At 39.4% G+C, this 57,671-nt stretch carries 47 protein-coding genes, 1 pseudogene and 1 riboswitch (1 of these 49 running past the window's edge); of the genes and pseudogenes, 23 read left to right on the top strand and 25 right to left on the bottom strand.

The annotated features are described in order from the left end of the window. The 5 genes from PL11201_RS00685 to PL11201_RS00665 form a co-directional block, all read left to right on the top strand. On the top strand, positions 1–122 hold the 3' portion of the coding sequence (locus PL11201_RS00685) for an NAD(P)H-quinone oxidoreductase subunit 4 (protein ID WP_079676732.1). The gene continues 1,567 nt to the left of window position 1, outside the view; the window shows 122 of its 1,689 coding nt (coding positions 1,568–1,689); its start codon lies beyond the left edge, outside the window; it ends in the stop codon at positions 120–122. A 174-nt stretch (positions 123–296) separates the two neighbouring features. Then, complete coding sequence (locus PL11201_RS00680; RefSeq protein ID WP_144017632.1) at positions 297–1,508, top strand: sugar ABC transporter substrate-binding protein; 1,212 nt, start codon at positions 297–299, stop codon at positions 1,506–1,508. Positions 1,509–1,519: 11 nt separating this feature from the next. Continuing rightward, positions 1,520–2,845 (top strand): mechanosensitive ion channel family protein, encoded by a 1,326-nt coding sequence (locus tag PL11201_RS00675; RefSeq protein ID WP_079676730.1) that lies wholly within the window; start codon positions 1,520–1,522, stop codon positions 2,843–2,845. A gap of 68 nt (positions 2,846–2,913) precedes the next feature. After that, positions 2,914–3,492 carry a UbiX family flavin prenyltransferase gene (locus PL11201_RS00670; protein ID WP_079676729.1) on the top strand — a complete coding sequence of 193 codons (579 nt, stop codon included), beginning with the start codon at positions 2,914–2,916 and terminating at the stop codon, positions 3,490–3,492. A gap of 149 nt (positions 3,493–3,641) precedes the next feature. Then, entirely contained in the window at positions 3,642–6,926 is a 3,285-nt protein-coding gene (locus PL11201_RS00665; protein ID WP_079676728.1) for a SpoIIE family protein phosphatase, read from the top strand. A gap of 90 nt (positions 6,927–7,016) precedes the next feature. Here PL11201_RS00665 and PL11201_RS00660 read toward each other — a convergent pair whose 3' ends face one another. Both PL11201_RS00660 and PL11201_RS00655 read right to left on the bottom strand, forming a co-directional pair. Further along, on the bottom strand, positions 7,017–8,066 hold the full coding sequence (locus PL11201_RS00660) for an aromatic ring-hydroxylating dioxygenase subunit alpha (RefSeq protein WP_079676727.1): 1,050 nt from the start codon (positions 8,064–8,066) through the stop codon (positions 7,017–7,019). A gap of 164 nt (positions 8,067–8,230) precedes the next feature. Beyond that, the gene (locus PL11201_RS00655; RefSeq protein ID WP_079676726.1) at positions 8,231–10,195 is read right to left on the bottom strand and encodes an FAD-dependent oxidoreductase; all 1,965 of its coding nucleotides are present in this window, start codon (positions 10,193–10,195) and stop codon (positions 8,231–8,233) included. A gap of 259 nt (positions 10,196–10,454) precedes the next feature. Between PL11201_RS00655 and PL11201_RS00650 the strand changes: the two genes are divergently transcribed. Beyond that, the gene (locus tag PL11201_RS00650) at positions 10,455–10,919 is read left to right on the top strand and encodes a CYTH domain-containing protein (protein ID WP_079676725.1); all 465 of its coding nucleotides are present in this window, start codon (positions 10,455–10,457) and stop codon (positions 10,917–10,919) included. Between the two features lie 257 nt (positions 10,920–11,176). On the opposite strand, the gene gltD is transcribed toward PL11201_RS00650, so the two are convergent. From gltD to PL11201_RS00610, 8 genes and pseudogenes are all read right to left on the bottom strand, one after another. Continuing rightward, positions 11,177–12,661, bottom strand: coding sequence for a glutamate synthase small subunit (gene gltD, locus PL11201_RS00645; RefSeq protein WP_079676724.1), 1,485 nt, complete (start codon positions 12,659–12,661; stop codon positions 11,177–11,179). 280 nt (positions 12,662–12,941) lie between these two features. Then, positions 12,942–13,208 (bottom strand): Uma2 family endonuclease, encoded by a 267-nt coding sequence (locus PL11201_RS00640; protein ID WP_339394334.1) that lies wholly within the window; start codon positions 13,206–13,208, stop codon positions 12,942–12,944. 59 nt (positions 13,209–13,267) lie between these two features. Then, a protein-coding gene (locus PL11201_RS00635; protein ID WP_144017631.1) for an IS630 family transposase occupies positions 13,268–14,325 on the bottom strand; the annotation gives its coding sequence in 2 pieces (ribosomal slippage) (positions 13,268–13,930 and positions 13,933–14,325; 1,056 coding nt in all). Between the two features lie 78 nt (positions 14,326–14,403). Then, positions 14,404–14,682 (bottom strand): annotated as a pseudogene (locus PL11201_RS00630) (Uma2 family endonuclease); the annotation flags it as partial. Positions 14,683–14,756: 74 nt separating this feature from the next. Next, positions 14,757–15,827 (bottom strand): YheT family hydrolase, encoded by a 1,071-nt coding sequence (locus PL11201_RS00625; RefSeq protein WP_079676722.1) that lies wholly within the window; start codon positions 15,825–15,827, stop codon positions 14,757–14,759. 50 nt (positions 15,828–15,877) lie between these two features. Next, positions 15,878–17,563, bottom strand: coding sequence for an alpha/beta hydrolase (locus PL11201_RS00620; protein ID WP_079676721.1), 1,686 nt, complete (start codon positions 17,561–17,563; stop codon positions 15,878–15,880). 77 nt (positions 17,564–17,640) lie between these two features. Then, entirely contained in the window at positions 17,641–19,284 is a 1,644-nt protein-coding gene (locus PL11201_RS00615) for an alpha/beta hydrolase (protein ID WP_079676720.1), read from the bottom strand. A 99-nt stretch (positions 19,285–19,383) separates the two neighbouring features. Next, positions 19,384–22,737, bottom strand: a complete 3,354-nt coding sequence (locus PL11201_RS00610) for an ATP-binding response regulator (protein WP_079676719.1) — start codon at positions 22,735–22,737, stop codon at positions 19,384–19,386. A 401-nt stretch (positions 22,738–23,138) separates the two neighbouring features. Between PL11201_RS00610 and tnpA the strand changes: the two genes are divergently transcribed. Then, a complete protein-coding gene (gene tnpA, locus PL11201_RS00605) occupies positions 23,139–23,558 on the top strand; it encodes an IS200/IS605 family transposase (protein ID WP_079676718.1) in 420 nt (139 codons plus the stop codon). A 248-nt stretch (positions 23,559–23,806) separates the two neighbouring features. Here the strand turns inward: tnpA and PL11201_RS00600 are convergent, their stop codons facing one another. Next, entirely contained in the window at positions 23,807–24,880 is a 1,074-nt protein-coding gene (locus tag PL11201_RS00600; RefSeq protein WP_234996584.1) for an EcsC family protein, read from the bottom strand. A gap of 386 nt (positions 24,881–25,266) precedes the next feature. Here PL11201_RS00600 and PL11201_RS00595 point away from each other — a divergent pair, with 386 nt between their 5' ends. After that, a complete protein-coding gene (locus PL11201_RS00595; RefSeq protein ID WP_079676716.1) occupies positions 25,267–27,384 on the top strand; it encodes a bifunctional arginine dihydrolase/ornithine cyclodeaminase in 2,118 nt (705 codons plus the stop codon). A 215-nt stretch (positions 27,385–27,599) separates the two neighbouring features. Beyond that, positions 27,600–28,805: a Coenzyme F420 hydrogenase/dehydrogenase, beta subunit C-terminal domain gene (locus PL11201_RS00590; RefSeq protein WP_079676715.1), complete on the top strand. Its 1,206-nt coding sequence runs from the start codon at positions 27,600–27,602 to the stop codon at positions 28,803–28,805. Positions 28,806–28,995: 190 nt separating this feature from the next. Here the strand turns inward: PL11201_RS00590 and PL11201_RS26350 are convergent, their stop codons facing one another. Together PL11201_RS26350 and typA are read right to left on the bottom strand one after the other, a co-directional pair. Further along, entirely contained in the window at positions 28,996–29,202 is a 207-nt protein-coding gene (locus tag PL11201_RS26350) for a hypothetical protein (protein WP_159451487.1), read from the bottom strand. Positions 29,203–29,236: 34 nt separating this feature from the next. Next, positions 29,237–29,328: riboswitch (Glutamine riboswitch) on the bottom strand. A gap of 140 nt (positions 29,329–29,468) precedes the next feature. Next, positions 29,469–31,259, bottom strand: coding sequence for a translational GTPase TypA (gene typA, locus PL11201_RS00580; protein ID WP_079676713.1), 1,791 nt, complete (start codon positions 31,257–31,259; stop codon positions 29,469–29,471). Positions 31,260–31,547: 288 nt separating this feature from the next. Between typA and PL11201_RS00575 the strand changes: the two genes are divergently transcribed. Beyond that, positions 31,548–32,558, top strand: coding sequence for an ABC transporter substrate-binding protein (locus tag PL11201_RS00575; RefSeq protein WP_159451486.1), 1,011 nt, complete (start codon positions 31,548–31,550; stop codon positions 32,556–32,558). 22 nt (positions 32,559–32,580) lie between these two features. Further along, the gene (locus PL11201_RS00570; RefSeq protein WP_079676711.1) at positions 32,581–34,185 is read left to right on the top strand and encodes a HAMP domain-containing methyl-accepting chemotaxis protein; all 1,605 of its coding nucleotides are present in this window, start codon (positions 32,581–32,583) and stop codon (positions 34,183–34,185) included. 20 nt (positions 34,186–34,205) lie between these two features. Here PL11201_RS00570 and PL11201_RS00565 read toward each other — a convergent pair whose 3' ends face one another. Further along, positions 34,206–35,462, bottom strand: coding sequence for a hypothetical protein (locus PL11201_RS00565; RefSeq protein WP_079676710.1), 1,257 nt, complete (start codon positions 35,460–35,462; stop codon positions 34,206–34,208). A gap of 117 nt (positions 35,463–35,579) precedes the next feature. On the opposite strand from PL11201_RS00565, the gene PL11201_RS00560 reads away from it, so the two are divergent. Further along, positions 35,580–36,155 carry a DciA family protein gene (locus tag PL11201_RS00560; RefSeq protein ID WP_079676709.1) on the top strand — a complete coding sequence of 192 codons (576 nt, stop codon included), beginning with the start codon at positions 35,580–35,582 and terminating at the stop codon, positions 36,153–36,155. Between the two features lie 42 nt (positions 36,156–36,197). On the opposite strand, the gene PL11201_RS00555 is transcribed toward PL11201_RS00560, so the two are convergent. Continuing rightward, positions 36,198–37,280, bottom strand: coding sequence for an ATP-dependent 6-phosphofructokinase (locus PL11201_RS00555; RefSeq protein WP_079676708.1), 1,083 nt, complete (start codon positions 37,278–37,280; stop codon positions 36,198–36,200). Between the two features lie 119 nt (positions 37,281–37,399). Continuing rightward, positions 37,400–37,954, bottom strand: coding sequence for a Uma2 family endonuclease (locus PL11201_RS00550; protein WP_079676707.1), 555 nt, complete (start codon positions 37,952–37,954; stop codon positions 37,400–37,402). A gap of 164 nt (positions 37,955–38,118) precedes the next feature. Between PL11201_RS00550 and PL11201_RS00545 the strand changes: the two genes are divergently transcribed. Beyond that, a complete protein-coding gene (locus PL11201_RS00545) occupies positions 38,119–39,474 on the top strand; it encodes an AAA family ATPase (protein WP_079676706.1) in 1,356 nt (451 codons plus the stop codon). Further along, positions 39,471–40,340, top strand: coding sequence for a DUF4435 domain-containing protein (locus PL11201_RS00540; RefSeq protein WP_079676705.1), 870 nt, complete (start codon positions 39,471–39,473; stop codon positions 40,338–40,340). The genes PL11201_RS00545 and PL11201_RS00540 overlap by 4 nt, the downstream gene beginning before the upstream one ends. On the opposite strand, the gene PL11201_RS00535 is transcribed toward PL11201_RS00540, so the two are convergent. From PL11201_RS00535 to PL11201_RS00525, 3 genes are all read right to left on the bottom strand, one after another. After that, positions 40,315–40,797: a type II toxin-antitoxin system YhaV family toxin gene (locus PL11201_RS00535; RefSeq protein WP_079676704.1), complete on the bottom strand. Its 483-nt coding sequence runs from the start codon at positions 40,795–40,797 to the stop codon at positions 40,315–40,317. The two genes, PL11201_RS00540 and PL11201_RS00535, sit on opposite strands and share 26 nt — an antisense overlap. 11 nt (positions 40,798–40,808) lie before the next feature. After that, a complete protein-coding gene (locus PL11201_RS00530; RefSeq protein ID WP_079676703.1) occupies positions 40,809–41,132 on the bottom strand; it encodes a type II toxin-antitoxin system PrlF family antitoxin in 324 nt (107 codons plus the stop codon). Between the two features lie 293 nt (positions 41,133–41,425). Beyond that, complete coding sequence (locus PL11201_RS00525; protein ID WP_079676644.1) at positions 41,426–42,346, bottom strand: transposase family protein; 921 nt, start codon at positions 42,344–42,346, stop codon at positions 41,426–41,428. Positions 42,347–42,367: 21 nt separating this feature from the next. On the opposite strand from PL11201_RS00525, the gene PL11201_RS27435 reads away from it, so the two are divergent. The 6 genes from PL11201_RS27435 (at position 42,368) to PL11201_RS00495 (ending at position 46,573) form a co-directional block, all read left to right on the top strand. Next, positions 42,368–42,610 (top strand): carbohydrate porin, encoded by a 243-nt coding sequence (locus PL11201_RS27435; protein ID WP_079676752.1) that lies wholly within the window; start codon positions 42,368–42,370, stop codon positions 42,608–42,610. Between the two features lie 56 nt (positions 42,611–42,666). Then, positions 42,667–43,761, top strand: coding sequence for an ATP-binding protein (locus PL11201_RS00515; protein ID WP_079676702.1), 1,095 nt, complete (start codon positions 42,667–42,669; stop codon positions 43,759–43,761). Between the two features lie 41 nt (positions 43,762–43,802). Then, positions 43,803–44,642 carry a hypothetical protein gene (locus PL11201_RS00510; RefSeq protein ID WP_144017630.1) on the top strand — a complete coding sequence of 280 codons (840 nt, stop codon included), beginning with the start codon at positions 43,803–43,805 and terminating at the stop codon, positions 44,640–44,642. A gap of 72 nt (positions 44,643–44,714) precedes the next feature. Further along, a complete protein-coding gene (locus tag PL11201_RS00505; RefSeq protein ID WP_079676700.1) occupies positions 44,715–45,008 on the top strand; it encodes a DUF433 domain-containing protein in 294 nt (97 codons plus the stop codon). After that, positions 45,005–45,349 (top strand): DUF5615 family PIN-like protein, encoded by a 345-nt coding sequence (locus PL11201_RS00500; protein ID WP_079676699.1) that lies wholly within the window; start codon positions 45,005–45,007, stop codon positions 45,347–45,349. The genes PL11201_RS00505 and PL11201_RS00500 overlap by 4 nt, the downstream gene beginning before the upstream one ends. 69 nt (positions 45,350–45,418) lie before the next feature. Then, complete coding sequence (locus tag PL11201_RS00495) at positions 45,419–46,573, top strand: DNA cytosine methyltransferase (RefSeq protein ID WP_079676698.1); 1,155 nt, start codon at positions 45,419–45,421, stop codon at positions 46,571–46,573. Here the strand turns inward: PL11201_RS00495 and PL11201_RS00490 are convergent. From PL11201_RS00490 to PL11201_RS00480, 3 genes are all read right to left on the bottom strand, one after another. After that, entirely contained in the window at positions 46,542–47,108 is a 567-nt protein-coding gene (locus PL11201_RS00490) for a Uma2 family endonuclease (RefSeq protein WP_079676697.1), read from the bottom strand. The genes PL11201_RS00495 and PL11201_RS00490 overlap by 32 nt on opposite strands. 55 nt (positions 47,109–47,163) lie before the next feature. Beyond that, positions 47,164–48,558, bottom strand: a complete 1,395-nt coding sequence (locus tag PL11201_RS00485) for a DUF1800 domain-containing protein (RefSeq protein ID WP_079676696.1) — start codon at positions 48,556–48,558, stop codon at positions 47,164–47,166. Positions 48,559–48,692: 134 nt separating this feature from the next. Continuing rightward, positions 48,693–50,366, bottom strand: coding sequence for a CHAT domain-containing protein (locus PL11201_RS00480; RefSeq protein ID WP_079676695.1), 1,674 nt, complete (start codon positions 50,364–50,366; stop codon positions 48,693–48,695). A gap of 308 nt (positions 50,367–50,674) precedes the next feature. On the opposite strand from PL11201_RS00480, the gene glgX reads away from it, so the two are divergent. Next, a complete protein-coding gene (gene glgX / locus PL11201_RS00475) occupies positions 50,675–52,756 on the top strand; it encodes a glycogen debranching protein GlgX (protein WP_144017634.1) in 2,082 nt (693 codons plus the stop codon). Between the two features lie 40 nt (positions 52,757–52,796). Here the strand turns inward: glgX and PL11201_RS00470 are convergent, their stop codons facing one another. The 3 genes from PL11201_RS00470 to PL11201_RS00460 all read right to left on the bottom strand — a co-directional run bounded on the left by PL11201_RS00470 (position 52,797) and on the right by PL11201_RS00460 (position 54,751). Next, positions 52,797–53,297, bottom strand: a complete 501-nt coding sequence (locus PL11201_RS00470; RefSeq protein ID WP_079676693.1) for a MogA/MoaB family molybdenum cofactor biosynthesis protein — start codon at positions 53,295–53,297, stop codon at positions 52,797–52,799. 170 nt (positions 53,298–53,467) lie between these two features. After that, positions 53,468–53,806 carry a photosystem II reaction center protein Psb28 gene (gene psb28, locus PL11201_RS00465; protein ID WP_079676692.1) on the bottom strand — a complete coding sequence of 113 codons (339 nt, stop codon included), beginning with the start codon at positions 53,804–53,806 and terminating at the stop codon, positions 53,468–53,470. 81 nt (positions 53,807–53,887) lie between these two features. Next, the gene (locus PL11201_RS00460) at positions 53,888–54,751 is read right to left on the bottom strand and encodes an SPOR domain-containing protein (protein ID WP_234996582.1); all 864 of its coding nucleotides are present in this window, start codon (positions 54,749–54,751) and stop codon (positions 53,888–53,890) included. Between the two features lie 244 nt (positions 54,752–54,995). On the opposite strand from PL11201_RS00460, the gene mnmA reads away from it, so the two are divergent. Together mnmA and PL11201_RS00450 are read left to right on the top strand one after the other, a co-directional pair. Further along, complete coding sequence (mnmA, locus tag PL11201_RS00455; protein ID WP_079676690.1) at positions 54,996–56,099, top strand: tRNA 2-thiouridine(34) synthase MnmA; 1,104 nt, start codon at positions 54,996–54,998, stop codon at positions 56,097–56,099. Between the two features lie 147 nt (positions 56,100–56,246). Continuing rightward, on the top strand, positions 56,247–57,539 hold the full coding sequence (locus PL11201_RS00450) for a M16 family metallopeptidase (protein ID WP_079676689.1): 1,293 nt from the start codon (positions 56,247–56,249) through the stop codon (positions 57,537–57,539). Positions 57,540–57,671: the final 132 nt, after the last annotated feature.

The raw sequence follows: 57,671 nt of genomic DNA, 5'->3' as shown, positions 1-57,671 counted from the left end.
GTCAGATGCGGGATTCTTATGCTCAGGTGGCTAAAGCTAATCCTGATTTGTATGCAAAGGGGTTTATGGCTCCTAGGATTGCTAAACCGGAGGTGGCTTCGGTTTCGGGAATGTTGAAATAACAGTAATTTCAATTTAGTTAAAATAGCGATCGCTTTTATTGAAAAGGGCGATCGCTTGTTTTATAGTAAGGGTTGGGCATAATTTAACTCCAAAGACAGAAAGAAGTTGTCAAGAGTAAACTGCCGATTGCTATAGACCGTTTCAATATTTGATTTAGGGAGTAGGAAAATCAATTGCGTTACCGTTTTTTGCAGTTAATTATCTTAGTATTAATATTTTTGACCAGTTGTAGTCCCAAGGATACGGACAAAATATCTGAGCCTCAACCACAATCCATTCAAGGGCAGATTTTAGTCTGGCATTCCTTTGAGGACAAAATCAAGGAAATGATGCAAGAGTCCTTGAAGGACTATATGCAAATATATCCTAATGTTAGGATTGTGAGTGAATATATTCCCAGTGATCAATTAGATCAGCAATTCCGCAAACAAGTTAAGAGAGGTTTGGGGCCTGATTTTCTATTTACCGCTTCTGGGGTGATTCCGAGTTTAGTTCAGGATAATTTGATTCCGGTGATTCAAGACTTTGACTTTTCGGGTTATCTTCCTGCGGCGATTAGTCATGTTCGCTATCAAGGAAAAATGTATGGTATACCCACCTCGGTGATGACTCAAACTCTTTGCTATAACAAGAAGAAAGTGAAGTTACCGCCTAAAACTTTAACGGAACTCTTGCAACAAGCCAAGACGGGTTACTCGGTGGGGATATGGTCTAATTTTGTAGGCACTTTTTGGGGAGTGCAAGTTTTTGGGGGGAAATCTTTTGATGTCCAAGGTAATTTTGTTTTTGATCAAAAAAGTTGGGGAAAATGGATGGAGTGGCTAAAAATTGCCCAAAACGAACCAAATATGGTTTTTAGTGATGGTATTGAAGGTTTAGAACAGGGATTTATTAATAACCGATTAGCCTATGTTTTTTGTGATTCTTCCGAGTTTCCAAAATATAGCCAAGCGTTAGGAAAAGATAATTTGGGTGTTGCCTTATTACCCGGGGAAGGGAACAACCCCGCCGGGCCTTTTATCTATTCCCGTGTGATTTTGTTTAATCGAATATCGAGTCCTCAGCAACAGCAGTTAGCTCTAAAATTGGCTGAGTTTTTTACAAATCCAGAACAAACTCGTAAGCGGTTAAGTCTCCTAGAAGGCTCTTTTATGCCGGCTGATAACAATGTTAATGTTAATAGTCGTTTGTTTCCCCGAGAAGCAATATTAGTCCAGCAATCTAAAACCGCAATCGCGATTCCTTTAGACCAAGTTGAATCAGCGCGGGTTTGGGCGAAGACGGGCAATAGTTTATATCCTCAAGTATTAGCGGGAAGTATCACTCCTGAAGATGCTGCTGCTCAGATTACTGAAACTGTTAATCAGAAATCAAGTCAACCTTAAAAAAATATTATATGTCTAATCAACCTAATTTAACATTTATTGTTGATCAAATTACTAAACTCTTAATTTTTTTGAATCGCTCTCCGGTACAAATTCAATTAGGGGTGATTTTGATCTCGATTTTAGTCGGTCATAGCCTATCCTATTGGGTCGGTAAAAAAATTAAAGAGAATTTCCCACAACTAGCAGTTAATCTAGTCCAAGAAACAACTTTAGCTCCTTATTGGTGTGGATTAGTCTTAATTCCTGATTTAGTGGGTCGGGGATTTAGCTTAATTGTCTTAAATTTATTTCAAAATTTATTCATTTATCAAGGATGGATTGCCGGAATTATAACAATCGCAATTAATATTTTATGGGTTTATCTATTTTATCGAATTTTTATCGTTAGTTTATGTCTATTTATTCCGATTAATCGGGTTAAAGAGTGTAATTTCTATTTTTTTAGACCGATATTTGTTTTATATATTTTGAGAGAAATTTTAAATTTATTTGTAGATTTTGAGAAACTTCTGCAAGTGGTGGTGATTAATTTATTTGGCAGTTCGGTCACCGTAGCAGCAGTTTTAATTAGTACCGTGGGGTTATATTTATGGATTGTTGCCGTCAATATTTTACAATATATCCTCTGGCAGACTACTATTAATAGCACGAAACTGGATTCGGGTAGTGCTCAAGCCTCATTAATTTTAATTCGTTATTTTTTAATTACTCTAGGAATCGTGATTGTTATTGGATATCTAGGATTTAATTCTACAACATTTGCGGCAATTACGGGGGGTTTATCCGTTGGAATTGGGTTTGGTTTAAAGGAAGTATTTAGTAATTTTATTAGTGGGATATTTCTATTATTTGAAGGCTCTTTAAGACCGGGAGATATTATTGAAATTGGGGGAGAATCGAGTGAAGTTAAAAAAATTAGTATGCGAGCCACAACGGTACAAGTGATGAGAGATAATTCAGAAAAAATTATTCCGAATCAAGTCTTTTTTACCCAGGAACTTAAAACCATGACGGGGAGCGATCGCCGGGTGCGAAAGTCTTTGATTGTGGGAGTGAGTTATGATTGTGATCCGCAAAAGGTGATTGAGATTTTATTAGAAATTATCTATAAACATCCTGAAGTTTTAAATGATCCGGCCCCTTTGGTCAATTTTATTGATTTTGCAGAATCCAGTTTAGATTTTGAGATCACAGTCTGGTTAGAAACTCCCATCGGAGGGAAACGAATTATGAGCGAAATTGCTTGTGAGATTTGGAAAGTTTTTGCAGAGAATAATATTGAAATTCCCTATCCTCAACGAGATTTACATATTCGCAGTGATATTAGAAAATAAGTTGATTGAAAAAATGGGTTTATTTAGGGCTAAAATACAATAATTCAGATTAGGAAGCCGCCATTAATATGACCAGTTCTAAACGTCTCATTGTGGGCATTAGTGGGGCGAGTGGTATTATCTATGCGGTGCGTCTGTTGGAACTCCTGCGGGAAACCGATGTAGAAACCCATCTGGTGGTTTCTCGGGCGGGAGAAATCACTAGAGCCCATGAGTTGGATATAGATAGTAAACAACTTCACAACTTAGCTGATGTGAGCTATGCTATCGGTGATGTGGGGGCGGCGATATCTAGTGGTTCGTTTCGGACAATGGGGATGGTGATTCTGCCCTGTTCGATGAAAACTTTGGCTGAGGTGGCGACGGGAGTGACGAGTAACCTGCTCACCCGGGCGGCGGATGTGGTACTCAAAGAGCGCCGTCGGTTGGTGTTGATGGTGCGGGAAACCCCTCTCCATGCTATCCATCTTAAAAATATGTTAACGGTGACTGAATGCGGGGGAATTATTATGCCTCCGGTTCCGGCATTTTATACGATGCCAAAATCAATTGATGAAATGGTTACAAATACGGTTTGTCGGGTGCTTGACCTCTTTGATATTGATGGGGGTCAGATGAAACGCTGGGAGGGAATCAGTAATCAGTAATCAGTTATCAGTTTAAGAGTTATCAGTCGTAGGGGCGGGTTCATCAAAATTTATGTCATTTACAAATATCTAAAAGAACCCGCCCGTACCAGTGTAAGAGTTAATTGATTATCTATTACCCACTTAACAACCATAATTTTTGATCTTCAATGTCAATTTCTTTGCCTAAATTTCAGTTGATTTGGATTAGAATGGTTCGGAAAAGTCAGCGTCCGATTCCGATCCGAACGGTTTTGATTATACCTTTTTTACTGCAAATTTTTGGGGCAGTTGGGATTGTGGGGTGGCTGTCTTTTCAGGCGGGACAGAAGGCGGTTAATGAGGTAGTGGGTCAATTGCAAAATGAAATTAGTGCGAGGGTTGAACAGAATTTAGAAGCCTATTTAGCTATTCCAGAAAAGATTAATCAAACGAACTTAAATTTACTTCAATCGAGAATTTTGACCTTTCAAAACTTAACCCAGTGGGAACAATATCTCTGGCGACAGGTACAAATTTATCCTGATATTAACTTTATTAAAATTACTAATGCTGCTGGACAAGAACGCACGGGGGAACAGTTGGGGGATGGGTCTTTAAGAATTAATGTAGTTGATACTTTTACTAATTCTGATTTTTATTCCTATAAAACTGATTATAAAGGCGATCGCACCGAAGTTGCAACTATTGTTAAAGATTTTGATACAAGGAAAGGGGTGTGGTATAAAGACGCAGTAAAAGCGGGAGATGCGACTTGGAGTTCGGTATATCTATCCTTATTAGAACCGACTTTATTAATGAGTGCTTTGCTTCCGGTTTACAATCCTCAAACCCAAGAAGTTCAAGGGGTTTTAAATACCGCATTACGGTTAGATGGAATTGGAAATTTTTTAAATCGATTAAAGGTAGGAAAATCAGGACAAACCTTTTTAATCGATAGCGATGGCACGTTATTAGCCACTTCAACTTTAGAAAAACCCTTTTTAGTTGTTAATAATGATAGACAGTTATTTGCGGCGCTAAAAAGCCAAAATCCCTTAACTCAAGCGACCGCCAACTATTTAAATCAAACCCATTCTAATCTCAGGGAAATTAAACAAGGGAAAGAACTAGAGTTTATTTGGAATAATAGTCGTTATTTTGTCAAGGTGTTACCGTTTCAGAAGGGAAAAACCGTTAATTGGTTAATTCTTGTGGTGGTTCCTGAAGCGGATTTTATGGAACAAATTAATGCTAATACTCGCACCACTATTGCTTTGTGTAGTTTGGCATTATTGGGAGCTACATTAATCGGATTATTCACAACACAATGGATTGTAAAACCGATTTTACAGTTAAATATTGCCGCCAAAAAAATTGCTCAAGGGGACTGGGAACAAAAAGTAAACCTGAAACGGGATGATGAATTAGGTCAGTTAGCTAAATCTTTTAATAGCATGGCTAAACAGTTAAAAGAATCCTTTACTATTTTAGAAGCTAAAAATGAAGAACTGCAACATTTAGACCAATTAAAAGATGAATTTCTAGCCAATACATCCCATGAATTAAGAACTCCTTTAAATGGAATTATTGGGATTGCTGAATCTTTAATTGATGGTGCAACGGGAGATTTATCCCCTCAAACTAATAGTAATTTAGCGATGATTGCCGCTAGTGGTCGCCGTTTATCAAGTTTAGTCGGTGATATTTTGGATTTCTCTAAACTGCGCCACCAAAATATAGAACTGGAACTGCGACCCCTTGATATTCGGGCGATTGCGGATGCGGTTTCTATTTTGAGTCAACATCTAATTACTCAGAAAAATTTACATATTATTAATCGGATTCCTGTTGATTTTCCCCTGGCGGAAGCAGACGAAAATCGGTTACAACAAATTCTCTATAATTTAATTGGAAATGCGATCAAATTTACCCCGGAAGGAATCGTAGAAATTTCAGCCATCATTTTACCTAAAGGCAATAAGTCTCAAATTGCAATTACAATTTCTGATACGGGAATTGGGATTCCTACTAATAAATTAGACCGAATTTTTGAATCCTTTGAACAGGGAGAAGGGTCAACTGCTAGGGAATATGGTGGTACCGGATTAGGATTAACTATTACCAAACAATTGATTGAATTACATAGGGGTGAAATTACAGTTGAATCGGAGGTGGGTATCGGTTCTCGATTTACGTTTACCCTACCCATTGCTGAAAATGCAGTTAAAACACCAACGGAAAAACGAGTTAAAAATCCGCTGCAACCTCAAGAAATTAATACCTTATTATCGATTAATTCTAGTTTTGTTCAACCCCAAATTAACCCTTCTTCAGAAGTTATTAAGATTCTAATTGTTGATGATGAAGCAGTTAATCGGCAAGTTTTATTTAATAATCTTTCCCTGCATCAATATGCTGTTTTTCAAGCCAGTAATGGCGAAGAAACCTTAGAATTAATTGCCAAAGGACTCAGACCTGATGTGATATTATTGGATGTAATGATGCCTAAAATGACTGGATATGAAGTTACTCAAAAACTTAGAGAACAGTTTAATCAAACGGAATTACCGATTATTTTATTAACGGCTAAAACTCAAGTTCAAGATATTGTAACGGGGTTAAATATGGGTGCGAATGATTATATGATGAAACCCTTTGCTAAGGATGAACTTTTAGCCAGAATTAAAACCCATGTTAATATTAGTCGCCTACAAACGGAAAATTTACGGTTAGCAACGGAATTAGAAGTTACTCGTCGCTTACAACAAATGATTTTACCCAAACCAGAGGAATTGGCGGCGATTTCTGGGTTAGAAATTGTGGGATTTATGGAACCTGCGGAGGAAGTTGGGGGCGATTATTATGATGTTTTAGAAACCGATGGTGTGGTGACTTTTGGAATTGGAGATGTTACCGGACATGGGTTAGAAAGTGGGATTTTAATGTTAATGGCTCAAATGGGAATTCGTACCCTGACGGAAATTAGAGAAACTAACCCTATCCAATTTTTGACGATTCTTAACAACACTCTTTATAAAAATGTTGCACGGATGAATGTGGATAGAAATTTAACTTTAGCTATTTTAAATTATTATCAAGGTTTATTAACAGTTAGTGGACAACATGAAGAAATTTTGATTGTTCGTTCTGATGGTAAGATTGAACGGATTGATACCATGGATTTAGGGATTCCGATTGCTTTAGATGAAAATATTACGGAGTTTATTAATTCCATAACTGTTGAGTTAAAAACTGGGGATGGTGTGGTTTTATATACCGATGGAATTACAGAAACCTTTAATCTTAATAAACAACAATATGGACTGGATAGACTCTGTGATGTTATTTCTCAAAATTGGCAACACCCAATAGAAGAAATTAAACAAACTGTGATTAATGATATTGTAACATTCCGAGGAGAAGAAAAACAATTTGATGATATTACCTTATTAATTTTGAAGCAAAAAGCATAAATTCACCGTTGCATCGTTGTTGCGCTTCAGCGCTCCATAAAAGTGTCCTTATCCCAACAACAAATTTTTGTATTGATGACCCCCTAATGATTATCTTTCAACTTGATTGTTAATTAACCGTTGAACACTGGCGATAGTCGGGTTAAATTCATATCCTTTTTGTTGGGTATTTTCTAAATAAGCTTGTTGTTCTTCTTCTATCATTAAAATATCCTGTTTTACCAACCCATCCAATAGGTTTTGGGCGGAACCAAAACATAAATCTTTGACAAATTTTCTGAACTTGACGGGCAATTTATGGAGTCGCCAAAAAGCATTTAATGAGGTAAAATGAATTAAATAAGCTCGGGTTTCTGTTAAACTAATCGGACAAAATAAACAATATATTTTAAAATATTCTCCCAAGGTAGAAACCCAATGGGGATAAATATAACTCACCGTTAAAGGTTCGGGATGAAGTTTTCTTAAACCCGGAAAAAATAGCTGAGAAATTGACCAAATTTTATCAATTTTATAATAACTCTGAGCTTGATAATAAGCATCAACTCGGTTTGGGGTTTCTTCTATTTTTTCTAACTGAGCATCTGTCCAAGCTTGTAAATCTTGATGTAAATGTCCATGGTACATATCCATTAAATTCTCAATTAAAAAGGAAAAATGACCTTGATAATGAATGGTTGAAACCGTAGCAATATAATTCAAGTGTTCCCATTCTGGAATGGCTAAAGGTTGAATTAAATTAGGATTATCCCCAAGAAATAACCAAATAAAACCCTCTAATTCTTTAACAGAATATTCTTTAATTTTACAATTTTTAGGTAATTTTTGCTTATCCTCTAAATAGGGAACTAGGACACATTCTCCTTGAGTATTAAATTGCCAACCATGATAAGCACATTCTATATAATCCGAGATAATTTTACCATGACTCAGTTTAACTTGTCGATGGGGACAGCGATTTTCTAAGGCTTGAATTTTGCCTAAACTATCCCGAAATAAAACAATATTTTGATGCCATAATTTGACTTCTACAGGTTTAGTTTTGACTTCATGACTCGCCGCTACAACATACCAGTGATTCGGGTTGATTCCTGACTGTCGAATATCGTTAGTTGTATGGGATAATTTTTCTGAATTCATATTAACCTGGGTGATTTTAATAGAAGATTTATATTAACCTGGCGATTGAAATCGCAGCTATACAAACAAATTCCGCCTACATAGAAAATTTATATTAACCTGGCGATTGAAATCGCAGCTATACAAACAAATTCCGCCTGCGCGGAATTAAAGTGAAATCAATTTTATATCTTTAAAAATCCTTCTGGATTTACAGAAAAAAGTGATCGTTTTTGCAAACCCTCCTGATATAAAATCTCATTTGCTGCTAATAATCCACTACTAACAGCCCTTTCCATTAAACCACAGGGAAAGGGCATTTTTACCCAATCTCCGGCAAACATTAAATTAGTAACCCCGGAATTCGTAGCCGGACGATTTGCATAACTTCCGGGGGGATATCCGGCAAAATTTTTCTGATTGACTAATTCCCGATGTAATAGGGTAGCTAATTTTAATTCGGGGACAATTTCATAAAGTTCCTGTTCAAAAGTTTTTAACAATATTTCTTGAGTAGGAAATTGAGCTTCTTTATAACAATAAGCGTGAAGTTCTACCACAGTCCCCCCGGTTGCTTCATACCATTGAATATATTCTTCTTGAATCCGATGATAAAGGGTGATACTATCGGTTAAATCATAACCCGATAGAGAGGTAAAATGACTATGTTCCCAGGGAAAATCTCGGTCAAACCAAAACCGACAAACGGCAAAAGGGTCAGCGACTTGTAATTGTTCAATTTGTTGTTGTACCTGTTGATTAATTTCCCCGGTCATCCCCGTAAATAATCGTTGTGTCCCGGGAATATCCGTCGCTAATACATAATAGTCTGCCTGAATATTCTGGGTCTGGTTTGTATTAGAATTAACACTCAATAACTGAACTTGATTATCCTGTCTGTCCCTAACTTTGTAGGGTGTTAAATCCCGTTGTGCTGGGCCAGAAATCACTTTGCCATTTTGATCAAAAATAGCTCCGTGACAAGGACAATGAAAATATCCATCTTCTGCCATTTGTACGGTGCAACCTTGATGGGTACATTGTAAAGAAATAGCTTGATTATTCTGACTAGATATCGCATAAATATCATCTCCATCCCCAAAGTATTCTAAATGTTTATTTTCGGGTAAAGGTGGGGTAATTGATGATAGAATTGAATTATATTTAACCCAAAATGGAACCGAATTAATTTGATTACCTTGAAAATAACTAATAGAATCAATTTTTCCTTGATTCCAGTTAATATTACTTACGGTAATATCGGTTAAAACTTCCCCACCTTTTTGTTGAATTGCTTTAACTAAAGGTTGGACTAAACTGCTTCCCATATCTTGCCGAGTCCCATTAAAAGCTAACCCTTCAGGATTACCAAAAAAATAGAAATGGAAAAACTGCATAAGTTCTCCCACACTCAATTTATCCGGTGCATTTAAACTGGATTTAGCAAAGGGAAGAAAGTATAAATCATATAAACCTTGGGGGAAATCTTGACTCACCCAGTCCGCAACGGAAATATCATCTAAGCGTTGATAACTATTAGGAATTTTAAACCCGCCAATTTCTCTAAAGACTTTCCAATGATTGAGATGAGTTAGATTAATTCCCCAGTTTAAACGATTAGCAGAAGAAAATCCTAAATCGACCACATTCCAAGGAAAAGCAGAATGACTGGGACGGAATACTTCCGGTTGATATTGGTTATTTTTAAAAACCACCGCGTAGGATTCTAAGGATTTAAAATTATTATCAATTTCGATTTCCTTAACTAAGGATTTTAAGTTATAATATTGAGGAAAGAAACCATGAAAACCATGTTCCATTTTAAAGGTTTGATCCCCTATTTTAATATCCCAACTGGCAATTTTACCGCCTAACTGGGGAGATTTTTCTAATAAACTCACTTTAAATCCCCGTTGACTTAATTCATAGGCACTGGCTAATCCAGCTAGTCCTGCACCGACAATTACAACGTGCTTAGGTTGGGTTAAAAATTGGGGTAAATTAATGATATTCGGCTGGAAAATAGTGGGTTCGGGTTTATGAAATCGAGAATATCCTAAGACACCAGTAACCGCACTAATACCGAATAATTTTAGAATAAAACGACGAGAAACATTAGAATTTTCAGAAGGATTAAATAGTTCAGTCATGGATAAAATAAACTTAAAATTTTAAAGCCAGATTATTTTATAATCTAGCGAGGGATGACGCTCACCATACAATGATTATATCAATTTTGTAGATATTGGTAAATTAATTGTTATTAATATAAACATGATCTTGTATGTTGTTGGGCTAAAGCCCTCAAGATTGCGCTGAAGCGCAACAACGGGATTTTTTTTATTTGTTGATAAAAATATAAAATTTTATGGTATAATCATAAACAGATAATTTTTTAGATCACTACAAATGGCAATAGAAATTGAACGAAAATTTTTAGTTACAGGAGATGAATGGCGATCGCTTGCGGTCGGAGAAACCTATCGTCAAGGCTATATTGCTAATATCAATGGTCGCACGGTGCGGGTGCGGGTCGTAGGAAGTCAGGGATATTTAACCATTAAAGGCATAACCACGGGAAGCAGTCGGGCGGAATTTGAGTATAAAATCCCCGTGGATGAGGCTCAAGAATTATTAGAAACATTATGCGATCGCCCTTTAATTGAAAAAACCCGATATAAAATTAATATCAGGAATTTAATTTGGGAAATTGACGAATTTGGGGGAGAAAATCAAGGATTAATCTTAGCAGAAGTTGAACTTGAAACAGAAGACCAAAGTATTAATATTCCCGACTGGATCGGAGAAGAAGTCACCTCCGATCCCCGATATTATAACGTCAATTTAGTTAAAAACCCTTTCCAAACTCAATAATTAATTGAATGTTAACCAAAATTTATCGAGCAACTATATCCTCTTGGGGTGGGGCAGGTTTATTAAGGTTATTGGTAATTAACAAAATCGGTCGGCGAACCTGCCCCTACAAGCTTGTAGGGGCGGGTTAAAGTTAACCTTTGATAATTACAAATAATCTCCCTAAACCCGCTCTGCCCCTTACAAATAATCTCCATAAACCCGCCCCGAACTGACAAATAATCCCCCCAAAAAAAGGAGGGATTTCTAATTACAAATTAAGGCAAATCCGTCTGTCCCATCAAATACAAATCACATTCCCGGGCGGCGCCACGACCCTCATTAAACGCCCAAACCACAAGGCTTTGGCCCCGACGACAATCCCCCGCCGCAAATACCCCAGGAATACTGGTAGCATACTTGCCGTGTTCAGCCTTAACATTACTGCGGGCATCCCGTTCTAAACCCAAACTGTCTAATAACGGTTGTTCTGGCCCCAGAAACCCCATCGCCAGTAACACTAATTGGGTGGGAGTCACCTTTTCCGTGCCGGGAATATGCTTAGGAATAAATTGCCCCTGCTCATTTTTCGCCCATTCCACCTCAACGGTATGAATCGCCTTAACATGGCCATTTTCATCCCCTTCAAACTTAGTTGCAGTAGTTAGATAAACCCGAGGATCAGAGCCAAATTTCGCCGCCGCTTCCTCCTGGCCATAATCCATTTTATAAACCTTCGGCCACTCCGGCCAAGGATTATTAGCAGCCCGTTCCGAGGGAGGTTGGGGCAGAATTTCCAACTGCACCACCGTATTGCAACCGTGACGAATAGAGGTTCCTACGCAGTCCGTCCCCGTATCCCCCCCGCCAATAATCACCACATCTTTACCCTGGGCCGAGATAAAATCACTGCCGGGTTGCTTATTTAAAACCGCTTGCGTATTAGCCGTGAGGAACTCCATGGCAAAATGAATCCCCTTCAGGTCGCGCCCTTCAATCGGCAAATCCCGGGGTTTAGTAGCTCCAGTACATAAAAGTACCGAATCAAACTCTTTTAATAGATTTTCGGCGGGAAAGTCCTTACCGACTTCCGTATTGCAAATAAACTTCACGCCCTCGTCTTCCAAGACCTTCAGACGCCGCAAAACCACCTGTTCCTTATCCAGCTTCATGTTCGGGATACCATACATTAACAGGCCCCCTGGACGATCAGCCCGTTCAAAGACCGTCACCCAATGACCCGCTTTATTTAATTGGGCCGCCGCCGATAATCCCGCCGGGCCAGAACCAATCACCGCGACTTTCTTTCCAGTGCGTTTAGCGGGGGGTTCTGGGGTGATCCAGCCTTCCTCCCAACCCTTATCAATAATCGAACATTCAATATTTTTAATCGTCACCGGAGGGTTATGAATGCCCAAAACGCAGGAACCCTCACAGGGCGCGGGGCAAACCCGACCCGTAAATTCGGGGAAATTATTGGTTTTGTGCAGACGGTCTAGGGCCTCTTTCCACAGTCCCCGATAGATTAAATCATTCCATTCCGGGATCAGGTTATTGATAGGACAACCACTGGCCATGCCACTAATAATCGTTCCCGTATGGCAAAAGGGGGTGCCGCAGTCCATACACCGGGCGGCTTGGGTGCGTAGTTTGTCATCTTCCATGGGCAGATGAAACTCATCCCAGTTATGAACCCGGTCAAGGGGGGCGAGTTCAGACGGTAACTCCCGCAGATATTCTAAGAAGCCGGTCGGTTTTCCCATAGTTGTTTCCGTTAAACTTTTGAGTATTGGTGGTTAGTCATCTTAATCGATATTCACGGTCAAGATTGTTCAATATATTAATATAGCTGTTGCTGAACAACACAGATTCCTAGTTTTCCCCATTAGCTGACTATTTGGTTCGTTAATCGTCAACAATTGATGACAATGGTTTTTAGCGTTTAATTCTCCAGGCTGCAATTTACCTTATTAAATTGTAGAGTATTTTTAGGGTTAATTGGCATATTTTTCAATATTTATTAACAATATTATATCATCTTTTTTATTCCAAAAGCCAAGCGAATAACTCGCCAACTGTTAGTTTAAGATCCGTGGCAAATGGGGGTACAGATATTAGTGATTCGGGTTGTTCAAAAACTTCTGTTTGTTGTTGAGCGTGATAAACAAAGATAGATTGTTCTTCAGGATCAATTAACCAAGCCATTTGAGTTTGATGATTCAGACAATAGAGAATTTTTTTAATCACTTTTGTTAGACTTTGATCGGGGGATAAAATTTCAATCATCCAGTCCGGCGCGTTTAAAAAAATATTGGCAATTGCACCATTAAGTAGGTGGGCGAGAAAATCAACAAGTATGTAACGAAAAGTTAACTTGGTTGTTGCTCCGAGTGAAATTTCATCCGTTGTGTGGTGTAGTTTCCTCTTTCTGCCCTAGCTTGAATACCATTAATTACCGCATAAGCTAGGTCTAATTCATCCTCAAATGTTTGTCCTGATAGTTCATCTTTTTTGAGATGTTGCCACTCTAATTCAATCGGATTCATTTCGGAACAATATTTAGGTAAACAGAAAATATACAAACCCATACTTTCCCATTTTGGCCAGAGTTTTTTCACCTCATGGCATTGATGTATCGGGCTATTATCTTGGACAATAACTCTCATCCGTCCGGCTTTTTCAGCCTCTGTTGCTTCTTGTTCCATCATTTGGATATAACACTTGCGATTCACACCTCCAATCACCAAGCCGTAAACAAAACTGATTTGCTGTTGCAAAAACCCAATAATACTTAATCTTCGACCCCGACGATGTGTTTGTTCTAAACGTTTTTGTTCCCCTCTAAAATAATAGGTGTAACCCGGTTCACTCCACAGACAAAAACCCGATTCATCTAAATACTTTAAGTCAATTTCTCCAGCCGCAGCCGATAATTCCAACATCTCTAAATCTGCCTGTTTCTGAGCACGGACTATCGGATCTTGTTTTCCTTTGTGGCTCTTTCTGGCTCGCTTCCAATTCACCCCCTTTTTTTGAGCACCCGTCTTAATCTATCGGGACTCAATTTAATCGACCGTTCTTGTTCTAATTTTTGGGCTAATTGCTCAGAGTTGTATGTCCGGGGTTCTCTTCTGAGACATTCTTCTAAAAATACTAAGTCCTCTTCTTTCCACTTGGCTTTCCCCCCGCGACCTGGTTTTTCCCATAACCCTTCTAGCCCCAACTTTTCCCATTTGTGCAACACTTCTCTGACAGTCTGTGCCGTCCAATTGAAATAAGTTGCTATTTTTTCGACGTACCAACCTTGTGAGTTTAAGCGAATCACTTCGGCTCGGTCTTTAACTTTCTGTGGTATATCTGCTGTTCTCAGGTTGAACAGGGTTTTGTCTTGCTCACGAGTTAGAAATACCCTTAAACGAGCACCCATATTTTCATGACCTCGGTAGATTTCTTCTTCCTCTTTATTTATCTTTACATACTTTCGTTTCTTCCTGCCTACCTACTTATCATCCCGAGGAATTCTATCCCAAGTAAAAACAGAAACATCAGGAACAATAGAACGTTCTTCAAAAGTACACCGGAGTTCGGGAAATGCCCTGGCAATTTTGGCAGGTTTTAAAATAGCGTTAATGGCGGTAACAAGTTCACCTTGAATTGTACTATGTTTTCCTTGGGGCATGGGTTTTTGGATAATTTGACCTTCAATATATTCGCTGGCGGGTTTGGTTTCGGGTTGTTTCAGAAACTCTGCTACAGTGATAATTTTAGATGGGGTTTGTACCATTGAGGTTGCCTCCTAAAGTATTTTTATTTTAGCCTATTTATTTCGGAATCATATTAACCAAATCAATTTTGATATTATAACTTATCTTGTGATTTTTCCTGTTGATCAAACCAATCTAAAATCCGATTCCAAGCCCACCATCGGTCAGGATCATCAAACTGATTCTGGCAAATCTTACTACTAATATAACCGACATGACCCCCATAATTTGTTGATACTAAATCAATAGCCGGATTCTGATGACTAGCTGCTTTTAAATCGGGAATAATAGTTGGATCAAATAGAGGATCATCCTCAGCATATAAAATTAACGTAGGTTTCCTAAGTTTAGGAATTAACTGTAACCCACTACTGGCTTCATAATAGGCTTCCACACTCTTAAATCCTAAGCGTCCAATCACTAATTCATGATCAAATCCCCAAATTGAATTTGCCCGTTTAATTGCCTCGGGATCAATATCATTGGGATGGTGCTGATAAAGATTTCTGGCTAATTTTTTCAGTTCTTTGGTAATCGCTTTTTCTAAATATTTTCCCCAGGAATGTTGGACTAAATAAGATAAGGAACGAATAGAATCTAAACTGGGACAAATCACGGCACCTCCAGCAATATCGGAATCTTGTAGGTCTAAATCTGCTCCCCATTGGTTGACGGTTTGAGCCGTTTTAATCCCCCATAAGGCTAATTGTCCCCCTAAAGAATAACCCGTAAACCAAAAAGGAGCCGGACAACCCATTAATTTAGATTGAGCCGCAATTCTGACAAAATCTTCCCCTTCATATAAACCATCGGAGGTTAAAGTCGGAGATAATTCTGCGGTTTTTCCATGGGCTCTCCAATCAAATAAAACAACAGCGTAACCCGCAGCAAAGGCTTTTCTTCCCCAAAGTCTTAAAAACCATTGATTGTCTAAAGTTCCAGTAATTCCATAGGTAGAAATAATTGTTCCTCTGGGGTTTTCAGGAATTGCCACCATCCCATAAATTGGAACGCCTACGGCTCCTAAAAAAACCATTTCTTGATAGGGAGGTTCTGGTAAGTCAATACTTTTTTCCCAATTACGACTGGCTCTTAATGCTGCATAAATAGTCATTAAAAAACCATTTTTTAGAGTAAAAGGGGGATGGTAAATCGGCTGAATCATGTTGAAGTGTAATAATAATTTGATCTAAGTGGATTACACAATTTTTATGACTATTTGCGAACTTTATGAATTGCTTCTTGAATATTTGCTTGAGTTAAAGAACCAACAATTGTTAAACTGAAAGGAGAGGTTTCAAGTCTCTGGATATAACCAGCATTTAAATAGGGCAAATATTCAGTTTGACCTCGAATATAACTATTAAAAAATACTAAACTGATTGCTTTTAAAAATGGAAAGGCTAATTCGGGATTTGGGCCAATAATTTCAGCCGGGACAGGAATAACCGATTCCCCAGATTCTAAGAAGGAAAAATGGGTTCCTTTCTCTAATAACATTAAGTATTTGTTAGGGCTAGTCAACCAAGAAAAGGGATAAATTTGTTCACTAACGGCGGGGGCTACATAATCATCACTTCCTCCAATCATTAACACGGGGATTTTAATTTGACTCATGCCTTCTTGTCCAAATACCACACTGGTAATCGGATTCACCGCAATCACCGCTTTAACCCGTTTATCTTGAAGATTATAACCCTTATTGGCAATAGAAGTGGCTTGACATTGCAGTAAAACCGAAATATTTAGAGTAAGTTGTTGGTCTACAACCTTAGCACACTCTTGATTAATTCTGTCGGTATTAAAGGTCGCTCCCCCTACCGCTAAAGCCGTATAACCGCCATAGGATTGACCGATAACCCCCACATTATCTAAGAGTAAAGGGCTAGGAAATGCGGATTTTTTGGCTTTTTCTTCTAATAAATTAAGTACATAAGTAATATCTAAAGGACGATCAACAAATGCTTCTGCACCAGGAGGTTGAGCGTTTCCCTGTAAGAAATTAGCCAAGCCATTGGCACTGGTTTCTAAATGTTCTGGAACTGCAACAAAATACCCATGGGAGGCTAAATGTTCCGCTAAATATTTGAAGGTTGTTCGGTCGGAACCTAAACCATGAGAAATTACAATAACGGGGGCTGGGGTGGAAATTTGGGGGATATAAATATCAACGGGAGAAGGCTGATTTCGTCGAGGATTTTGAAAAGTCAAGGATTCTTTTTTCCATTCAGTTGTACCCGGATTTCTCAAATTAATTGGCCGATTTTGCAGGGCTGGATTATTGATTTCAGCTTTAGCTTGTTGCCTAATCCAATTGATGATCGATTGATCTTCATAAATAATTTGAGATAAATCTTGAATCACTTGGAGAGCAAAATTCAGGTCAATTTCTATCCTGTTACCCGGAAAATTTTCTAAAATCCCGAGTAAAGTTAAACCCCCAGGAAGTTTAGAGGCTTGATTAATCGCTGTTTTTAAAGCATTTAAACCATTTTCCCCATTATCGGTTTGAATGAAATTACCAAATCGAGTTAGAATCACAGTCCCTGTAGGGGTATCATTAAATTGTTGAATACTCCAAGGACTGGCGGTCATGGGAGTGACTAAAAGTTGACGCAGTTTTTCTACATCTTCAGGGCTAAGAATTTTTTCAGGAATTGATAGAACTGGCGAGATTTCTCCCCCTTGAGCAAATGTGGCTAAGTCTTCAATGGGAATTAAGACCGTACCAATATTATACCGAACTGCAATTTGTTCGGCGGCCATTGTTGAGGAGGTTGTGGCCATTAAACCCGATATAATTCCTAAGCCAATTTTAATCAGTTGAGTTGAGAGAGACCGAATTCTTTTATTGTTTTTGTTGGGTTGATAGTCCTGGGAATTTTTAATAGGTTTTAACATAAAATTAAAAGGGAATTATATGACTTTTTTATGCTAACACTGAAGGTCGAATAATGTCAACATTTTTGAGATTTAATTTATTGATTTGAACCGGAAGTTATCCCCTTAATTGCGTTAGTTAATTGATTGGGAGTTAGGGATTTAATTAAACTCAAAGGATAAGCCTGATCGCTAATGGTTTGAATATAAGCTGCATTCAGATAGGGTTTGTATTGAGAATTTTGAGTTAAATAGGTATTGAAGAATGCCGTACTTAAGGCTTTAATATAGTCTCGACTAATTTCAGAGGTGGGAGGGACAAATGCAGGGAGTTTCGAGAGTTCAGAGGTATTTTCTGAAGTAATATCGTAAAAATGAGTCGCATGATTTTGCATCATTAAATATTTATCGGAGGTGGTTAGCCAAGTAAAAGATTGCAGCTGTTCTGATAATGCAGGAGCAAGAAAATCTATACTACTTGCGGTGATAAAAATGGGAATTTTGATTTTACTTATACCCGATTGTCCTAAAATAATACTATTCACTGGATTTAATACAAAAATAGCTTTAACTCTTGGATCTTTGAGTTGATAGTTATTATCAGAAAGTTCTAAAGCTCGACACTGAAGAAAAACTGAAGGATTTAGGGGAATATCGGATTGTTGACATTGAGTTTTAAGTTGGGTAAAATTAAGGGTAGCCCCGGCTAAAACCAAAGCCGTATATCCCCCTAAAGAATGACCAATTACACCGACATTTTTTAAATCTAATTGATTATTAAAATCACTAGAATTGAGTTTTTCAAGTTGATTGAGTAGGGCGGTTATATCTCGAGGTCGATCAATAAATTGTTCGGGTTCAAATAGGTCTTTTACTTCCCCTTTAAGTAAGGATTGAAATTGTTGATAATCACTACCTGGATGTTCGGGAACCGCCACAGCAAAACCATAGGAATTGAGATGTCTAGCTAAACTTTCAAAGCGAGAACGATCAGAAGCTAACCCATGAGAAATAACAATCACAGGATGGATTTGATCTGAAGAATTTGAAGTATCGGGTAAATAAATATCAACCTCGAAGTTCCGATTATTTTCGGAATTATTGACTGTTATGGTTTTTTTAATACTCTTGAAGTTTCCGGGTTTTCGTAAATCTGGTTTTTGACTAAAATCAGTAAATTCAGCTTTTTTAGCTTCGATATTTGATAAAATTTCTAAGGATTTTGTAACGGTCTGAGTTTGCTGAACTAAAGTAAAAATTCGGGTTAAAATTTCTAATGTTTGTTCAATATCTAAATGAATTTCTGGACTAGGAAACCGACGCATAACATCTATAATAGTGAAACCATTGGGTATATTAGCAACCTCAATTAAGCTAGTCTGAATTGCTTCTACTCCATTATCCCCCGATTGGGTTTGAATGATATTTCCCAGATAGCTTAAAAAGGCTAAAATCAGGGGGGAATTAAAAAAAGGTTGAATAGAAATATATTGATTGGTATAACGAATTTTCAATAGTCGGATTAGGGTTTGTTTTTGTTCAGGACTTAATAGTTGTAAATAGGTAGACAAAGATTCTTTAGGATTAATTGTGCCTTTTTGGGCATAATTTTCTAAGGAATCAATGGAGATAGAAATGCTGGTTTTTCCCAACGGGATAATAATTGAATCTGCGGCAATTACCGGGAAAGTTGTCAATAATACAGAGGCTATTGTTAAGGTAAAAGATGAAAACCAGCGCATAGTTTTTTCCTGTTTTGTTATGAAATAATATAACTCTATGTTAAGTCTATTCTAAAATTATTCAACCTTTTCAGAGATTAAGAATTGATTAAGTCGAATTCATTGATAGGGTTTAGGGTGAGTGAGTAAAACTTTGATTTCCTCCAACAAAGAATCTACGGATAAATTAAAAGGTAAGACTTTCAGGGGAAAACTAGAAGCAAAGCGTTGTAAATAAATAGCCATTTTTTTCCAAATATGCTCCTCTAATTCAACGGTAGGATAGGGTTGATTTTTTTGTTTTTTGTTGATAGTCTTATTCAAGATATTAATATCTGATTGTGCTAAAATAATTATGGGAATTTTAGATTCTATTTTTTCCAAAGTTGACAGGGCTTCAATGATATTGGTAAAAGATTTATCTCGAAAACAAATTAATATTAAATCCAAACTTTTACACTGAATTTTCCGAATGATTTCCTCCCAACTTTTCCCCATAATTCCTTGAAATCCAGCAATTTCAATATATTGAACCAGGGCTTGATCAATCTTATAATTAGTATTATCAATTCTATCAAGACAGTCTGGATCAAGGTTAGGATTTTCCTCAAAATTACGGTTGTCAGACCTTGATATTAATTCAGGGTTAAACTCTGGGTTTATATTAGGGTCTTGAGAATCTAATAAATGGCTGGATTGTTCTTTAGGTAAAACAGAAGAATCGACCACTAAAATACTAGGTTTCCAACTTAAACGAGTCGCAATTTGGACGACTTCTAATAAAGCTGAACTCATGGATAAAGGAAAACTTTGATTTTTGAGTTGGTCTTCTGGAGAATTGGCTAAACAAGGAAAAATTGATAATTTTTCAATTTGATTAGCAACCTGAGTGGTCAGGGGGTCTAGGGTAACAATGGGCAAACGGGCTAAACTTTCTTGTTGACTAATTTCCTTTAACAAATAGGATGGATTTTTTATCGAACTATCTCGTTCTAAAACCATGACATTAGGATGCCAGATTCGAGCCATCATGGCGGCTTGATTAATGTCATCTACTTCTAAAATTCGGCAATGGGAAAACCGAGATAAAAATAAGGCTGAATGATAAATAGAGTTTTTACTTTCCAAGGGTTCTATTGACCTTGAAATTTGAGGATTTATCGATAAACTTAACCAAAGAATAATCAACTGTTGTGGAACAGAAAATGAAACTTTTGGTAGCAATTCTTTCAGCAATTTTTCTAACTCTAACCCTTGAACTGGCAAGCGGAGGAATCCATCACAATGATTCATGGTTGCCCGTTGTTTATCTCCTAACGTAGCGGTAACAATCACGGGAATTTGATGGGTTTTTAGATCGGTTTTAAGCAGGGTTAAAACATCCCAACCGGACAATAAAGGAATTAAAGGATTCAGTAAAATCACCCTAGGTTGTAAACAACGAGCTTTTTCAACCGCTTCTGTTCCTGAACGGGCTACCACGACTCGATACCCTAAATCAGCGAGTTGTTCGCTCAGGTTTTGAATAAATTGGGGAACGGTTTCTACAATTAATACTAACCGCGATTTTTCTGAGGAAACTACAGGAGCAAAAGTCGAAGATTGAGAGTCTTGACTACCTAGTTTATGTCTTAATTCCCAATTGCAACGGGGGGGATTAGGTGGTAATAACAGCGTAAATTTACTACCTTGATGGGGTTTAGAAATAAAGCTGATATCTCCCCCATGTAGTCGAGCCAAACGTTGTGTTAATACTAACCCCAGTCCCGTTCCTTCAAATTCACGGGTCAAGGGACTTTCTAACTGTTGGAATTTTTGAAAAATTAGATGTTGTTTATCATCAGGAATTCCAATGCCTCGATCCCAAATCGTAAAAGCTACCCAATTTTCCCAACGACTCACTTGTAGACCAAAATCACTGCCATCGGGAGCAAATTTTAGGGCATTACACAACAAATTGACTAACATTTGTCGTAATCGGAGTTCGTCCGCGACAAAGGTTTCTAAACCGGATTCAATTTCTAAGTGAAATCGGCGTTTAACTTGGGCTAGAATTTCTGCTTGCAGTTTAATATCCGATTTATCCTGGCTTTGGTAGTGTTGAATAGCTAAATCAAAGGCAGCTTGACAAACGGTATGAATATGTAAAGGTTCTGGGACTAACTCTAATTGTCCGGTTTCTATGCGGGTTAAATCCAGAATATCATTCACCACTAACATCAGGTGACGACCACTTTTATGAATTAGTTGGGCATAACGGGTTTGTCTTTCGTTAAGTTCCCCCAAGACTTGATCTTTTAATAAACTCGATAGACCTAAAATTGCCGTTAAGGGAGTTTTTAGTTCATGACTAATACAAGCCATAAATTCATCTTTGATGCGATTCAGTTGAATTAAATCAGTATTTTTGGCGGTGAGTTCCTGGGCAACTCGATGCTGTTCTGTAATATCTTGGGCTAACACTAACCACAGGTCATGAGTCTCCTGTTCTAAACATAACACCATTTCCGATTCCGGGTTCAACCGTTGACGGGTAAATTGCCATACCCGCTCCTGATTTTGAGCAACGGGACAAATGCAAATATAAGTATCGGGTTTACTCCCAAGTTGACACCATTTGGGCATTTCTAAGGAGGCTGAATTTGAGGCTAAAGGTTCAGCAACATGGGTTAAGGGGTTAGATAAAAACCCCAAGTTTCCTGCGGTTTCTAAAGGGGAATTCAGTCCGTTTTCCTGCTCAGAAAATATTTCAGAGGTTTCAGTCCAACGGGTTACTGCTTCTGCGACTTCCTGTACGACTTCTGCTCCTCGCCCAATTAGCGATCGCCAGGCTAAATTTTGACTGATGATCGTGCCATCATTCTGTTGAATCATTAAGGGGATAGGTAGCTCATTTAAAAACTCAATTAAATGATGAGGCAAGGCAGAATCGCTTAGGGATAAAAGACTTAATCCGAGTGGGGTTTCTGTTTTCCAGTCGAAAGTTGGGGGCGGCGACGCTTTCGGTGACTCAACGGGGGGGAATGGTTGGGAATGCCTGGCTAAATGGTCTAATACCTGTAAACTATCAATTAATCCGATAAATTCCCCCGTCTGATTCACTAAAGCTAAGGATATACTTTGAGTCTGAGCCTGATCCTCCAAAGTCTGGGAACTTTGATATTGTAAATAGAGCCAGAACTCTTGTAGGTTTAAATGGGATGGAATGCCGATCACCGGCTCAATGATGGCTTGAAAAATTTCTTCGAGGGACGGTTGAGTCTGAGTCGGTGGGGAAACGGGAATCTGATTCAGTAGATAGGGAAGGAAACGACGCAACGAAATCATTCCTAGGGGCTGATATTGGGAGTTGACAATCACGACCTTTTCACAGTTACCCTGGGAAAAAATAAATCCCAAGGTTTCTAGGGAAGCGTCATGTTGACAAACAGGAACGACCTGAAGGAAGGTTAGGAGGTTAGTTTGGGGAGACATAAGACTTAAATCCTCCAGATGAGATCATCAACTGATGAGTTAACGATCATGATCCGATAGAACTCTATATAGTATTTCTATTGTCATAGCAAAGGGTTGACTTTTCTGTGAACTTAACGATTTCATAAACAATCTTAAGGGAATTGAAAGTTTTCCGAGGTTTTTTGGGGTAATTTTCCTAAAATATTGATCCCCAACGGTTTAACGATATTATTTTATTCGTTCACTGCCACAACGGTCTGGATATTTGCTCTGAGGAGACGAAAATCTTCTTTCTATTTGATGCACCGATTACTGAGAATTATAATAAACATATTGATACAAGGAATTAGCTTATTGTCATCTGCTTTAGGTTATAGTTTCAGTTTATTGACATTTGATCTGGTATTAATGGATTTGATATGGCGTTTTGGCGTACCTATTATCATTTAGTGTGGGCAACAGAAAATCGACAACCTTTGATAACGGCTGATCGAGAATCAGAGCTTTATGGTTACATTATCGGTAAAGCGGATTATTTGGGGTGTATTATTCATGCAATTGGGGGTGTGGAGGATCACATTCATCTTGTGGTTTCTATCCCTCCAAAATTATCGGTTTCTGAATTTGTCAAAAATATTAAAGGGAGTAGTGCTTATCATTTGAATCATACCCCTTCAGCTTCAAATGTAGGGTTTAGTTGGCAACATGGATATGGGGTTTTGACGTTAGGGGGTAAACAATTAGAAGATGCTAAAGCCTATGTGAATAATCAAAAAGAACATCATTCTTATGGGACTACAATTTTGGGTTTAGAACCCGATTATCGAGATAAGGATTAGATAGTTTTTGCTGTAGGGGTGGATTCACTCAGATTTTGATGATAGAGCCGTGAAATAAATTTCCGGCTCAGAGCTTAAACCCGTTAAAACGGGTTATTTTTTGAATTTTTAACTATCTTTAGATAGTTTTAGCTTTTAGCCCGAAATTTATTTCCGGGCATCAAAGGTTATAGGAAATACCCACTTTTTCGCTATTCTTAACTAAATTGAGGTTGATTTTTTTTTATTCAAATCAACCTCAATTATTCTTAAGTTGCTGCGGGTAACTTGTCTTTTAAAGCAATTGCTTGATTAACTATTTCTTGAACTTTATTTACTTCGGCAGTTAATTGAGCAAAATAGCTATTAACCTCAGCAATTAACTCTTGATAAGTCTCGGCTGAAAGAGGATCTTTCCCACTTAATTTAACTTCATAATACTGACAAGCTGCATATCCAACCCCTAAAAATAGGGTAGCATTAATTATTGGATTAATTGCCCAACTTGCAATCGGAGTATGTTTAAGTAAAAATCCTAAACCCATTTTGGGTAAATTATCAACTGTCAAAGTTAAACATAAAATTGCCACAATCTCCTGTGTTGATTCCGGGGATTTAATATCTTGCTCATAAGCACCAGCAATTTCATAAACCATTTGAATTAATAAGGGTGTCGTTACACTTAGATCTACCAAAAAAGTAGCTCCTGGAATTGCACCAACCATACCGGTAATCAAAGAATACAAGAGTTTTTCATTGATGACATTTTGAGCAATTTGGTTGCTCGAAAAATTCGGATAATTTTTCTTGATTTTACTGACAATAGTGAGTGCTTTTTCCCCTAGATCCAAAATCAGAATACACTCTAAAATTCTTTCTTTCCAAGATTCATTCCAATAGTTAAGGATTTTTTGCAGTAATTGTTTAACAAATTGTTCTGATGTTTGAGTAATCCCATTAAGAATATTAGTAATTTGTTGAGTTGTATTTTCAACCGATTGACTAGATACTTTCAAGCTCTCTTCTACGGTTTTTTGGGCTTGTTCTAGTGAATAATATGTCAATTTTATATCTTCATTGGCTTTATTTTGAATCGTTTTTACAAGATTTGTCACAAACTGTCCTAGCAGACTAATATCTGCTACTGCTGATGAAGTAACACTTGTTGTTTTTGTCAGAGAAACTGGTTCATTCGTAAAATCTAATAACGCAGTCACTGAAATCCATTGACCTTGACCGATACTGTCAACTTGAAAACAAACCGTTTTTCGTCCATCTCCATAGGTACAAATTGCCAAAACCTTACCCGTTTTCTCCTCATGATTTAGAGAACAAGTAGTCATCTTAAAAATAGCTGAATTGTCTGAAGACATCATTTAATCCTCTTAAAATTATTTGGGTATGGGAAAATTTCCCCAACCTCTGAGGGTTGGGTTGTGCTTGGATCAAAAAACTTGTAGGTAGCGGTATAAAAATTTATTTTACTACAGACTCAGAAAAATAGAATCGCTTTTTTCCAACCCATTAAGAAGAAATCAATGTGATTCATCAGTCAATGTCAGGTTTTCCTCACATTTAATCGAAGGGTTTGTCCACATTCGGGTGATATAATTAAAAGTCGGCTTTTTATAGAACTAACTCCCCCTTCTCAACCTGAGAAGTGGGATTTTGTAGTGACTCAAATCTTCTATCGGTAGAAAACCGTAGTGTCTACCCTATTGTACCTAAAATGACAGAATCAATTCGCTTTCTGATGTGTTCTCCAGACCACTATGATGTGGACTATGTAATCAATCCTTGGATGGAGGGAAACATCCACAAATCCTCCTTTGACAAGGCTAGAGAACAATGGCAAAGTTTGTACCATCTGATCAAAGAACACGCCATTGTTGACTTAGTAACCCCCGCCAAAGGCTGGCCGGATATGGTTTTTACCGCCAACGCCGGGTTAGTTCTCGATAAAACCGTGGTTCTTAGTCGTTTTTATCATAAGGAACGTCAAGGGGAAGAACCCTATTTCAAAACCTGGTTTGAAAGTCAAGGATTTACCGTCCACGAACTCCCGAAAGACCTCCCCTTTGAAGGTGCTGGAGACGCATTATTTGACCGGGAAGGGCGCTATTTATGGGCAGGATATGGGTTTCGGTCTGAACTCGACTCCCACCCCCTAATTGCTGAATGGCTGGATATTGAAGTCCTATCCCTGCGATTAATGGATGAACGGTTTTATCATTTGGATACCTGTTTTTGTCCCTTAAAAGGCGGGTATTTAATGTATTATCCTCCCGCTTTTGATTCCTATTCAAATCGCTTAATTGAACTACGAATTCCCCCTGAAAAACGGATTATTGTAGAAGAACCCGATGCCATCAACTTTGCTTGTAACACCGTCAATATCAATCAGAGGGTGATTATGAACAAAGTTAGCGAAAACCTCAAAGCCAGACTCGAAGAAGCCGGTTTTACTGTCCTAGAAACTCCCTTAACTGAGTTTTTGAAAGCAGGTGGAGCTGCTAAATGTTTAACCCTGCGGGTGACTGAACCTGTGATTGTGGATCGTCATGCTGTGGTTAAAGTCGAAAGCCACACCGTCCTGATGGAAGGACATCTATTAGACGCCGGGTTAATTAACCGCGCCCTAGATTTAGTCGTCGAAGGCGGGGGGAGTTTCAAAGTCCTTAACTTTAATTTAGGGGAACAACGCCAAAGCACCTCGAAAGCCGAGATTAAAATTTCGGCCCCCTCCCATGAGGTGATGGAAGAAATTATTAGCCAATTAATTGATATTGGTGTGGTGTCTTTGGAAGATGACCAACGAGACGCCCGCTTACAACCTGTAGAACAAGATGGCGTTAGTCCTGATAATTTCTACGTCTCCACCATTTATCCCACGGAAGTCAGGATGAATGGAGAATGGATCACCGTTCAAAATCAACGCATGGACGGCGCGATCGCGATTTCCCAAACCCCCAACGGTCTAGTAGCCCAATGTAAGATTCTGCGGGATTTAAAGGTCGGAGAACGGGTTGTGGTGGATGTGGTGGGTCTTCGCACGATCCGCAAAACCGAATCCAGGGAAGCTCGGAATGCACCCCAGGAATTCAGCTTTATGTCATCTGGAGTCTCCAGTGAACGTCGGGTTGAGTTGATTGTGGAACAGGTCGCCTGGGAATTGCGCCAAATTCGCGATCGCGGCGGTAAAGTCGTGGTCACAGCCGGCCCAGTGGTGATCCATACCGGAGGGGCGCAGCATTTATCCCATCTGATCCGTGAAGGCTATGTCCAGGCGTTATTAGGGGGAAATGCGATCGCCGTTCACGACATGGAACAATCAATCATGGGAACCTCCCTGGGTGTGGATATGAAACAAGGAATCGCTGTTAAAGGAGGACATCGACATCATTTAAACGTAATTAATACCGTTCGTCGTTATGGGAGTATTGCCGCCGCCGTTGAACATGGCTTGGTTAAAAGTGGGGTAATGTATGAATGTGTGAAAAATAACATTCCCTTCTCCCTAGCGGGTTCGATTCGAGATGATGGCCCCCTGCCGGATACCCAAATGGACTTAATTAAAGCCCAAGAACATTATGCCGAACTCTTGCAGGGCGCGGATATGATTCTGATGCTGTCCTCGATGCTGCATTCGATTGGAGTGGGGAATATGACCCCTTCGGGAGTTAAAATGGTCTGTGTGGATATTAACCCGGCCGTTGTGACCAAACTCAGCGATCGCGGTTCCGTGGAGTCCATTGGCGTTGTCACCGACGTGGGACTATTCCTAAGTTTATTAGTCAATCAATTGGACAAATTAACCAGTCGTTACGGGGTCGTACAAGTCAGTTAATTTCATTTTTAAATAAGAAAAGATCACATTCAAAACCGATGAACGTGATCTTTTCCAGATCAAACTTTAAGCCCGTGACATCAATGTTTTCACCGCCCAGGAGCCGTTCATTTGCTTGATTCCCGTAGAGAATATCATTATTTTCCTTTGTTCTAAGTCATTATGGTAAAATGCCACCATGTTTGTAATTTAGATATCACAAAACCTAACTTTCAATGACTTCACTACAAGAGCCCGCCAAACATCTCAAAGCTAAAGGTATGAAACCAGGGAGTCGTCGCCCGGCGAAAGAACTCTGTAGCGAGTGCGGTCTGTGCGACACCTATTATATTCATTATGTTAAAGAAGCCTGTGCGTTTCTCAATCAACAAATCGCCGAATTAGAAACAGAAGCCCACGGACGTCGCCGCAATTTAGAAAACTGGGATGATGTCTATTTTGGGGTGCATCAAGATATGATGCAAGCTCGAAAAAAAGAACCTATTGAGGGTGCCCAATGGACGGGAATTGTGAGTACCATTGCTATTGAAATGCTCAACCGGGGGTTAGTGGAAGGAGTAGTTTGTGTTCAGAATAGCAAAGAAGACCGTTTTCAACCTCAACCCATTATTGCGAGAACCCCAGAGGAAATTTTAGCTGCAAAAGTTAATAAACCCACCCTATCCCCAAATTTATCGGTATTAGAACAAATCGAACAGTCGAAAATGAAGCGGCTGTTAGTGATTGGGGTAGGTTGTCAAATCCAAGCATTAAGGGCAGTTGAGAAAGAACTGGGATTAGAAAAACTCTATGTTTTGGGAACTCCCTGTGTGGATAATGTTACCCGGGCAGGGTTAAAAAAATTCCTAGAAACCACCAGCAAATCCCCTGATACTGTGGTTTATTATGAATTTATGCAGGATTTTCGAGTTCACTTTAAACATGAGGATGGCTCTACTGAAACCGTGCCATTTTTTGGGTTAAATACTAAGGAATTAAAGGATATTTTTGCCCCATCTTGTTTGAGTTGTTTTGATTATGTTAACTCCCTGGCGGATTTAGTGGTGGGCTATATGGGGGCAACTTTTGGCTGGCAATGGATTGTCGTTAGAAATCAAACCGGACAGGAAATGTTAGACTTAGTGGGAGATTTAATTGATACTAAACCTGTCATCGCCCAAGGAAATCGGAAACCCGCCGTACAGCAAAGTATTCCCGCCTACGATAAAGCCGTTACCTTACCAATGTGGGCAGCAAAATTAATGGGTGTGGTGATTGATAAAATCGGCCCCCGGGGGTTGGAATATGCGCGATTTTCCATAGATTCTCACTTTACTCGGAATTATTTGTATGTTAAACGGAATCATCCTGAGAAGTTAGACGCTCATGTTCCTGATTTTGCCAAGCAAATCGTCGAACAATATAATCTTCCTAATTCTTAAGGGAATGGGGAATGGGGAATGGGGAATGGGGAATGGGGAATGGGGAATGGGGAATAGGGAATGGGGAATAGGGAATAGGGAATCAAAAACCCCGCGTTGGTTACTGAGTGCTAATGCGGGGCATAATAGATTAGTATTGAGTTGGTTGTGGATTTTTGCACCCTTAGAACTAAACAGGGTGTTTTGGGATTTATCCGGCATTTTTGACCAATTTAGCACCGATAACGGGGACTGATAAAATCAGTAACACTAACCAATGTGCTAAAGCTAAACTGACCAACAAACTGATAGCAGCAACTCCCCTAGCCATGACTCGAACGATTTCTTCGTTGGTACTCAGACTGAACAAGACTGCAAAAACGGAAATTGCGAAAGAAAATAAAGAAGGTACTAACATCACAACAAACCCTTAATTTCAGGTGAAACTGTGTTGTGCGTTCCTTCGGGAAAATTCCCTACTTCCGTCTTCCCCAAACGCCAGAACGCATCCCTCTTGATTGAGCATTTGGGGGAGATGAACGTTTAATATTGAATTTTGTTATCAAGATTATAACATACTTAAGAAAAAAGTATATAGTCTTCCCTTAACCGTAATTTTATCTTCTAAGAGCCAAAAGAGACGCGCCGTGGCACGTCTCTACATTTTTAGGGATTAAGAAAAAGTTAACGTTTGACTAACTTCTTGCTGACTTTGCGTAGACGAATAGACTGGGGAGTCACTTCCACCAATTCATCATGGCCAATATACTCTAAAGCCCGTTCCAAACTCATCTCCACAGGCGCTTGTAACTGCACCAGTTCATCCCCTGTGGCAGCCCGATGGTTGGTCAACTGTTTGGTTTTACAGACATTCAGTTCTAAATCTTGGGGACGGTTGTTTTCCCCCACAATCATGCCTCTGTACACCTTAGTCCCAGGCGTAATAAAAAACACCCCTCGGTCTTCGGCGTTTTTCATCGCATAGAAGGTACTCACCCCTTCCTCAAAGGAAATTAACACCCCATTCCGACGGGCTTCAATATCTCCAGATAGGGCGCGATATTCCAGGAAACTATGGTTCATAATCCCTTCCCCGCGAGTCATCCGCATGAATTCCCCTCGGAACCCAATTAAACCCCGGGCAGGCACCACAAAATCTAACTGAGTCCGGCCATTGCCACCAACCAACATATCCTGCATTTCCGCCCGCCGTTGGCCCAAGCGCTCAATACAGCTACCCACGCCATCTTCAGGCACATCTAAGACTAGATATTCAAAGGGTTCATAGGGTTGGCTATTGACTTCGCGGTAAATCACCTGGGGTTGGGATACCTGGAATTCGTACCCTTCCCGACGCATATTTTCAATTAAAATCCCCAGGTGCAGTTCCCCCCGTCCCGATACCAAGAACTTATCAGGGGAGTCGGTTTCTTCCACCCGCAGGGCGACGTTGGTTTCCAATTCTCGCATTAGGCGGTCGCGCACTTGTCGCGAAGTCACCAACTTGCCTTCCTGTCCAGCAAAGGGCGAGTCATTCACCGAGAAGGTCATTTGTAAGGTCGGTTCATCGACTTTAATTAACGGTAAGGCCTGGGGGTCATTGGGACAGGTAATAGTTTCCCCAATATTGGCATCACTAAACCCGGCCACGGCGACAATATTTCCCGCCGATGCTTCTTGTAGTTCAATGCGTTTTAAGCCCTCAAATCCCATTAATTTAGAGATTTTGCTTTTAACAATACTGCCATCTTCCTTAATTAAGGAGGCGAGTTGTCCCGCTTTAATCACGCCATTATGAATTTTTCCAATCACAATGCGCCCGACATATTCAGAATAATCCAGGGTTGTCACCTGCATTTGCAAGGATTTTTCCGGGTTTCCCACTGGGGGCGGAACATATTCGAGGATATACTCAAACATGGGCTGCATATCCGAGCTTTCATCCTCTAGGGTGCGTTTGGCAAAGCCTCCTAAACCGGATGCAAACAAATAGGGGAATTCACATTGGTCATCATCGGCGCCGAGTTCTAAGAATAAATCTAAGACTTTATCAACGGCCGTGTGTGGTTCCGCCCGATGACGGTCAATTTTATTAATCACCACAATCGGGCGCAGTCCTTTTTCCAGGGCTTTTTTCAGCACGAAACGGGTTTGAGGCATGGGCCCTTCGTTGGCATCGACGATTAAAATACAACCGTCCACCATCCCTAAAACCCGTTCCACTTCGCCCCCAAAGTCGGCGTGACCTGGGGTATCGATAATATTAATAACGGTCTCTTTATAGCGAACTGCGGTATTTTTAGATAGAATTGTGATCCCACGTTCCCGTTCAATATCATTAGAGTCCATGACGCAATCTGGAACTTCTTCCCCTTCACGGAAAATGCCAGATTGTCTGAGAAGTGCGTCCACAAGGGTCGTTTTGCCGTGATCGACGTGGGCAATAATTGCTACGTTGCGAATGGGGAGAGACATAAGTTAGGTCTAAGTAAGCTGAATTTTTGGAAAATTGTCAATATTGTTCCAATCTATTAATAATTGTAACGCATCTGCGATCGCATGGGTAGTATTTCTGAGCCAAAAGCCACAAAATTTAGTCCGAACTCCATAGGTGGGGAACTCAACATTAGAAGTTACCTCAGAAAGATTAACGATCTTATTAACGGTAAAAGTATTAAGTTTTCGGGGATTATTCTTGATTTAGATATAATAGTTGTCAGTAAACTCTTTATCTCTTTTCTTGATAAAATATTAGTAAAAACCATGAAGCAACGTCAACCTTTAATGAATTTCAGCCTATTTTTAATCGGTTTATTTTTGATCGTAAGCTGTCAAATCTTGCAGCCAAAGTTAGAAACAGAAACTCCTGCTTCTACTGTGCGCCTAGGGTTTAATAATTGGCCGGGATGTGCCGTTTGGCAAATTGCTGCCGAGCAAGGAATTTTTGAGAAAAACAATCTGGATGTTGATTTACAATTTTCTGATTATACCACGGGATTCACTAACTTTGCCTCGGGTCAATTAGATGCAAATTGCCATACTTTATATGATACAATTTATTTAATGGGGACAGATTCACAAGTTGATCAAGTGATTGTAGCTCTCACCGATTGGTCTACGGGAGGTGACCAAATTATTGTTGCACCAGGAATTAATAATATTCGGGATTTAAAAGGCAAAAAAATTGCTCTTGAATCAAAATCTGTCGGCAATTTTATGCTGCTGATAGCCCTAGAAAAATATGGCTTAAAGCCCTCAGATATTCAAGCACTTAATCATGATTTAATTACTAATGCTGCCCTTTTTGTTGAAGGAGAAGTAGATGCTATTATCACCTATATTCCTTTTTCTAAGGAAGCTATGAATCTTCCTGGCAGTCAAATTATATTAACCTCGAAAGATTTCCCCGGAGTTATTTCTGATCATTTGGTTGTGAATCGTAAATTTCTAAAAACCAATCCTCAAGTCGTACAAGCTCTGGTTAATAGTTGGTTTGATACCGTTGAATTTATGCAGAAAAATCCAGACGTATCTCATCAAATTATTGCTTATACATCTGGGTTAACAATTCAAGACTTTAAAAATTATGAATCCCAAATTTCAATCAAAGGCTTATCAGAAAATTTAACTGCTTTTGAAAGGAGAGAAACTTTTACCTCTTTACCCTATGCGGCTGAAAAAATTTATCAGTTTTTGCAAAAGAATAAATTGATTACCAAATCTGTCAATATAGAACAAATTTTAGATTATAGTTTTGTTCGCAATAAAAATTAATCGAGTTCAAGGATAATTGATCATGAAAAAAATAATTAATTTTTTCAAACGAGGTGAGTTACAATTTAAAATGATTAATGCCTTTGTGTTAATGGGATTAATTATATTTTTGGTAGCCTTTTTAGGATGGCAAAGAACATTAAATTTAAGCAATGAACTCAATGAAATTAGCATAGTCAGATTGCCTTCAATTGTAAGTTTAGCCAAGATTGATCAGGGATTGAGAAATATTGATTCCAAACAATCATGCCTTTTAAATACTTGTCTAGGCGGTGAAAATAGGGAAATTACTATTGCACAAATTCAAGAAAATCTTGATTTAATTAACACCGGTTTTTTAGAGTATGAAAAATTACCTCGAACCCAGAAAGAAGACCAATTATGGCAGCAATTTCTATTGAGGTGGCAACAATGGGAAAAACAGCAGAAAAATTTTATTAATCTTTACGATGAATTTCAAAAAGTTGGAATCATATACCCCTCTCAAACCCAAATTAAATTATGGAAAACAGGTCAACAAAATTCCCCAGAAATGAAAATAGCCAAGCAAGCATCCCTGCTTTTATCAAAATTAAATATTCAAGATCGCTCGATTAATCAACCCATTTTATATGCTACATCTCAAAGTTTAGCAAAAGTGATTCAAGAAAATCAAAATATAGCAGAATCATCTAAAATTCAGGCAGATAAAACCATTGAAAATAGTCGAAATTTTAGCGTTTTAGCTATGATATTTGGGCCTGTAATAGCCATATCTTTAGGTATTATTTTAAGTATAGCGATCGCCCGCCCCATTAGTCAAAGTCTCAAAGGATTAGTTAATACCGTTGTCAATTCTTCCTCCGAAATTGCCGCTACCGTTGAACAACAAGAAAAAATTATCGCCTTACAAGCATCATCGGTGAATCAAACTACAACTACAATGGACGAATTAGGGCGAACTTCTCGTCAAGCCACCCAACAAGCTGAAACCGCAGCCCAAATTACTAAACAAGTCTTAATTTTATCCCAGGACGGGGCAAACGCCGTTTCTAAAACCATGTCAGGGATGGTGACTTTAGACAAAAAAGTAGGTGAAATTGCGCGTCAAATTACCACCCTAAATGAACAAGCCCAACAAATTAATAGTATTAGTAACTTAGTCAGTGATATTGCCAATCAAACGAATATGTTAGCTCTGAATGCCTCCATTGAAGCTGTTAGAGCCGGAGAGCATGGTTTGGGATTTAATGTAATTGCTTTAGAAATCCGTAAGTTAGCCGATGAAACCCATAAATCTGCTCAAGAAATTAATCAATTAATTGCTAAAATTGAACAAGGGGTTCAAGGTACGGTTGTTGCGGCGGTCGATGGCAAACATACCGTGGAAAATAACTTAAAAATCGCCGAAGACACCACGGCAATTTTCAGCAAAGTTACCGCAGCAATTGATCAAGTTTCCATAAGTTCTCAACAGATTTATTTCACTTCAAAACAGCAAGTTCTCGCCATTGAAGAAGTCATCACAGCCATGAATTCTATTAATAATGGCGCTCAAGAAACAGTTATGGGAATTAGCCAAACCAAATTAGAAACCCAACAGTTAAAGAATGCAGCCTATAATCTAAAACTATTAGGGGTAGGTTAATGCCGGATTTCTGGATTCAATTAGGGCTTAGGAACATCATAATAGGCAGGAATCCCTTGAACTTGTAACTCATCCCGTAGGCGTTTAGCTCCGGCGGCATCGGTTAGGGCACCCAGTTGAATTTTTTTACCCGTTTTGAACTCCGCAATATAGGCATCGGGAACCACTTCTTTCGCCTGTTCAAAGGAGCGTTCGCCACTATAATCCAGCACAACATAATAATATCCGTCCCCGGATTTTATCGGTTCAGTTGGTCTAGCTGGACTCTGTGCGGTCACGATTTTAGGAACCGCACCGCCCCCGGGTTGAACCGTTGAGGTATTGGTTCCCGGTTTCGACACTGGAGCAACAGGAGTTAAAGGTTTTTTGGGTAATAATTCCTGGGTCAGATTATTCAAACCCGGATCATTCGGGGATGTTAGGTTGTTTGAGGGTGCAGGTAAGGTTGTGGCTGGACTCGGGGGTAAGGTCGCCGGGACAGAAGGAAGGGAAACCGGATTCTGATTCGGATTAATATGGCTCAAGGTATCCAAATCCAAGTTAACAAATTCCTTGGCCGCTAAATTGGGCGAGAGGGAATCCGTCGGAGGCAGGGATGTTTCTGTTGTGGCTAGGGTTGGAGGATTAGCCGGAGCCGGGTTAGCCGTTGGGGTGGGAAAAAACCGATCCAAACCCAAGCTAGTACGACCGGAGGGAGACGAGATCACATAGCTTAAAGCCGTACAGGATAACAAGAACAGAAACATTGAAGCAATGCCCAGGGGTGTTAAGAGACTAGCCATCAAACTCCGGTTTTCCTGGGGGTTAGGGCGCCGTTCTTCTATACTTTTGATCAGGGCTTCCGTCGATTCTAAATATCCATCCGATGAAGTTGCAGTTGGGGCGGGTGACTTCAAGCTAAAACTAACCGCAGGTTCAGCCCCATTAGTTTGAGGAGGGGTGGTCGATGAAGGTTGAGACGCAATAGCCAAAGGTGCCGATTTTGCAGGAACCACGGTTTCCCAACCCGACGGTCGAGTTTGGGGTTCAAACAGTTTTCCCTCCGATGCTGCGGTGTCATTCATTGCCACGGCTACGGCATCGGTCGCTTGTTCAAACTGCGAGTTGCTTTGTCCGTTGGGGTCGGGTGTAGTTTGTTTTGTGCGTCGTCGATGACGCCGATAACGGGTTAATTCTGATTCGAGTTGCACATCCAAATAACCTAAAACCGCTTTGAGTTGGGGTTTTAATTCTGGCTGTGAGGGTTGAGGGGACTTGATCTCAGATGCTTGACTCATGGTTAAACTCCTAAGCACTGGTTATTAATTTTAAAAATAGGGACTTTCGAGTTTAAATCTTCAATATTAAATGTCAGTTTATCTATATTTTGATTCATTTTACTGATTTGGTTAACAATGCAATCCCTCCATCATATTTTAGGTCGCCTTCAATCTCAGATTCTTACCCCAGAACAGCAACAATTTCAAGATCTCTGTCAATGTTGGTCTGAAATTGTGGGAACTTTAGCCAGTCGTCATACTCGTCCAGTCACTTGGCACCGAGGGGTGTTGAATGTTGCCACCTCTAGTGCCACTTGGTCTCAGGATTTAACCTTCAGACGGTTGCAAATTATCCATAAATTGCATCAAAAACTTTTATTTCCAGTTCAGGATATCAAATTTTCTCCGGCGGGATGGCACTATCAACTCCCTGGTGATCAATCGGTTTCCCGGCCTTCTCAGAAAGATGAGTTTTCTCAAATGTGGCAGGAACATCCCAGTCGGGTTGAGATTTTGATTCCAAAAGCAGTGGGCGAGGTGACCGGGCGTTCCTCCCTGACCCCATTAACGGCCTTTGAAGGTTGGGCTAATCGTCTAAAAGAGCGATCGCAATCTTTTCCCCTATGTCCCCAATGTCACTGTCCAACTCCCCCAGGGGAATTATCTCGCTGGTCAGTTTGTGGCTTTTGTTCAATGCAAATAGGAGAATGAAGCCCCCGTAAAGACGCGCTACAGCACGTCTTTACAACAGAATTAATTCCCTAAACAAATCCCCATACTTTGGGCGGTTTCTACTAAGATATCATCGGCATTAACAGCCCGATATTGAGCGATCGCATCCAAAATTGGAATACTCGACACATTCCGGTCGCGCCAAACGACAACCCGATCATAATTCTCCTCAACAATCAGATCCACCGCCGCCACTCCAAAAGCGGAAGCAATAATTCGATCGATGGGTGAAGGAGTTCCCCCCCGTTGAATATGACCGAGAACCGTAACCCGAGTTTCTGCCCCACTGCGATCGCAAATTTCATCGGCTAGATATTGTCCAATGCCACCCAAACGGGCCTGTCCCATGCGATTAATCATGGTTACAGGTTCTCCCGTTTCTGTTTTAACCGCCTCTGCCACCACGACTAAACAATAGTTTTTCCCTTGTTTTTGTCGTTCTGCAATATGCTGACAAATGCTATCCAAACTATAAGGAAGTTCAGGAATTAAAATAATATCCGCACCGCCCGCAATTCCCGCATGGAGAGCAATATGTCCCGCATCTCGCCCCATCACCTCTAAAATCATCACGCGGCTGTGACTAGCGGCGGTAAAGTGCAGTCGATCTAGGGCTTCCGTGGCAATATCAACGGCGGTACTAAACCCAATAGATAAATCCGTGCTACCCACATCATTATCAATGGTTTTAGGAATGCCAATCAAATTAATATTTCCCTGTTGGGCAATGCGTCGCAAAATGGCTAAACTGCCATCTCCCCCAATTCCAATTAAGGCATTTAATCCCAAGAGATGATAACCTTCAATAATCTCCTCAGAGCGATCGAGCAAACTGCCATCCGGCATCGGAAAGGCAAAGGGATCACCCTTATTGGTGGTTCCCAAAATTGTCCCTCCGGCGGTGAGAATATTATCGACTTTATCAATAGTCAGAGGAACACTGTTCACAGGACGTGTCATGAACCCTTGGGTGGCTTCTCGAATACCGAAGACCTCCCACCCCAGGATTCCTGCCGCCCGATAAACCACAGCCCGAATTGCTGCGTTTAAACCTGCACAGTCTCCCCCACTGGTTAAAATACCAATGCGTTTGTGTTCTACCATATTTGGCGAATTCTGGATTTACAGATGCAAATTTAGATTACATCTGATTGGCAAATGATGGGTAAATCTTTGCTCATCTTTAATATTTTAATCAGGAATCAACAGGCATAATACCCTGATCAATCTGCGCAAATCATGGCTTCAACCGGAATCTGGATATCGGTAAAGGCCAGGGGTGTAACTTCACCTTCGGTTAAGGTGATTTTGGAGCCATATTCACCATTCCGGGGATCACGATAAATAATTAGTTCCCGGCGCTGTAGGTTAACTAACCAATATTCGGAGATTCCTGCTTCAGCGTAGATCCGATATTTAACAGTTGAGTCTTTTTCTAGGCTGGAGTTCGAGTATTCTATAACCCAGAAAATATTCTCAGGATAGGGATGATGACTGAGATATTCCCGCCCCAAACGTTCCACAATGGCGATATCGGGTTCGGGCTCGGAGTCGTTGGGGAGGGTGATGGGTTTGGCGGGACTGACTAAAGCGCGATCGCCAAGTATCCGCATGAGATACTCGCCAGCAGTTCGACTATAGTAGGCGTGGGGTTCTCCTTCTGGGGACATTTGAACAATTTCTCCCTGTAGTAGTTCAACGGGGCGCTCATCGAGTAGACCCATTTCGACGATGCGGTGATAGTCGTCTAGTTTCCATTTTGCGATCGATAGTGTCATCTTGATCAACTATTAGGAGTGGGTATTTTTAAGATAACTGATTAGAGTGCGATCGCTACTTTTATTAGTTGAAACAATTTACAAAAGTTCTGCGCTATTGAGACAAGTACAACTAGAAGTTATAATTGCAGTTAAGCAGCATAAGGCTAGGTCACTCAAATAATATGCAAATTCAACAAGTCTCTGTTAATGGTCTATTTGGAATTTTTGATCATGTAATTCTATTGAACATGGATCAGAGAATCACCATCATTCATGGGCCTAACGGCTTTGGAAAAACTGCAATACTGAGAATGCTGAATGGATTTTTCAACTCTCAATATTCGGTGTTTCGTAGTATCCCATTTAACAAGTTTCAAGTAGAGTTTGATGATGGCAGTAGTGTTGAGGTAATAAACACTACTGAGGGTTCTGCAAAAACAAAAAAGAGAGAGTGTTCCATCGAATTTCATAAGCCTCATTCAAAAAGTCGTACTTGTCCCTTACCAAAAACAAAAGACTCCTCAGATATCGATTTGCCAGTCAGTATCTTGGACGATATAATTCCTGGATTGCAACGAGTAGCAGTTAAAACATGGGTCTATCTCCCGACAGGTGAAACTCTTTCTTTAAACGAAGTTATAGAGAGATTTGAAGATGTTATCCCATTAAAAATAAAATCACGATATGAAATACCAGATTGGTTAAAAACATTGACGAATAATATTCATGTCCGCCTCATAGAATCACAACGTTTATTAAACTTTGAGCCTATTCGTTCTTCAAGACTGAATTCGGGAACATCTTCCATGATACCAACTGTTTCATCTTATTCTAACGAGCTTGCAAAACTGATTGAATCTAAACTAGCAGAATATGGCACAACATCTCAATCTCTTGATAGAACATTTCCTGCAAGAGTCGTCCAACAACAATCATCTCCTGACTTAACAGATGAAGAACTTCGTACTCATCTCAATGAACTTGAAGAAACTCGCTCTCGTCTGATCGAGGTCGGTTTATTAGATAAAGATGAAAATTCAGACTTTCAAATTCAGCCTCAATCCATAGATGAAAGCACCAAAAATATTTTGTCAGTGTATGTTAAAGATGTAGAAAAAAAACTGAGTGTTTTTGATGAAATTGCGAGTAAAATCGAACTTTTAAGAAGAATTATAAACAATAAGTTTGCTTATTCTTATAAAGAAATGAATTTTAGCAAAGACAAAGGGTTTGTTTTCAAGACACATCATCCCTCCTCCTCTGATACAGATATTCTTTCTCCAACCGATTTGTCATCGGGTGAGCAGCATGAATTAGTTCTTCTTTACGAATTACTATTTAAGGTTCAACCTAATTCTTTAGTGCTAATTGACGAACCCGAACTATCGCTTCATGTAGGATGGCAAGCCCAATTTTTAAAAGACTTACAAGAAATTACAAAGCTTGCAAATTTAGATATTTTAATGGCGACTCACTCACCCGATATTATTCAAGATCGTTGGGATTTGACTGTGGAACTGAAAGGAGCCAGGAAATGAGGGAGTATCTTTCTGCTGACCGTCATGCCAATGCCATTCGGCTAAGACGTAGCACTTTTTCAGGGACTTTTTTATTAGTTGAAGGTAGGACAGATCAGACATTTTATGAACGTTTTATTGACAAAAAAAACTGTGAATTAATGAGTATTTCTGGCAAACCCTCTAGTAAACTTCTAATTATTAATGTTCTGGGTATTTTGGAGAAAGACAATTTTGATGGAATTTTAGCTATTGTTGATGCAGATTTTGATCATCTTGAAACTTCACCGCATACTAACCCTAATCTAATTCGTACAGATACCCATGACCTGGAAACGATCCTGATCAATTCAAAAGCCTTTGATAAGGTGATCAGTGAGTTTGGCTCCCAGGAGAAAATTACTCAATTTGGTAGAGATATAAGAACAGCATTGTTAGAAGCGAGTATGCCAGTTGGATATCTTCTCTGGGTTTCTAATCGCGATGGATTAAACTTGACTTTTAAGAAGATCGAATTTAGTAATTTTATTGACAAGGAAACCCTAAAAATTGATGAAATTAAACTGATTCAAGAAGTCAAGAATAAATCCATCGAAGCCCATAAACTGAAAAACGAAGATTTACAACAACGGATAATAAACCAAAAAAGTAGCAACCATGATCCCTGGCAAGTCTGCTGTGGTCATCACTTGGTGGCAATCCTATCCCTCAGCTTACGCAAAGCAATTGGTTCTGCGAATGATAATGATGTTAAACCGGAGAATTTAGAGCGTAATTTAAGGCTTGCCTACGAAGAAACTTACTTTTGCAAAACGCAAATTTACTTGTCTATTTGCACTTGGGAAACTAATAATCTACCATTTAGGGTCTTATCGAATGACATATAGCTTTAAAAAAGCAGCCATTAGTGACAATTACATTGTCAGGAGGGTGTCCGGTTTCAAGTATTTTCTTAAAAACTCGATAAGCGTCTGTATTACTGTTATAAGAACGCTTAGAATCATCATCATTTACCCAGGCAAATACAATAATTTTGCTCTCTTGATGATATCTAAAAAACAGTCGGTACTGCTGAAAAAATTTAGCTCTAAACCAGTGTTTATAATCATCTCCCAGGGTAGTCCCTTGACGATAATCACTACGAGTTGGATCTTGAGGAATAATCTCAAATGCCAACTTTGCTATAGCAGCTAAACGCTTTGTGGCATTTTTCTTTTTGTAATCTTGAGGATATTTCTGACGTAAATCTTCAACCTGGGTTAGAAGTTCTTCAAACCGATTTAGAAACAGAGGGTGGACAAATATATTCCACCCATTAATCACTAAGGGCTGATTTACAGACAAAATTATTCATCCTAGTCCAAAAGGGGTGCATCCAGATCGAGATCAACATCAGAAACTAAGGACTGAACACGACTGACTAAATCAGAGCTAAGTGCTTTAATATGTTGAGGATTATTCTGGATATCTTGTGCTATAAAATTTAGAAACTGCCCTAGTATCGGATCATTTTCTGTCGGGTCAGCACGAGAAATAATGACTTGACCGTCAGACCCGATGGTGTAGCGGATTTTATCGCGCTTATTCAAACCAAGAGCTTTGCGAACAGGATCAGGAATTGTAGTCTGATAACGATCAGTTAGAGTTGATTCCGAGCATGGAGCCAATTTTGCAGCCATAGCGACTTCTAAACCTATTGGTTAAACTCTATTTTCAAGGTAATGCAATTGCATTGTGTTGTCAAGGGTGACATAATTGACTTGAAAACCAAACTAAATCTTGATAACTAATTAAAGTGCGATCGCTAATATTGCTCATTAGACATCTCCGAAAATCCTCAAATGCCCTCTATCGCTACTTTTTGAGTCTCTAGCACTCCTGTGCCGGTTTCTCCTAAAGTAACGGATTCATAGGCTTTTTCAGTTACATTAATAATAATTAATGAATTTTATTTCTGATATTCAATCATTTTTCAAAAGTATTCTGGGCAATTCTTAGATGATAATACAATCGCTCCTATTCGCCATCTTATTAGTCCACATACTGTCAAGATTACTGCTTCATAATTTTGGCTCTTTAACCGAAATCTTTCTGAAGCAACTCGATAAATTTTTATCAGTCTTATTAAATGTTCGACTACAATCCTTTGTTTGGCTTTTAACCGATTTTCTTCTCGATTTTCAAGGGATATTTCTTGATTCCTCGGTTTCTTATGTGGTGTATTAATTGCTGTTTCCCCTACATAAGCTTTATCCCCCCTGTATTTTTGATGATTCCCCAATTCCTCCCTTCTTTCTCTCCACAATTTCAGATCGCTTGTTGCTCCGGTATAACCCACAGCTACATCCACTATTTCTTTCCCGCTCGGCATGACAATGACTTGATTTTTAAAGGTATGTGTTTTTTTCTTTCCTGAGTAATATTTTTTCTGCTCTTCATTGTCTGTTGGTCTTTGCATGGGCTGTTCATAGCTATCTACTACTAACTCATATTCCAGCAGAATTTTTTCTACCCACTCCCAATCACTCTCGTTTTTTTTTACTTGCTCAAGTAAACTGGCTGGCAGTAATTCTCTCAATATTTTTATCCCGTTATGGAAAATATCATTCGCTGTTGATTCACTCACTTCAAACTGTAACCCTAACATTTGAAATGTGGGCATCTGATGCAGATAAATTAGAGTTAGTAAGATTTGTTCCTCCACAGATAATTTCTGGTGACGACCCCCACCTGCTTTAATCAACCTGATCTTAGCTTTTTCTCGTTCTTGTCGTTTTTCTTGTTCTAATAACTCCGCGGCTTGAATTAGTTCTATCAACTGTTCATATTCCATCCCTAATAGCCTTTTTGTTTGCTGGGGATTCTTGTCCAGATAGCCTCTTAATTTAGTCATCTCTCCTTGGGGTAAAATCAAATTTTACCATCTTGCTATCCCTCCCCATTTTTATTTCGGAGATGTCTATTCCATATACGATTCCGATTTGATAAATGCGATACAAATTCTTCGGTAAAGTTTGAATTAAGTCGGGTTTATAAATATAAATTAAATGACTATATTGCAATTAATTCGGGCTTAATTTGGCTAACAGCACCCGCTCAAAATAATCAGAATAACGATGCAATTATTGGCATTGTTAGAACAACATTTACATTTTGATCGGTGATCCTCCCAAAAATGGTAATATCAGCAATTAGCTTGTTCAATAGACACCGATGGATATAGCAGAGTTAGCAGCCCCCTTAGAAACCTTTGGACGGCAAAGACAATTTCAGCAGATCACTCAAGCCTTAGCCCGTGATCGAGATTTGTTAATTGCCGGAGTACCGGGCAGTGGCCGACGAACCCTGGTCAGAAGGGCAGCGACGGAAGTCGGGGCAAAAATTATCGAAGTGGACTGTATTCGGGCAACCGATGGCCAACGCTTGACTCAACTGTTATGTGAGGGGATTTCTCAGGCAATAAAAAGTCCTATCGCTATTGAGTGTTTGCAAGAATGGATAAGTAAAGAAGCTACTGAATTTTTTGCCTGTCAAGGAAATATGGCAAAAAGTTTGCGGTTAATTGCGAAACCGGAAGAAGTTTGGCAAGCCTATCAATTATTAATTCATTTTCCACAATATTTAACGGAATTTGTAGGGCGACAAGTGGTGTTAATTTTGCAAGGTTTTCCCCATATTAGATCTTGGGATCGACAGGGAAATTGGGAAAAATTATTGCGCCAAGAAATTCAACAGCAAAATTCTGTGAGTTATGTTTTAATAACAACTTTAGCGGAAACTAGCAATCAAGAGGAGTTTCATAAAAATTTAGATATTGTGCAGTTAACGCCCCTATCTAATGATGTGGTTGCAGCTTGGGCGCATGGGGTTTTACATCGAGAAAATTTAACTTTTGATCCGCGATCGCAAGCATTACAATACTTTTTAGAAGCGGTGCAGGGACATATTGGAGATGCTTCGGCTTTAGTGCGTCGCTTGTGTAAAGTTAAAACCACAAATGGTTTAATTGCAGATCAGGAAATCGAGGAAACCTTACAGGAATTATTAGCCGATTTTTCAACGGTATTCGAGTCATTGTTAGTATTACTTCCGGCTTCTCAAGCTCAATTATTAGAGTCTTTAGCCCTAGATCCCACGGATAAACCCCAAAGTCGGGAATATATTACTAAACATCATTTATCCAGAGGAGGAAGTCTACAAGGAGCGATCACGGGTTTGCAACATAAAGGCTTAATTTATGGTTCAGAATTAGGCTATAAATTAGCTTTGCCGTTATTTGGTTTATGGATCAAACAACGGTTAAGTTAAATTAAAATTTAGGATTAAACTTAATGTATGGTGATTTTTTCATGAAAAAAACAGGTTTATTTTTATTGTTGTTTTTATTAACAGGTTGTGAAATTCTATCGGAACATTGGCGACAACTTTCAAAAACCATGAATATTGTTAGCTCCAGTTCATCTAATAAAATTGAACAATGTGGGGAACAACCTTCAGGAAATATTGCTTCATCTAATATTAAATTAATCAATTTAACCGCTATTAATACCAAGGAATCTGGCCAAATTCGCCAAGGAAGTTATTTAGCTTATCAATTTCCTGCTAAAGCTGGTCAACAGTTAAATTATCGCACAGAAGATAATTTATGTATTTGGGTTTATGCACCGGATAGACAACTGATTAAAACCAAAGATTTATCCCAAACGGGTCAATATACAATCGTTTTAACAGCTTTAAAAGGAGCTACAACTTTTGATCTAAAAATGAGTTTAGGGTCTCATGGTGCGACAGTAAAACAACCCTTACAACCCCTACCTCCTTTTGCTAATTCTCCTACTCCTACCCCAACTCCTACCCCAACTCCTTCTATTTCTCCTCAAGCAAATAACGCCACCGAAAGAGTTAAATTTGACCCTGGAGCGACGGGAACAACGGTTACAGGTATGGTTAAACCCGCAGAAAAACGACAATATAAATTAGAATGTGCCGCCGGACAAAAGATGTCCGTTGATGTAACCGAAGGAACGGTAGATATTAATATTTTAGATCCGAATGGTAAGAATATTGGTACTATTAAAAATAGCAAAAATTGGCAAGGAGAATTGCCCATTGATGGAGATTATACCATCGAAGTTTCTGGCTCAAAAGCAGCTAATTTTAAACTTAATGTTGATGTGCCTGCATTGTAACTCTATTCCTGGGATTATGATGTTGCAATGTGATATTATAGAAGTATAAAAAATTTTGTTGTATGAGTTGATATGACTGTACAATCGGTTTCTCGTTATGTGAGTCGTAACCCTGAAATTCTTCAAGGTGAACCTATCATTTTAGGAACTCGAACTTCAGTCCGAGCTATTGTTGGGTTATGGCGTTTAGGAATATCTCCTGAAGAAATCCCGATACATTTACCCCATCTAACATTAGCACAGGTTTTTGATGCCTTGAGTTTTTATTTAGATAATCAAGAGGAAATTAATCATTATATTGAACAAAATCGCATTCCTGAAGAATTAGTTCATCCTGCTGTTAAAGCGGCTATGAAAAAAACATGAAATTATTTGCAACACTATATACAGATGAAGATGTTTCTGTTCTAGTTGCAACTTTACTCCGCAGTAGAGGTTTTAATGTGACAACATCACTAGAACAAGGAATGTTAGGAAAATCCGATCAAAATCAGTTAATTTATACAGCAAAATCTGATCGATGTTTACTGACTCATAACCGAGTTGATTTTGAACAGTTGCATTTAGAATATATGGCTAAAAAACGGAACCATTCAGGAATTATTATTGTCCCTCAAAAAAGTCCTCATGAAATCGCTCAACGGGTTTCTATTTTATTAGATACTCTAACGGCTGATGAAATTTTTAATCAACTTTTGTATGTGTAAATTGACTTTAATATTCCATTGTTCAAACAAAATATTATAATTAATTCTATTATCTTGTTGAGTAGAGAAATGAAAAACTTTATTGACTTATTCTCCGGCGCCGGGGGAATGTCTTGTGGATTAGAAATGGCAGGAATGAATTGTTTATTGGGAATAGATTTTGATAAATATTCCTTAGAAACCTTTCAAGCTAATCATCCCCATTCCCAGACGATTTTAGGAGATTTGCGAGAAATTAAAACCGAATTCATTCAGGATATTATTGGAAATCAAACCGTAGATTTAATTTGCGGTGGCCCTCCTTGTCAGGGATTTTCAACTATTGGTACAAACGATAAAAAAGATCACCGAAATTTTTTGTTTTTTGAATTTTTGAGAATGGTAGAAACCTTTAAACCTAACTTTATTATTCTGGAAAACGTTACCGGGTTATTGGCAAAAAAGAATGAAAGTACATTAACATTAATTATTAATAGTTTTAGCCAATTGGGTTATACTGTAGATGTGAAGGTATTATCCGCCCATCATTATGGTGTGCCCCAAGCGAGACGACGGACTATTTTATTAGGAAATCGCTTTGGAGTTAGTAATATTTATCCAGAAAAACGATTTAAAGATTCTGAAAAAGATCCTGATCTTTTACCCTTACCTCGCACCGTGGAATGGGCATTTAATACTTTATTAGAGTTTGCAGGTCAAAGTTTTAACCATGATTTGAAAACAGCCCAAATCAAAAATGAATTAGAAAGAAAAAGAATTCATTATATCCCTGAAGGGAAAGGAATTCGTTATGAACGGGATCAGTTAGCCTATCTCCCGCCTTCCTTGTGGTATGATATAAATTGGAAAACAATTCGAGAAGAACGATTTAGAGAAACTCAATTAAAGCGTTTAGATCGGTATTACCATTCAGGTACAATTAATACAAATAAAACCACCTATTATCATCCTACAGAAGATCGTTATTTGACTCCCCGAGAAGCCGCCGCTATCCAATCTTTTCCACCTGATTATATTTTTTATGGAACATCCTCTCAACAATGGCGACAAATTGGTAATGCAGTCCCGCCGTTATTAGCTGCATCGGTAGGAGAGGCTATTTTAAAGTTAGACCAACTCAAAGATAACCTAGAAAAAACCTATTCTATCCCAGATTTTCAAGCAGTGCGTTCCCAGGCATTTAATTATCGGTTTAAGGAAAAAATAACTGGACAACAGCACTAAATCCAGGTAATAAAGGTGATGTGATTTCATCTGTTTCTAATAAGGTTGAAACCTTAACTAATTGTGCTTTTTCTCTGCGATAAATTTCAACTTGTTTGGTAGAATAATTAACAACCCAATATTCCTGAACTCCCGTAATAGAATAGAGTTTTAATTTAGCTTGTTTATCTCGACGCTCGTTTTGTTTTCCGGGGGATAAAACCTCAATCACTAATTCCGGTGCTCCGGTTAAATGTCCCGCTTCATCTTCAATTTGTTCGAGTCTTTCATGAGTCACCCAAACCACATCAGGAATAACACTATCAATATCAGAAAAGATTAAACCCGGAGCAAAAATTGTGACGCCTAAATTATTCGACTCTGACCAAATATCAAGTAATGCACAAATCTTAACACAAGCCTGTTGATGGCGACGATGGGGAGAGCGAGTCATAAAGAGTTCTCCATTGAGGATTTCATGGCGTATCCATTCATTTTCTGGTAGTCCCTCGACGTCTTCAATTGTCCAGATTACTTGTTCTAGGGTTTGATTCATCATGACCCCCGTTTTGGGTTTAATCCTTTTAATTATAGCAAAAAATCGGATATTTTCAATACATCATAAATTCAGGACTTCCTAAAATTAATGCTCCTCTTAAATTCGGGGTAGCTTTGTCTAAAACGGAGCGAGTTTGAGGGGAGAAATTATTTTCTAATGTGGAGGCTAAAAAATTAGCATCAATGGGTTTTCCATCGTCAAGTAATCCATTGGATAAGGGAACAGATAAACTACTGCGTCTTACCATGGCGTCGGGATTTAACCAAGCGGATTGAATATTTTTATACCCATCGGGAGACGGACAACCATAGAGGGGCATTCCTAATTGATTTAGGATACCATCTAGGGGTTCAAAATTGGTAACTGTACCGATAATTCTCATCACTGAAACAAGATATCGATAGGGGGTTTTAAATTTAGTTTGATAAATATTGGTTTGCCAAAATTCGTTACTTGCAAAGAGGGTTTGGAGAACCATTGCAATATTTCCATCGCTATCTAAGAAGGTTTTAGCTAGTTTTTTAACCAGGGAATCGGGAGGAGTATCACTAACAAAATTTCGAGCTAATTGATAACTAATATGTTGGGCTGTAGAAGGATGTTTTGCTATGATATTAAGAGCTTCTTCGCCTTCATTCATTCCACTACCTTTAATCGAATATCCTAAAAACACTTTATCGCTAAAATCATGGCGGGTTTCGTCAAAATAAAATCCCGATTTAGTTGAGGTTTGGGCAATAGGTTGAAATAGTCCCCATCCGGTTAAAATTTTGGCTAATTCAATAATATCTTTTTGGCTATAACCGCCATTAACTCCTAATGTATGTAACTCTAATAATTCCCGGGCATAATTTTCATTTAACCCTTTAAATGCGCCCTTTGCCCCCGAACTTCCCGGGGCAGTATTTTGCCAATTATCTAAATAGACTAACATAGCCGGATGTTTGGCAGTTGCTCCTAATAATTGTCTAAAGTTTCCTAAAGCATGGGGTCGAATGGCGTGTTGTTCATAGGAACTAAAAAACTGTCGAGTTAAATCACTTTTTGTCGCAAATACATTAAAATGGTTATACCAAAAATCCACCATTACTTCTTCTAATTGACGAGGACTAGCAAAGGCTCTTAATAAACGCCCTCGTTTGGCTTGCTGCATGATTTTTTGATTAAAACTTTGCTTAATTTTAATCATGGATTTGCTATCTAAACCGAGGGTTTTAGCTTGTTCTAGGGTTTGTTTTTCCGCTAGAATAACTTCACCGGGTTGCCAAACTAATGTATTTAAAGGATTGAGTTTTTCCTTTAAATCGGCGGGATAGGGAATTGTTTGTGGTTGCAGTTGGGTCTTAATATAAGTATCAATTCCCATCTGTTGTACCTGTTGAATTTGTCCAGGAGTAACACCAAAACTTAAACGATTAATTAGATGAAAAATTTTAGGTTCAATCATAAATCAGTTATCAAGTATCCGCATTATCATTTGTAGGGGCGGGTTCATTGAGATGCGCAGTAATTAACAAAGATCTAAAAGAACCCGCCCGTACCAGTTGTCAGCGTAAGAGTTAATACTTGATTTATCACCTATTACCCATTGCCTATTCCCCATTCCCCATTCCCTTCAATTACAAACTCTAACAATTGCCCCTGAGAACTGCCAAATTTTAACTGCATTCCTGATATTAACGGAATTTCTTGATGGTGGATGCGTTGCCATTCTTGAGTATGAAAAATTAAGGTTCCATAGCGAGAAAAATCCCTTAAAAAATAATTCGGTTGGGTTTTTCCATCGGAACTATGACGACAAAAAATTTCTGCGTGTTTAGAAGAAACCCACTGTTCCGCAACAATTACATCATTCCCTTCTCCACGACCTACCCGCATTAATCCGGTATCAATGGGCCAAACCTGGGCTGGGGTATTAGTCCCGGGGTTATAGAGTCGTAACCAGGCCCGGGGAACATCCCCAAACCCTGTTACCGAACTCATTGGCATTTCTGTCTTAATCTGTTCTAAAGGCTGGACTAACACCCCGTCAAATTCCGGGTGCATATACAAGATGGGTAACGTCCAAGCGGGTTGATTAAACTTATAAAGGGCTAACAAATGCTGACGGGCCATGGCCACGGCCTGATCCACGGGGAGACGTTCCCCTAAAGCTCTAGCAAAGGCTTGAATAAAGCTTAACGCCTCGGCGTCGGTAATCGAGTCCCGCATTCCCAACACCGCCGGAACCCCGTGATGGATTAATACTTTAGCTAAACTACTACTAGGAATGGCTTGAAATAGTGAATTAGAGGGGGTTGACACGGTTTCTACCGCCGGGTGAGCGCTCCAACAGGCGTTAAACACCGCTAGGATAATCCCACATCGGACTAACACCTGGGCCAGTTCTGTCCCATTAATAGTAGTATCGGGACGCAGAAATAATAACCCACCATCGGGGGCTGGCATTCCATGTCCTGCATAAAATAAGACGTTATAGCGGTCGGTTTCTAATTCTGCAATCAGTTGTTCAACGGTCGGTTCCAGAAGGGTTTTAACGCCGCAGTAAACCTCGCTCTCGACTCGATTTCCCAGGGTATCCATGCCGCATTGTTCAAAGGCTTTACCGATGGCGATCGCTTCTTTTTCTAAAGCCAATTTCGATAATTCGGAATTAGGAGACACCCCAGGGGTTTGACCTTCCCCCAACACCAATAAAATATTCAACCCTGGAGCCGCCAAACGCTGGGGGAGGGGGTTGACATCAAAGGTGGTGCGACTAAACCACAGATGTTGACTCAGGGAAATCGCCGGTTGACCGCCTTGGGGTTGCATCGTTTCCCAGGGAATGGGGATTAAATCCGGGTCTCGGAGGTCTAAGCGAATCCGTAGGGGTTGATCCTGGCCAATAGCAATCCCTTGACTGCGGTGTAAACTAGCTTGAATTGATCCTTGAAATAACCATTGCCAGAGATTAATCCCAAATTGCTGCATTAAACGGGTGGTATAACTAAGTTGTTGCCCCGAATGGGAAGCAGCAGTTAAGGACAAATTCGCAGGAGGCGGAGAACACAAACCATTGGGAATACTATGGGGGGAAAATAGTTCTAACCACGCTTGCCAAGTTTGGGAAAGGGGTTCGGGCCAGCTACTATCATGGTGAACATATCCATTCCAATCGGGAGACTGTACCACCCAAGTTGCAAAATGATGGGCAACGGAGGTATTCATCCGAGCGATCGCAATACTTAAGCAAGGGGTTTCTGAGGGGGACATTCAACTGAACACACAGTTTTATTGGGATTTTCTGCTAGTTTATCGCGTTTTTAGCACTGGTGATCGGTTATTTATCCCAATTAACGATAATCTAGGTTAAACATTATGTTAAAGGCAAAATTTCTGTGCAGGGGGACGGCGCGCCTTGCCCCTAGGATGAATTAGATTGGGTGATTCCCAAACCGATAGAGTTCATTCTTTCTGTTCCGATGTTCTTTATTCCACAACAGAATTATTCAACCCGAAAAGGAGTTAGACCGTTGAATACAGCAATTGATAATCGAGAAAACTTGCAAGGAGTGAAAGGCGTGCATCTTGATATTTTATCTGGTCAAAGCTACCCCTTGGGAGCCACGGTTTATGCCAATGGGGTGAATTTTTGTATTTTTTCTAAAAATTGTACGGCTATAGAATTACTTTTATTTGATACCGCCGACGCCCACGAACCCACCCAGGTAATTCCCTTTGATCCTAAACATAATAAAACCTTTTATTATTGGCATATTTTTGTTCCAGGAATTCAAACCGGACAAATTTATGGATATCGCGTTGATGGTTTATATGAACCGGAATTAGGGTATCGTTTTGACCCTCAGAAAGTATTATTAGATCCCTATGCAAAAGCTATTGTTAATACGGAAAATTATAGTCGGGCTGCCGCTTCTGTTCCGGGGGATAATTGCGCTCAAGCCTTAAAAGGAGTGGTGGTTGATAAGCGAGGTTATGACTGGGAAGGAGATAAACCTTTAGAATTACCCTACGCCCAAACGATTATTTATGAACTGCACGTCGGGGGTTTTACGCGCAATCCTAACTCGGGAGTTGCCCCGGAAAAACGGGGAACCTACGCGGGATTAATTGAGAAAATTCCCTATTTAAAAGATTTAGGAATTACCGCCGTGGAATTACTCCCGATTCATCAATTTGATGAACAGGATGCAGTTCCTCCTCGGAGTAATTATTGGGGATATAGTACCATTTCCTTTTTTGCTCCCCATCGAGAATATAGTTCTAATCGAGATGCTATCGGCCCGATCAATGAATTTCGAGATATGGTCAAGGCTTTTCATAAAGCTGGAATTGAAGTGATTTTAGATGTGGTTTATAACCATACTGCCGAAGGAAATGAAGACGGCCCGACCATATCTTTTCGGGGACTTGATAACAGTATGTATTATATTTTAGAGAAAGATAATCCGGCTGATTATAGTAATTATAGTGGCTGCGGAAATACTATTAAAGCTAATCATGAAATTTCAGGACAGTTAATTATTGATAGTCTGAGATATTGGGTTTCAGAAATGCACGTCGATGGATTTCGCTTTGATTTGGCTTCGATTTTATCCCGGGATAAAGAAGGAAATCCGATTGAAGATGCCCCGATTTTATGGATTATTAAATCCGACCCCGTATTAGCCGGAGCAAAATTAATTGTTGAAGCTTGGGATGCAGGGGGATTATATCAAGTAGGTTCTTTAGCAGGGGATCGTTTTGCCGAATGGAACGGACAATTTAGGGATGATGTCCGTCGTTTTGTCAAGGGAGATGAAGGACAAGTTGAAAAGTTAGCCTATCGAATTATGGGGAGTCCTGACATTTATCCCCATCCCGATCGAGAAGTGCATTGTAGTATTAATTTTGTTACCTGTCATGATGGTTTTACTCTGCATGATTTAGTTTGTTATAATGAAAAACAGAACGATGCTAATGGAGAGGAAAACCGAGACGGTTCTGAATATAATTTTAGTTGGAATTGTGGCATTGAAGGGCCGACGGATGACCTGTATATTCAAGCTTTACGCCTGCAACAAATTAAAAATCTGTGGGTAATTTTATTACTGTCTCAAGGGACTCCGATGATGTTAATGGGGGATGAGGTTTGTCGGACACAATTTGGAAATAATAACGCTTACTGTCAGGATAATCCGTTAGGGTGGTTTGACTGGAGTGATGTGGGGAAAAATCCTGATGTCTTGCGGTTTGTTAAAAGTTTAATCCGCTTTAAAAAGGAACTCCATCTCTTTCAGTTAGATGATATTTTGGAAATGAATATAGAGAGTAATTTGCCCTATGTGATTTGGCATGGAGTGAAAATAGGAAAACCAGACTTATATGACAGTTCTCGCACTATTGCTTTTAGTTTATATCATCCCCAAAAAGGCGAACATCTCCATATTATGTTAAATTCCTATTGGGAACCCTTAAACTTTCAATTACCTCCCCTTTCTAAAGGAGAACGTTGGCATCGTTTGGTAGATACGGCTTTAGCGGTTCCTAATGATATTAGTCGCTTGAGTGCTGCCCGACCAATTATGGGAAAATATTATCATCTCAGCCCCCGTTCTGCTGTTGTTTTAATTGCTATGGCAGGGAACAGGCAACAAGTCTAAGAAAAAAAGTTGATCCTCTGGGTCTGAGCAATTAGGATTGCTATAGCAGTTTAACTAAATGGGTTAATTCAGGTAAAATTAATTTTTCCATTGCCAACTTTACTGCATTAGAAGATCCAGGAACCGAAAAGATTAATTTCCTTTGATAAACTCCAGCTACAGCCCGGGAAGCGATCGCTCTTGACCCTATTTCATGATAACTCAAAGCTCTAAAAATTTCTCCAAATCCAGGTAAAGTTTTTTCTAATAATTGTTCCAGAGCATCATAGGTAGTATCTCGGGGTGAAATTCCGGTTCCTCCACTAAAAATACAAGCATTCAGTTCAGGAATTTGACAGAGTTTTTTCAATAGTTTTATAATGTCTTTCGGTTCATCTTTAATAATTTGATAATCGAGAATTGGATGCCCAGTATTCTGTAGAAATTGCTGAATTAGTTGACCACTTTTATCGGTTTCTGGCGTGCGAGTATCACTCACCGTAATCACAGCACAATTAACCAAAAATTCCGAAGTATCAGGATGGGGAACTGGTAAAGTCATAAGGAATTACGAATTACGAATTACGAATTACGAATTACGAATGGGTAATAGAATGGGGAATTTATTTAATAAATTAACTATTAAACTGATGACTGGTACGGGCGGGTTCTTTTAAATGTTTGTTAATCACCTAAATCTCGATGAACCCGCCCCTACAAATGATGACTGAATTAGGATTTACTAAATTCTAATCCATTAGCTTTTGCATAACGTTCCATAAACAACATGAAACGATCCCATTCTTCGGGAGATTTCATTAAATGAATCGCCTCGATTTCCGTAGGTCTTCCATTAACAAACTTAGCGTTAACATCACGGGTGACGATTTCCCCATCATCATCAATCATATACATTCCTGTAATTTCTTGGGTGGAATCATCCGCTAAGGCTTTAGGATTGAGAAAATAAAATTTTGCTGTACCTTGACTCCCATCCCGTGAACGAGTCAGACGAACATCAGGAATTACATCTTCATCAATACCTATTGAAAATTGAATTTTAGCTACCATATTATCTTGTTAATCCTTTCTTGTTTAAGAGTTAACATCTGATTGTCTCATAATCTGGCAATGAAGTACAGCATCAATAGATTATCTCCCAAAATAGACAATAGCACGAGATAATCCCGAACTTTGCAGATAAGTTTCCCATTGTTGGGCTAACTGTTGATTGGCAAAAGGCCCAACAGCAACAAAGGGATTAGTAGCCGCCTGCTGCATCTGAATACTTTGGGAAGGAACACCCAAAGCTGCTACATTTTCAGCCACAGAAACCAGTTGATTTCTTTGACTAGGAATTAAGATAAAATAGCTATCAGTATTTCCTAATCCTAAACCAGAACCAGGGAAGGCTGGCAGGATATTCGGGGGGATATTGGGAATAGTAGCTAAAAACGCTTGTAATTGTGCGGTACTGTTAATAACGGTCGAAGAAATCCCCCCTAATGCTAACTTTTGTCGGAGTTGGTCAGCATTAGACTGATTCACAAAACTGCCCGCTTGAATAATCAATTGTCCTTGATAGGTGGATGTTCGAGCATTGGGAGAAATTTGGCGGACTGCACTTAAAGAATTCGAGGTCGGACTCACATAAACTTGATATAATCCCAAGTCAGTTGTGATCGGAATTTGACCCGATGGAATCGAAGTTCTGATCACTTTAATATCCGTTTGGTCGGGAGGAATAACCATCGGATTAACTCGAATTGGATTGTTAAAATCTTCTCCAGATTTCAAGTTAATAATTTCTCCTTGAACCCCCTGGCTTTTTAAGTCTGCAATTAATTTTTGAGCCTCACTTTGATTAAAATAAATTCCCAGATCAATAATGCTACGATTATTATATCGTTGGATCATGGCTCCGGGCTGAACTTGCTGCACGACTTCTAACAGTAAAGGACTCTCGCCATTGACATAAACTCCATAGCGTTCTTGGGCAAAAACAGGGGAAACCATTACTCCATATCCCCCCAATAGCACGAGGCTAGAAAATAGGGGTATTTTCCAAATAAATTTTGTAAGCCAATTGGTTTTTTTCTGTATTACAATAGAACAGACTGACATTTTAGCGTCCTCCCGTTTGGAGTGGGTTCGGTTGATATTGGCAGGTAAGCCAGTTAAGAGTAATCAAAATTGGCAGATCAGTCAAGATTAAAGTTAAGTTAGTTAATCAAAATTAGCAAGTTATTCTGATGTGATCATGAGCAAAGTTGTTGTAGGTCTTTCTGGTGGAGTCGATAGTTCCACAGCCGCCGCCTTGCTACACCATCAGGGATATGAGGTGGTGGGGTTGACCCTTTGGTTAATGAAGGGAAAAGGACAATGCTGTTCAGAAGGAATGGTGGATGCGGCCTACATTTGTGAACAATTAGGAATTCCTCATCATATTGTGGATAGTCGAGAGTTATTTCAAACCCATATTGTAGACTATCTCGTTGATGGTTATAGTGCCGGAATTACTCCGTTACCCTGTTCTCAATGTAATCGGGCGGTGAAATTTGGCCCGATGTTAGATTATGCCCGAGAACAGTTAGGAATTGATCGAATTGCCACGGGTCATTATGCTAGAATTGATTATGATGAAAAGGGCGATCGCTATCAATTAAAACGAGCCGTAGACCTGAATAAAGATCAGTCTTATTTTTTATATGACTTAACCCAAGATTTACTCGCCGGAACTCTATTTCCCTTGGGAGAAGTGTTAAAAACCGAAACTCGCCAAATGGCTAATCAATATGAGTTAAAAACCGCCGACAAACCCGAAAGTCAAGATTTATGTTTAGTGGAAGCCAATGGTTCCATGCAGGCTTTTTTAGATAAATATATTACGGGTAAAAAAGGCGATATTATAGACACAAAAGGTCGGGTTTTAGGACAACATGAGGGCATCCATCATTATACCATTGGACAACGAAAAGGTCTAGGAATTTCGGCCCCCAATCCCCTATATGTTGTCGGAATTGATGCGGGTCGAAATCAAGTAATTGTTGGGGATAGAGAAAGCGCGGTACAAACAGAATGTACCATTAAAAGAGTCAATTGGGTGTCTATTTCCCCACCGAATACCCCCATTCGTACCCAGGTACAAATTCGCTATCGGTCGCTACCCCAACCTGTCACCGTAATTCCGATTAATCCCCCAGAAGGAGCCGAAATTGATCCCAAAATTGGTTCCTGCGTTAAACTTATTTTTGATGAACCTATCTTTGGGATTACTCCGGGTCAAGCAGCAGTTTGGTATGACGGAGATTTAGTCTTAGGAGGGGGAATTATTGATATTCAAATACCCATAAACAGGGAATAGGGAATAGGCAATGGGCAATAGGAATAAATAGGGATCACCCATTACCCATTACCCGTTACCCATTACCCATTACCCATTACCCATTACCCATTACCCATTACTCATACCGATCTAAATTCCCCAAACTTAAAGAAAAATAGAGGAACTGTGACCCAAACTTTAACCCCGTCTAATACAATTCGTAATGTTCATCGCACAGTTCAGGATAACGGGATTGTGTTGCTAGTAACAGAAAATCCCGCCGCTGATATTATTGCAACTCGTCTATTTCTCCGAACAGGAAGTCGCTGGGAACCTCAAGAAAAAGCCGGACTTTCCCATCTGGTAGCCACGGTATTAACCAAAGGAACAGACCAGCTTTCCTCCATGGAAATTGCCGAACAAGTCGAATCAGTCGGGGCCAAATTAAGCGCAGACACGTCAACGGATTATTTTTTACTAAGTCTAAAAACTGTTGCTTCCGATTTTGAAGATATTTTAAGTTTAACTGGTGAATTATTACGTTCCCCCTCCTTTCCCGAAGAAGAAATCGAACTAGAACGTCGCATCACCATTCAAGGAATTCGGTCACAACGGGAACAACCCTTTTCCGTCGCCTTTGAACAACTGCGACAACAGATGTATCAACATCACCCCTACGCCCTTTCCACCCTAGGAACCGAAGCCAGCGTTTCCCAACTCAGCCGCGCTGACTTGCAAGAATTCCATCAAACCTATTTCCGTCCCGATAATTTAATTATCTCCATCGCCGGACGCATTACCCCAGAGGCGGCAACTGAACAAATTCAACGGGTATTTGGCGACTGGAGGGCCCCTGAAACCCCCTTACCGACATTATCCCTACCCATCCTAACCTCAATACCCCAAAACGCCATTACCCCCCAGGAAACACAACAATCCGTTGTGATGTTGGGCTATTTAACCAGTTGTGTCAACCATGAGGACTATTCGGCGTTAAAAGTATTAAATACCTATCTGGGAAATGGCTTATCTAGTCGATTATTTGTAGAATTGCGGGAAAAACGGGGTTTAGCCTACGATGTATCGGCTTTTTTCCCCACCCGTCTCGACCAGTCTCAATTTGTTGTCTATATGGGCACGGCGCCGGAAAATACCGAAATTGCCATTGATGGGTTACGCACCGAAGTGGAACGCCTGGTCAATATTCCCCTAACGGCGGATGAGTTACAAGTAGCTAAAAATAAACTTTTAGGTCAATATGCTCTGGGGAAACAAACCAACTCCCAACTGGCGCAAATCTATGGCTGGTATGAATGTTTAGGGTTAGGAATTGAATTTGATACGGAATTTCAGAATAACATTGCGGCGGTGACTTCTGCTGATACCCTGCGGGTTGCTAACCACTATTTTATTGAACCCTATCTTTCCGTTGTTGGCCCGGAAGCCTTTGTGAGTTCCTTTTCTGTTTCCCAGTCCTAGAGGTTTTCTGAACATCGGGGGGGAATATAGCAATCTGTGCCGGGGTTGTAATATTTTATTGTAGGGGTTTGGTCTCCAAACCCAGGCGCAAAGAGGGTTTGGAGACCAAACCCCTACAGGTTTTTATCACAA

This window comes from Planktothrix sp. PCC 11201 (assembly GCF_900009135.1).
Taxonomy (GTDB): Bacteria; Cyanobacteriota; Cyanobacteriia; order Cyanobacteriales; family Microcoleaceae; genus Planktothrix.
The sequence above is the reverse complement of the archived record's forward strand: the minus strand, read 5'-3'. Positions and strand labels throughout refer to the sequence as shown.

Excerpts from the sequence above, each read along its gene's own strand:
- PL11201_RS00480 (WP_079676695.1), bottom strand. The coding sequence starts at position 50,366 with ATGTCCCCCTCAGAAACCCCTTGCTTAAGTATTGCGATCGCTCGGATG.
- PL11201_RS00675 (WP_079676730.1), top strand. The coding sequence starts at position 1,520 with ATGTCTAATCAACCTAATTTAACATTTATTGTTGATCAAATTACTAAA.
- PL11201_RS00555 (WP_079676708.1), bottom strand. The coding sequence starts at position 37,280 with ATGGTAGAACACAAACGCATTGGTATTTTAACCAGTGGGGGAGACTGT.
- PL11201_RS00620 (WP_079676721.1), bottom strand. The coding sequence starts at position 17,563 with ATGTTAAAACCTATTAAAAATTCCCAGGACTATCAACCCAACAAAAAC.
- PL11201_RS00530 (WP_079676703.1), bottom strand. The coding sequence starts at position 41,132 with ATGGCTGCAAAATTGGCTCCATGCTCGGAATCAACTCTAACTGATCGT.
- typA (WP_079676713.1), bottom strand. The coding sequence starts at position 31,259 with ATGTCTCTCCCCATTCGCAACGTAGCAATTATTGCCCACGTCGATCAC.
- PL11201_RS00470 (WP_079676693.1), bottom strand. The coding sequence starts at position 53,297 with ATGACTTTACCAGTTCCCCATCCTGATACTTCGGAATTTTTGGTTAAT.
- psb28 (WP_079676692.1), bottom strand. The coding sequence starts at position 53,806 with ATGGTAGCTAAAATTCAATTTTCAATAGGTATTGATGAAGATGTAATT.
- PL11201_RS00590 (WP_079676715.1), top strand. The coding sequence starts at position 27,600 with ATGACTTCACTACAAGAGCCCGCCAAACATCTCAAAGCTAAAGGTATG.
- PL11201_RS00510 (WP_144017630.1), top strand. The coding sequence starts at position 43,803 with ATGAAAAAAACAGGTTTATTTTTATTGTTGTTTTTATTAACAGGTTGT.
- PL11201_RS00570 (WP_079676711.1), top strand. The coding sequence starts at position 32,581 with ATGAAAAAAATAATTAATTTTTTCAAACGAGGTGAGTTACAATTTAAA.
- PL11201_RS00610 (WP_079676719.1), bottom strand. The coding sequence starts at position 22,737 with ATGTCTCCCCAAACTAACCTCCTAACCTTCCTTCAGGTCGTTCCTGTT.
- PL11201_RS00540 (WP_079676705.1), top strand. The coding sequence starts at position 39,471 with ATGAGGGAGTATCTTTCTGCTGACCGTCATGCCAATGCCATTCGGCTA.
- PL11201_RS00660 (WP_079676727.1), bottom strand. The coding sequence starts at position 8,066 with ATGAATTCAGAAAAATTATCCCATACAACTAACGATATTCGACAGTCA.
- PL11201_RS00565 (WP_079676710.1), bottom strand. The coding sequence starts at position 35,462 with ATGAGTCAAGCATCTGAGATCAAGTCCCCTCAACCCTCACAGCCAGAA.
- PL11201_RS00495 (WP_079676698.1), top strand. The coding sequence starts at position 45,419 with ATGAAAAACTTTATTGACTTATTCTCCGGCGCCGGGGGAATGTCTTGT.
- PL11201_RS00650 (WP_079676725.1), top strand. The coding sequence starts at position 10,455 with ATGGCAATAGAAATTGAACGAAAATTTTTAGTTACAGGAGATGAATGG.
- PL11201_RS00460 (WP_234996582.1), bottom strand. The coding sequence starts at position 54,751 with ATGGTTTCCCCTGTTTTTGCCCAAGAACGCTATGGAGTTTATGTCAAT.
- PL11201_RS00665 (WP_079676728.1), top strand. The coding sequence starts at position 3,642 with ATGTCAATTTCTTTGCCTAAATTTCAGTTGATTTGGATTAGAATGGTT.
- PL11201_RS00595 (WP_079676716.1), top strand. The coding sequence starts at position 25,267 with ATGACAGAATCAATTCGCTTTCTGATGTGTTCTCCAGACCACTATGAT.
- PL11201_RS00500 (WP_079676699.1), top strand. The coding sequence starts at position 45,005 with ATGAAATTATTTGCAACACTATATACAGATGAAGATGTTTCTGTTCTA.
- PL11201_RS00575 (WP_159451486.1), top strand. The coding sequence starts at position 31,548 with ATGAAGCAACGTCAACCTTTAATGAATTTCAGCCTATTTTTAATCGGT.
- PL11201_RS00560 (WP_079676709.1), top strand. The coding sequence starts at position 35,580 with ATGCAATCCCTCCATCATATTTTAGGTCGCCTTCAATCTCAGATTCTT.
- PL11201_RS00515 (WP_079676702.1), top strand. The coding sequence starts at position 42,667 with ATGGATATAGCAGAGTTAGCAGCCCCCTTAGAAACCTTTGGACGGCAA.
- PL11201_RS00545 (WP_079676706.1), top strand. The coding sequence starts at position 38,119 with ATGCAAATTCAACAAGTCTCTGTTAATGGTCTATTTGGAATTTTTGAT.
- tnpA (WP_079676718.1), top strand. The coding sequence starts at position 23,139 with ATGGCGTTTTGGCGTACCTATTATCATTTAGTGTGGGCAACAGAAAAT.
- PL11201_RS00615 (WP_079676720.1), bottom strand. The coding sequence starts at position 19,284 with ATGCGCTGGTTTTCATCTTTTACCTTAACAATAGCCTCTGTATTATTG.
- PL11201_RS00550 (WP_079676707.1), bottom strand. The coding sequence starts at position 37,954 with ATGACACTATCGATCGCAAAATGGAAACTAGACGACTATCACCGCATC.
- PL11201_RS00505 (WP_079676700.1), top strand. The coding sequence starts at position 44,715 with ATGACTGTACAATCGGTTTCTCGTTATGTGAGTCGTAACCCTGAAATT.
- PL11201_RS00655 (WP_079676726.1), bottom strand. The coding sequence starts at position 10,195 with ATGACTGAACTATTTAATCCTTCTGAAAATTCTAATGTTTCTCGTCGT.
- PL11201_RS00485 (WP_079676696.1), bottom strand. The coding sequence starts at position 48,558 with ATGATTGAACCTAAAATTTTTCATCTAATTAATCGTTTAAGTTTTGGT.
- PL11201_RS00525 (WP_079676644.1), bottom strand. The coding sequence starts at position 42,346 with ATGACTAAATTAAGAGGCTATCTGGACAAGAATCCCCAGCAAACAAAA.
- mnmA (WP_079676690.1), top strand. The coding sequence starts at position 54,996 with ATGAGCAAAGTTGTTGTAGGTCTTTCTGGTGGAGTCGATAGTTCCACA.
- PL11201_RS00625 (WP_079676722.1), bottom strand. The coding sequence starts at position 15,827 with ATGATTCAGCCGATTTACCATCCCCCTTTTACTCTAAAAAATGGTTTT.
- PL11201_RS00670 (WP_079676729.1), top strand. The coding sequence starts at position 2,914 with ATGACCAGTTCTAAACGTCTCATTGTGGGCATTAGTGGGGCGAGTGGT.
- PL11201_RS26350 (WP_159451487.1), bottom strand. The coding sequence starts at position 29,202 with ATGTTAGTACCTTCTTTATTTTCTTTCGCAATTTCCGTTTTTGCAGTC.
- PL11201_RS00490 (WP_079676697.1), bottom strand. The coding sequence starts at position 47,108 with ATGAATCAAACCCTAGAACAAGTAATCTGGACAATTGAAGACGTCGAG.
- PL11201_RS00600 (WP_234996584.1), bottom strand. The coding sequence starts at position 24,880 with ATGACTACTTGTTCTCTAAATCATGAGGAGAAAACGGGTAAGGTTTTG.
- gltD (WP_079676724.1), bottom strand. The coding sequence starts at position 12,661 with ATGGGAAAACCGACCGGCTTCTTAGAATATCTGCGGGAGTTACCGTCT.